Genomic DNA, 51,639 nt, shown 5'->3' on the forward strand with positions numbered 1-51,639 from the left:
GGGACTTTCTCGGAGCAATGAGCAGAGCCGATCCGGGCTTCTTAGTGAAGCTTTGGGCGGCCTTCCCCTTACGAACGAGCATCGTGTGAAGCCATTGCCACTTCCATCCTCTTTTACGGGCGACCTTCCATTTGGGGACTTTCTCGGAGCAATGAGCAGAGCCGATCCGGGCTTCTTAGTGAAGCTTTGGGCGGCCTTCCCCTTACGAACGTGCATCGTGTGGAGCCATTGCCACTTCCATCCTCTTTTACGAGTGACCTTCCCTTTGGGGGCTTTTTCGAAAACGCAAAAAACAGTTGAGACGAATCGCTCAACTGTTTTCAATAATTGTTTTTACTCTTCCAACTTGACCATCTTGTAAACGAACTTTAATCCCGTGCGGATGGTTTGGAGATTTCGTTAAAAGATCTTTGACAATCCCTCTTGTTGTTTTCCCAGACCGTTGATCTTGTTTCAACACAATATCCACTTCTGTACCAGGTAATATATTTTTCCGTTCTTGCCCTGATTTTGTCATTTGTCTAACCCTCCTCATCTCATCAAAGAATTATTTCACTTCTATCATATACGGAAATGCATATACTTCGCCATCTATTTTGAATTCTGCCCAAAGCTTATACATTCCCGCTTCCTCAAAGTAAGCTTCAAAAACAGGTTTTTCAGTAGACTCTGGATGTACATGTATAAAGGTAGAGAGGAGTTCATCAACAATAACAACATGACCCAATGCTCCTAAATACGGTTCTGGAGTTCCATTGTTTACCTCAAACAGCAAACTTGCATGTTCTCCCGCAAGAAGAGGTTCATAAAAAAGTTCAACTTCAACACCATCTATTTCTTTCACCATTGTTTCATCTGCTTGAAGACTAGAGTGATGATGCAAATGCTGCTCATCTAACGGAATAGGTTCTGTTAGATATACGTCCTTCTCTGGCTTTATATCAACAAATGCTTGATAATTCATGTGATCAAGCTTTATATCAACTACAAACATACCTTCTTCTGTTTGTTTTGGATGGAGATGAATAAACGATTCAAGATCATCACTAATTAATATGAGATGCATGAGTTTTTCATGTGTTATGGCTAGGTCTGGAATATCTCCTTCTTGATTCAGTACTGAAATTGTTAATGTTTCATTGCTGTAATTGATATCGATATCAATTGTCGAACCTGTCTCAGCAGATTGAGAATTCTCCTCCTCATCATGTGTTGGATTATGCTCGTGACTTGGTTCATTGCTTGTTCCTTCTAGACTCATATAAAATCCAATAATCACTATTAAAATTGCAATAGCGGAGAATACCCAATTTATAACTGTTTTCGTCATTTTGAACCCTCCTTTTCTTGCTCTGCTAGCTTCATCTTTTGTAATCGAAGAGCATTTAAAACAACGGAAACAGAACTAAAAGCCATTGCAGCACCTGCTACCCACGGCGCGAGCAAACCTACTGCCGCTATTGGTATACCTAATGAATTATAAATGAAAGCAAAAAACAAATTTTGCTTAATATTTACCATCGTTTTTCGGCTCATCATAATCGCATCAGCAACACTCGTAATATCGCCTCGCATTAACGTAATATCTGCCGCCTCGATCGCAACATCGGTACCTGTTCCAATTGCCATCCCGACATCTGCAACTGCAAGTGCTGGAGCATCATTTAATCCATCTCCGACCATGGCGACTTTTTTTCCTTCTTGTTGTAATTGTTCAATGACTGCACTTTTTTGTTCCGGTAATACTTCTGCTACAACCTGCTTAATCCCAACTTGCTTGGCAATTGCTTCAGCCGTCCGTTTATTATCGCCTGTCAACATAATGACTTCTAACCCTAGGTTGTGCAACTTTGTTATCGCTCGTTTGGATGTCTCTTTCACTGTATCTGCTACAGCTACAATTCCTTCATACCGTCCGTTTACTGCAATTAACATCGCAGTTTTTCCTTCCTTTTCTAAACTGCTCATTTTCTCATTTGCAGCTTCAAATGTAATATCAGTTTTCTTCAATAGTTTTCTCGTACCAACGAGTAAGACATATCCGTTAACAATTGCTCGTATTCCATGCCCTGGGATCGCTTCGAATTCATCTGTATTAGAAAGTACAACTCCTGCCTCTTCTGCGTATTGAACAATTGCTTGTGCTAGCGGATGTTCTGACTTATTTTCAGCGGAGGCTACTAAGTGTAAAAGCGTCTCTTTTTCAAGTGTTCCCTCACTAATTAAATCTGTTAATGTCGGCTCCCCTTTTGTGATCGTTCCTGTTTTATCAAAGACCACCGTCTGAATGGACTGAGTATTCTCGAGGTGCTCTCCACCTTTAAATAACAGTCCTAATTCTGCAGCTCTTCCTGACCCAGCCATGATTGACGTTGGTGTAGCAAGTCCTAATGCGCATGGACAAGCAATTACTAAAATAGAGATCGTTGGTATTAGTGCGGCACCTAAGTCGCCTGGTGTGACAAATACATACCAAACGAAGAAGGATATAATCGCAATTATGATGACAATCGGGACAAAAATTCCTGACACTTTATCGGTCATTCGTTGAATATTTGCTTTTGAACCTTGTGCATTTTCAACGATTTTAATAATTTGTGCTAATGCGGTGTCTTTCCCAACCTTTGTTGCGCTCATAGTCAACGAACCATTTTTGTTAAGTGTTGATCCGATCACAGTATCTCCTATAGTTTTATCTACCGGAATGCTCTCACCCGTTAACATTGATTCATCAACCGCTGAATGTCCCTCAATGATCGTTCCATCTACTGGGATTTTCTCGCCAGGTTTCACAATTATTTGATCTCCTACTAACACGTCCTCAAGCGGAATCGTTACAGACTCCCCACTACGAAGAACAGTTGCTGTTTTCACTTGAAGGCCTAGTAACTTTTGAATTGCTTGGCTTGTTCTCCCTTTAGCACGCGCCTCAAAGAGCTTTCCTAATACAATTAACGTGATAATGACAGCTGATGTTTCAAAATACAAATCAGGCACAGCCATTCCTTGTTCCATCGCCTCAACGCCTAAATAAATACTATAAAAATAAGCTGCAGATGTTCCAAGAGCAACAAGAACATCCATATTCGCACTTTTGTTTCGTAATGCTTTATACGCTCCTACATAAAATTGAGCTCCTACGATAAATTGCACTGGTGTGGCAAACGCTAACTGCACCCATGGATTCATAAACATCTCAGGCATCCAAATAAATGAAGTAAACTCAAAATGAGTCACCATCGACCAAAATAAAGGGATTGTTAAGATAGCCGCAAACAAAAATTTCCCGAGTTGTGTTTCCATCTCTTGCTCTTTTATGTTTGCGTTCTCTGCTTTATCCGTTTTCTCTTTTAGTCCAAAACCAAGCTTATCAACAGCCTCCTTCATATCAGATGTAGAAACCACCCCTTGAACATACTCGACTGTAGCTGTTTCAAGAGCTAAGTTTACTGTTACGTTCTGAACCCCTTTTAATCGATTTATTTTTTTCTCTATTCGATTAGCACAAGCTGCACACGTCATCCCAGTCACATGAAAATCAGCTTTGTCTGTTCGTACTTGGTACCCAAGTTTCTCAACTTTATCGAATACTTGACCGATACTTATCTCGTCAGGATGAAAGCGGACAGTAGCTCTTTCCATCGCTAAATTTACATTTGCTTCTTCTACCCCGTCCATACGTGAAATTCCTTTTTCAATCCTTGAAGAACATGCTGCGCACGTCATCCCGCGTACTTGAAAGGTGATATCTATTTCTTTTGACATGTTTTTCCCCCCTATTATAAAAACTCAAACCAACATCCATACCCCCGTATAGTATATATCATATAAAAGAAAACGTGCCAAATGGGCACGTAACTCAGGAATGAGAACTAGACAACGTCATATCCCTGCTCTTCAATTTCTTCTTTAATCGTATCAAGCGATAATCCACTCGGATCATATTCAACTAGTACTGTGCCACTATCCAAATTTACTTGAACAGAATTTACTCCTTTCAACTTTCCAACACTAACTTCAACTGCTGAAACACAATGATTACATGACATTCCTGATACTTGAAGCGTTGTTTTCTCCAAATTGTTCATCACCTTTATTTAAGATTGTAACCCTATATTACCATACACCCCTAGGGTAATCAAGATGCTGATTCTCACATTGATTATGACTTTGTATATCGTTCAAAGACATCCATCAATTCAGCAATTGATTCTTCTCCATTTCCACTTTTAATCGCATCAGCTACACAATGTTTCGTGTGATTCTCCATTAGTTGCAAGCTTACTTTTTTCATTGCTGCATTAATGGCAGAAATTTGCGTAATGATATCAACACAATAACGGTCATTTTCCACCATATTTTGTATTCCTCTTACTTGACCTTCGATTCGTTTTAATCGGTTAATCATCTGCTCTTTGTCACGAGTTTGTCGATGACTTACCATTTTATGTTCCATTTCATCTGACATCGGCAACTCTCCTTTCGCTTTCCCATTTTCTTAGTATACTTTTACTATTATACAAATTTTCATGCTTGTCAATCATCTAAATCTTAGAACAGAGTGATGTTGGATTGGATCACCTTGTTCTTCTGGGAAGAAGGTCGTCACTTGTTCAAAGGCTAGAAATACAAATAGAACAAGCAACAATGCAATTAGCGGATTTCTAAGAAATGTAATAAAAAGAGACTTTGAGGGTGCATGGAATAAGCGAACTGTGAATAAAAGTACGATTAAACTCATCATAAATAGAAATTTCAACAATGAATCTTCTTGGCCAACTGGAGACATTTCTCCAACCATTGCGCCCATCATCCCTCCCATTAACCCAGCTAACATGCCTTCAATTGTTGTAATAAGTTGAGATGGAAGGCCGAGAAAAGCTCCAATCGTCATTCCTATAACAATTCCTAAGATCGTAGACTGAACAAAGTCGCCTCTGAGTAAGAGACCCATAATTGTTCCAAATAGAAGACCCGCTGTCATCCCACCAGCCATTGCCGCCATCATTACACTCATTTGTGACTGTTCGCGATTTTGAACAATGACTACGTAATAACAGATAAACAAGAATGTAGATGATACGAAAAAAAGAAGCAGTCCTGTTGACATAATTCCCCTCCTAAAAACCTTTTTATACTATCCTATTTTGTTACAGTTTGTAATAGTACAAGTGTTCATTAGCTGTTACTTCTAATAACCCAATAAAAGAGCAAGCCAACCATATTTGAAAATATGGCATCGGCTTGCTCTTAACTAAAGGTCATCAAACAACTCTTTTAATTGAGGAATCTCTGTTACAATCCGTTCGATTGGAATTGCCAGACCGTGCCCCTCTTCTTGACTTCGAATCGGTGGAATTGACCTAGCATATACAACACCTACAACTTCTCCTTTTTCTGATAAAACGGGACTTCCACTATGCCCTGGAAAAATATCATTAGAAATTTTCAAAACTTGATAAGGTGCTTCATCATTTAAAATCTCACCATCGTTGACAATTTGGGTTTGAGAAAGTGGATTGCCAATGACGTAAATTTTCTCATCTTCTTTCGCATCATGCACACGCAAAGGTAAATACGGGAGATCACCCCCATCAATTTTTAATAAAGCAACATCTAACTCTTGATTTGATTCGACGATTTTCGCATGAAAGATCTCCCCACTTGGAAATATGAAAGCTAATGGCTGTCGATTATGAATCACATGATGATTCGTTAAAATATATCCATTCGGATGAACATTAAACCCTGTTCCTCTCCCACCATTTCCTTGTATTGTAACAACAGATTCTTTAAATTCAACGATATGTTCTTGTTGACTTAACTCATCAGAGGTCCGAGCTAGTTCACGTGAATCCAGTGAAAAAAGATTAAACCAAATATTTGCTACTTGTAAAAGAAGTAGACATGCTACTCCGACTCCGATTAATCGAATCATTAATTTCTTAGAATGTTTCTTTTTTATTTCTTCTTCCGTTTCTTCCTCATCAAATAGAAAATCCTCAGGAGTCGGTATATACTCCTCGTCTTCTTCAGGTCGAGTATCATCTTTCATTATTTTCACCTACTTATTTATTCATGTCTTAACTTCGATTATCTACTAATTCTATGACTCCAAATCACTCAATTTCTATCTTATCAAAAAAGAGGATAATATTACACGAGCAACCGTTGTGCATGTTGGTACTTATTCCATATTTATTTTGTAAAATCTAGACCAAGTTAGAAACGCGGTGCACATTTATTGGTTGTTCAGATTAATTTGCTTTATACTAATTCATAAAGGATGAAGAATGGGAGGATCGTATGGACGTTATTATTAATTTTGATGAAGTACAAAACTTACTTAATTCTTTCGCAAATCAAGAAGTATATTTGCATTTAGAAACAACCAATGGAGCTTATGCATCTCATAATGATGCATCTTTTTATTCTGCAAGTGCTTATATTCGAAACGCCAAAATCACTTATCGGCATGGAAAGATCATGGGAGACGGACCTTACCGAGTCGGACTAAAACTTGAAATTGGCTGGGTCTACGCTGAAGGGCTAACACATTTTGAGTTAGATGAGAGTAATAGATTTCTACTTGCAGGTCATGGACAAGATGGAAAACTTGGAGTTGCACTGCAAATTAGTAAAACACCATTCGAATAGAAAGGGGAAAATCCTATGAACAAAGAACGTCATATTCTTGTAGTATTTCCACATCCAGATGATGAAGCATTTGGCGTATCCGGGACGATTGCAATGCACGTAGCAAATGGTACTCCCGTAACCTATGCTTGTTTAACACTTGGTGAAATGGGCCGAAACTTAGGGAATCCTCCTTTTACTACTCGAGAATCACTACCGCAAATTAGGAAGAAAGAGTTGCTACTAGCTGCAGAAGCTATGGGAATTGAAGATTTACGTATGCTTGGATTCCGAGATAAAACAATTGAATTTGAAGATGATGAAAAGCTAACTCTTCTTGTAAGCAATTTTATTAAAGAATTAAACCCTTCTTTAATAATTTCCTTCTACCCGGGCCATTCGGTTCATCCAGATCATGATGCCACAGGCCGAGCAGTCGTTCGAGCGGTTGAACGCATGGATGACCAAGATCGTCCGACTCTACACTGTCTCGCCTTTTCCAATAATCATGAAGATGAAATTGGTCCCGCAGATGTAATTATGGATGTCTCCGCTTTTGCAGAGCAAAAGAAAAACGCCATGCGAGCTCATCTTTCACAAACAGCATGGATGCTTAAAGAAATGGAACCGAAATGGGCGAGCGGTGATAAAGTAGCTCTTGAATGGTTACATACAGAGCGTTTCTGGACTTATAAATTCTAACTCGTCAGCTGCCTCCTTGTCTGGGGCAGCTTTTTCTTCATAATTGGGATATGGTGAGTAAATAGAAGGCCACTGAAAAAATCCATCGAGTAAGCTTATTGTCGCTAGCGATATAGCGAGTAAACGATTAGTTTCGGAGAGTAATTCACTTGATATCGGAGTATTTGGACTTGCACGTTTTCGAGTGAACCGTTATAATATATAACTTGTGTGAGATCGATAAAGATTTATTAATTAGAAAAAGACGGAGAAGGAGTGGTTTGGTGCTTTTAACAAAGCTTGGGGCGGAGGAGGAAAAGAAAAATCCGGAAGAGCTTGAACAAAATTTAGAAGACTTAGAGTTTCAAGTGTTCCGCATGCAAGAAAATGTGAAAGAAATAGCTAAGAAATGGCAAATTATAGGAATAGAACAAACAAAAGAAGAAAAATGGGTGATTGTGTCTATTGTAGATGATGGGCAGGTTTGTAAAATCATGCTAAATGACTGTGAGTCAGCCTATAGAGGAGTTTGGGACTTCTCCATTCAAGCAAAATATGAAAACAATTCAACGATTTTCATTGGCGACATCAAAGGCGAAGAAAACAAAGGCTACGGCTCGATCTGCATGGATTACTTAAAAGAACACGCCAAAGATCAAAACGTCCAATACATCAAAGGCGACATCGCCAAACGTGATTGGGACCATCTTGACAGACTCATCCATTTTTATGAGAAACATGATTTTGATGTTCGTGTTGATTATGAGAAACGCAGTGGATCAATCGTTTGCCAGCCCCATTGGTAAAATGGGGTTTTTTATTTTTTCACTTTTTAGATAGCAGTCACAGTAGCGGTCACAGTTTTACATCAAAAGGACTTATCTAATAAATTGGCTGCTTCTGTTTGCATTGTTAGAGTAGCGTGACCGTATATACCTAGAGTCGTTTTAATATCTTTGTGACGTAATCTTTCTTGTACGATTTTAGGATTAATGCCTTTACTCAACAAATAAGTTGCATGAGTGTGTCGTAGATCATGAAAGCGAATTTTAGGAAGATTTAAATTTTTAATTGTAATATCAAACCCATTATTTATTAAAGATGGCTTTAATATCTTTCCATTTCTTCTACAGAAGATTAAATCTAAGTCAGTGTATTCGCTGTCTAGTTCTGATTTATTCATAAGTATATGTTCTTTTTGTTTTTCTAAAATATCTACTGCTTTTTGAGGAAGAATGATCTTACCTAAAGAAGTTTGCGTTTTACCTTTTTGAGCAATTTTGTAACCTGTTTCGGATTCAACAACCGTTTGTTGGATGTGACATATTCGTTCCTTGAAGTTTATATCCTTCCACCTCAAGGCTAAAACCTCTTGTTTTCTTAATCCAGTTAGAATAGTAAAAGCACAAGCGTAATAGTGCTTCGATAGCCTTTGTAATCTATTTGGAGCATTTAGAAAAATTTCAATTTCTTCTTCACTCCAAAACTTAGCTGTCTGTTCCATGGGAGGTATTTTTACTTCCTCAACAAGTTGATAGTTAAAAGCTCCTTTTTTACTAGCACTTTTTAGGATTTGTTTTACAGTAATCCAAGCTCTCCTAATTGTTGATTTAGCAAGGTTTTTTTTCACCAAAGATTGGATAAAATGATTTAGAACATCTTCCGTTAATTGGTTTAACTTTAACTGTCCTAAATAAGGAGCAATTAAGTTCTTGATTGTTTGTCTATACCTGCTATAGGTTGAGTATTGAATAGAAATTTTCTTAATTTCAATCCAAGCGTTTGCAAAATCAGAAAACATAGTTTTGGAAACATCATTTAATAATTCTGTTTGGTTCTCTATTTCAACAATCAATTTTGTCATAGCAAGATTTGCTTCTTTTCTACTACTAAATCCCCTCCTTCTTACTTGTTTCCTCTTCCCTGTTTGTGGATCATATCCATTATTAAAGTAGAAATCCCACTTACCAGTTTTCTTATTTTTCGTTATGCTTCCTTTCACAGAGAACAACTCCTTTATCCCCTGTGTCCGAAAAGGTTTCCTAAGTATATTATACCATTATTAGGTATAATGAGGACTACTGCACGAATCATTTCTTTTCATGGGTCTTGAGATTATGAGTATAAACAAAAGCACCCGAATAATCACCGAATGCCTTTCATCATAATTTATCTACTTTGCTCTTGAAGGACTTCTTTTAACAGCTCAATTGCATTTTCCTCAAAAGGTTCATTTGTACCAAGTTCCCCTTTGAAAGCTTTTGAGAGTATTGATTGTTTAAGCAATAATAATTTCTTTTCACAGTTTTCTACATATTCCATAACAATATTTTCTCTCTTATAAAAATCATTGATTTTTTCTACTATCACTTCTTGTTCTTTAAAAGAAGGATATGGAATAGGTAAATTTAATAATTCATTTGTATTAATACCATCTCTAGTCGCACCATGGTTTACTTTTTTAAGGTATCGTTTAGTTGAAATAGAACCCTTAACCACATATAAGAAATAACTAATATTCAATTCTTGAGGTAATCGTACTCTCATAATATGATAGTTGAAGATAGAGTTAATATGATCACTTTCAACAATTGAAGCCCTTCCTACCGTAGCCATTCTTGAAAATAAAATATCGCCTTTTCTTAATTGGTATTTACTCAATTCCTTCGCTTTAACTTCGGTTACATAATTTGCTTTTTCTAAACTCAACCCATTCTCCGTCAGACACCCTATAGTTAATACAGGGACTCCACTATTAACAAAATCTTTTTTTCCCAATGAAGTACCAAAAGGTCCCGTTAAAACTAACTGTTCATCATTTTCAAAATCCTTTAGTTTGAACCAATTCCACGAATTAGGCAACGCATATAATATATCAGAGTATTCTTCATCTTCATTAGTGATTACATCATCTTTGTTTATATAATAATTACCTTCAATAGAATTACTGTTTTTCCTTCTCCACTCTCTCGTCAACTCTCCACGAAAAGCTTTATCCAATATGGCTGCTCGTCGAAGTTCAAAGGATTCCTTTGCTTCCTCAATCAGTTTCTTCGCTTCATCTACTTTGCTTAAAAGTCGCTCCACCTTATCAGCAATACGTTTTTGTTCATTTAGGGGAGGAATGGGAATAGGGTAGTTTTCTACTTCTTTTGGGCGTGCTCTGGTTAGTGAACCACCTACACCCGTAACATTCGAAGTAAGTAACTTTCTGAAAAATGGTACTTTTAGAAAGTACAAAATATAATCAGCGTTTAGTTTTAAATTCTCAACTACAATCCATTCCGTCGATGCTATTTGCCTATAATTTTGTTGACTCTTTGACACTTTCCATACTCTATTAATCCTTGGATTAATTTTGCAGAGCAATACATTATCCTCATTTACAAATTGCTTACTAGAGCCTATCTCATGACCCATAACTTTTTCTGGTATACCTGTTGGATAACTTGGAACACTGTATAATTCAAATGTCTCATCTAAAGAATCTTTTGGTTGGAATCCACGTTTTTTTGAGCTATTTATACTTTTTAAACTTGCCCAAACCCAATTCTCAGGCACTTCGTAAGGCTGCTCTTCAACTGGTACTAACGCCTCATTTAATAACTCTTCCACTGTCTTCTTTTTCTTAACCATCAATTCTTCACCTTAACTTCTTCAGTCTCACTTAACTCTTCCACTACCTCGGTTAATAAGTCCATTGCTTGTTGTAGCTTTAAAATTGCTTCTTCAGCTGATTCAATTGGGTCTGGTAAGTTATCATATGAAGATAGTGACTCATCAGCAATTAAGCCAATATCTAAACTATCATTCTTTTTTGCAATGTCTTCACGAGTAAATTTATCCCAACGCTCGTCTTTAACCTTTTCTCTGTTTTCCGCAACGTAAGCCTTCATGAACTCTTCAAAGTGAGCCATGGTTAATTGATTACGTTTACCGAAAGAAGGCATGTTTGTTCGCATATCATAGACCCAAACATCTTTTGTACTGCCCTTATCCGTTTTCTCACGTGTAAAGAATAAGACATTTGTCTTCACACCTTGAGCGTAAAAAATTCCCGTAGGCAAACGAAGAATCGTGTGCAAGTTACACTTATCCATTAAGTCTCGACGAATTTGAGAACCTACACCACTTTCAAAAAGAACGTTATCTGGTAAAACTACAGCAGCTCGAGCTTGTCCATTATCTTTTAATGCATTGTAGATTAGCTGTAAGAAGTTTAATTGCTTATTTGATGTCTCAAATGTCAAGTCATCACGTGATACACGCTCTCCTCCCTTTTTCGTACCAAATGGAGGGTTGGTTAAAATAACATCAAAGTTATTCATCCATTTTCCATTACTCGATAAAGAATCTCCATTCTCCATTCGTCCTTCAATATTATGAAGCAATGCATTCATTAGAGCCAAACGATGTGTACCCTTTACAAGTTCCATCCCACTAAATGCTTCTTTCTTTTGAAATTCTGCTTCTTGTGGATCTAAATCAAAATAATCATCCGTTTTATTTTTCAGATATTGATCAGCCGCAATCATAAACCCTAATGTACCTGCTGCAGGGTCATTACAACGTTCTCCTACTTTTGGATCAACAAGCTGAACCATGACATCAATTAAGACACGAGGTGTAAAATACTGACCAGCACCCGACTTGGTTTCACTGGCGTTTTTCTCTAGCAATCCTTCATAAAGGTTTCCTAGACCTTCTTCTTTAGCATTGTACCAATCAAGAGCATCGATAGATTTAATAATTTTCTCAAGGTTCTTTGGCTCTGTAATACTTGTAGAAGCATCGCTATAAATTAAACGAAGACGCTCATGCTCATTGCTTCCAAGCTCTAACAATAAGCGTTGATAATACGTTTTTAACTCTGTTCCTTCTTTTTCAACAAGCCTATCCCAACGATATTCTTCTGGGATTACTTTCTCAGTGTCTTCTCCTTGCTCTTTCATCATTTTTAAAAATAGTAAGTAAGTTAGTTCGGTTACATACTGTTGATATGTAATTCCGTCATCACGAAGTACATTACATAAATTCCATAGCTTTTGTACAATTTCTTGGTTGTTCATTTCATCCTCCAAATAAAGCCTATTATTTATATATCTACCTAGTATAAACGCAAAAAGAGCCTCATAAAAGAGGCAATAAATTAACTAATGTATAAGTTGTCGTTAATCGTCTGTACAACTTTATCTATCTCTTCGCCAAACTCTTTTTTCAACTGATTATATCCACCTTGGCTACGGAAAGGCTCTTCTGAAAATGCATCCTCTGACGTCGGGGCAAGAACAGGAAACTTGATTAGCTGCTTTTCAATCCGTTCTAACCACTTCTTTTGCCGAGGAGTCCAATCATGAAGTGAATATACCTTTTGCATCGCTTGCCTAATCCGAGTATCATGATCTACTAACGCCTCACCTAATGCGGCTTGTCGAATAAAGCTAATGATATTAGCTGCAATCTCTTCATTCTTCGTTTGCTTCCATGCCGATTGTAAATGAGATTGCTTAAATCCCTTCGTCTCTAAGATCGTAATCAACTCTCTTAAATCCTTCTTCGTTAACTCCTTGGGTCTTGTACAAACCACATGTAATGCAGGAATCTCATTTAAGTTTTCCTTAATGAATTTTACAAATCCATCTAGATAATCTTCTGGCTTGTTGTTTCCCTCACCATAGCCACGGCTGACGCCTGTCACCTTATCATCTTGGCTTGAGATATACCTTCTTTCCCCTTTGGTTCTGTACGATTCTACATATTCAAAGAGAATGTTATGTTGTTGTGCTTGTTCTGGTGTATAAGTTTGAACTTCCTTCACCCATTCGTCAATACTCTGTCCATTTGAAAGCTCTTCAAATCTCTTTTGTCCCTCTTTATTCAGACGTTGTTTTTTACGCTGTAATTTCGCAACTAATTGTTCCCGATAAAAAATCTCTTCTTTCTCTGAAGTAGCTTGAGTTAACCCTTGATATAACTCATCAATACTAATATTTTGTTTTTTAACTACTGGCTTCATTTCTGTGTAGCTTTTTAGCTTATTGTATATTCCCACAGCATCGTAAATATTAAAATGAGTCTTCTCAATTTGTTGGCATAAGCGAGTAGCTCTCCCTAACATTTGATCATATAGAATTCTTGATTGAATTCTCCTCATAAATACAAGGTTTGTGATAGGTGGTACATCTACACCTGTTGTAAGTAAATCCACTGTAACGACGATATTTGGTAATGGTTCATTTTTAAACCGTTTAATTGCATGTAAAGGGTTGTAAATATACCCTGTTATCTTCGCAATTGCATCGTCTTCAATTTCGTCGCCACGATCTTTGAATGCTTCTTTTAAAAGGCGGACGATTAGGTCAGCGTGTTGGTCTGTTGCTGCGAATATAAGTGTTTTTTCTTTACTGGTAGGGTCAATATAGTCAACAAGTGAATTTAAGATAACTCGGTTAAATGATTCAGTAATGACTCGCTTATTAAATTGCTCTACTTCAAAATGGACAGTGTCTTCCATTTTTTCTAAAACAACTTCACCTTGATCCACATCGAACACTTCAACTTCCTCATCTTTTTCAAACTTAATCCCTGCTTCCGAAAGCTCCGTTTGAAATAAATAAGGTGGCTCGTGGTCTACAAGAAAGCCATCCAAAACCGCTTCACTATACGAATATTTAAATATAGGAGAGCCAAAAATGTCTGTTGTATGGAGAGCAGGTGTAGCAGTCAGTCCTAAACAAGAAGCATCAAAATAGTCAATCACACGACGATATTGGCTAATATAATCATCTTGGTCTCTGAACTCTAGTTCATCTTCAGACATCTCTCGGTCACTTGTATACCCACGGTGTGCCTCATCTACAATAATGAAGTCATACTGCCCAACAGAAGGTATCTTTTCATCTTTACTATAGAATAGTCGTCGTACCATGCCCTGTACAGTTGCAATATGTACTTTCGTAGCTATTTCTGGTGAGATATCATCTAACGTCTTAATATCATAAATATCTGAAAAAGAAAGTCCCTCTATTTTTGTATCTACTAGTGCATCGGCTGTCTGCTTTCCTAATGTGCTTCTATCAACGAGGAATAGAATACGTCGAACTTTTTTCGATTTAATTAGGCGGTACATTAGAGCTATTGCGGTTCTAGTCTTTCCTGTACCTGTTGCCATAGCTACAAGCATTCTTCTCTGACCTGCCATTAATGCTGCTTCAGCTGAGAGAACTGCTTGCTGTTGGTATGGTCTCAAACCAAACTTCGTAATATCTTCCTCTTTGAGTTTCTTATCAGCTCCTTGGTCATCTTGACTTAAAAGAAGCTTTAAGTCATCTGGTGAATGCCACCCTTCTAACGGACGAGCAAATTCCAAAGGTTTACGAGAATCCCAGAACCATATTCCAGACTCTTCTTGTAACTGCTTTAGATACCGCCTTCCATTTGTAGCATATAAAAACGGTACTTTGTATTCACCAGTAGTTGGAGTAATAATCTCATTATCTAATTGCTTAATGCTCTTTGCATAAAATTTCGTTTGGCTTTCTAATGCACTAGGAATCGTTTTGTGGTTTGCTTTTGCTTCAATTAAACCAACAAGATCTAGCCCAATGAATAAAGCATAATCCGCTCTCCGACCACCTACATTCCACTCAGCAATAGCCATATTACGATTCTTTTTAGGTGTTGTGCCTTGCTTTTGATGATTTAACGTGTTGGTATCCACTTCCCATCCTGCTGCACGTAATTTCTCATCAATAATGGAGCGAGTCTCAGCTTCTGTTAGATTTGTGCGGCTTACAAACTTCTTAGATCTCTTCTTCCTTCGTACTTTTAAATGCTCATCTTCACTATTAGCCTGCTCACGCATGCTTTCTAGCTTTCGTTTAAGCAGTTTCACTTCCTCATCATGCTCTTTTTGTAGCTGCTCTAAATCTACTACCTTTTCTTCTACAGGTTCTACATAATTAGGTGCTTCAAAACTCCAGTCTTCATAGACTTCCATATACCATGTTGCTAATCGAAAAGTTAATTGCAATAGAGCTTTCGCTTCCTCTGTTTCACCATAAGCAGCATTATGTGCAGCTTTGTTTCCCTTTTGACGCAACGTTGTAAACATATCTAATAGCTCTGGTTCTAATAACCCTTCTCTACGTAGGGTATTAATACGGTCTACTTGATTAGTCCCTTTTACCTCTTTAATATTTTCAGCAGCTAATACAAGTTGAGCCAACGTTTCTCCAAATAAGCGAAGTTTTATTATGGTCGTATGAGGGTCGTGATACACATTCTTCTCTGCTGTTTCACCTAAATTAGCAAGAACGTTCCAATTCCCTCTAAGAAATGAAAAGTTACCGTTCATAGTGATCACCTTTCCCAAAAGGTTTTATGAGTCTATTATACTACACTGGGAGAAAATTGGAATGAAAGAGGATGGATTAGTTTGGGTTGATTAGAATAAACGACCTTTTATCACTAACTAACATTAAAATTAGTAAAACCTGAGTTTTATTAATCGTGATAACACTTACTACAATTGGTGAAAACCCCAAAAAATTGTGACGTGTGGATATACCTACATAGGTCGATTGGCAGAGTAAGTAGGGCAAAAAATGTGGAAATTAGCCCCCTTACCTTTAGTATAAGTAAGCAGATACCCTACTGTAAGATATATTAAATTAATCCATCTATATTAACTGTACGTAATGGTGTTTAGTTTTAAAAATTACAACAAGAACAGCTATATTGAAGGTTGATAATCATTTTTCTCTATAATTAATATTGTATCAGAGTAATGTACTAGTTCTTCATATGCCTTTAACTTATGAAAATAACACTTTGAACTAAACTTTAAAGGTCATTAGATAAAAAAAATAAGGTGAAGTAGTATGTACAATCACATTACTTCACCTATCTAAATCAGATTATAATAGTAATCAATCTGCAAAATTTTCCACTTAGATTACCAAATTACAAGTTAATGTTACATTGAATTACTCTCTAACTAGCTTGTTGCATTTAACTCATTTGCCTTCAACTCATTCCTTCTTCTTATCAGAGTGCGTTTAGATATACCAGTCATATCTTCAACTTCTCTATAAGTATGCTTCTCAAGTAATGCAAGTGCATGAGTAACCTGTTGCTTAGAATGCTTTCTTGGTCTACCTTCTTTGAAGTCATCACGCTTTCGTGCTAAGGCTTTTCCTTCTTGTGTACGTTCAACGATTAGGTTTCTTTCCATTTCTGCAACAGCAAGTAATGTTTGAAGAAAAAATCTTCCCATTGTTGTATTCTCTAGTAAGCCTACATTTAGTACATGAACTTTTATCCCTCTGTTAAACAGACTTTCAATAATTTCTATTCCTTCTTTTGTATTCCTAGCCAGTCGGTCTAACTTTGTTACGACAACTGTATCCCTTTCAACTATCTTATCTATTAGTAGTCTAAACTGAGGTCTATCCGTTTTTGTACCAGTATACTTTTCCTGTACTATCTCTTCGCAGCCTTCTTTAGTCAATTCATCTATTTGTACCGATAAATCTTGAGCAACTGTAGATACACGTGCATACCCATATTTCATTGTCACAACCACCTTAACTATTGGCACTATATTATGGCACTTATGTATAGCTTGATAATACTGGGTTGCTTTGTCGGTGTCAATACTATTAAGTTTTGTCACTATCCAATAAGCTATTTTTTATTATTAATTAAGCTTTAGTAGAACTAAGAACTACTCTAAATATAAAAAGCACTATCTAGTAGATAATGCTTTTAGACAAATTTTCATTACAGTAATATTTCCATCTAAAGAGTTATGAATTGATAACTGCATTAATATATTCTTTATTAATGTAATTGTTTTCCTCTTCATAGTATCGTTTTAAATATTTTTTTAGTGTTAATCTTTCAAGATCAGCTTCTAAATTTTCATAAATATTAAGACAGATCGCAACATACACTGCATTAACTATTTGTGTAAGCTGATTTTGATTGAGATCATTACGAGTTACGTTAGGAACTACCTTTGAATTAATAATGTTAAGCCTTAGAGATTTTATTTTTAAATCCAGAAGTCTATATGGCACATTTAAAGATATATTTCTTGTGAATATGTTTCTAATATACAAATTAAAATTCGGATTTGAATTGTTTATAAAATTAGTTTTCTTGTTGTTTAATTGTAAGGATAGGCTATTGTTATTCAAACTGAATACATGCTTTTTCTCAACTTCAATTAAAGTTCCAGTGTTACTATCAAAACCATACTCTATGAAATCACTCAGGTATAAATTCGGTAATATCTCAGTATTATAGTCAATGTATCCTTGAGGTGCATAATCCATTAGGTTTTCTTTAGCAATTAATGTTATATAGTTTGGATCGTATTTATCTATAAACATTTCCACAGCTTCATCATTATCATCAATAACATTCATAATGTCATCTAAGCCTGTTCCATCTTCAATAATAGGAAAATTCACAACATAAAAACTATCATCATTTAGAAAATCAAGTAATTCATAATCTGAATCATCTAAAGAAATTAATTTGTCACCATCATAAACTAAAGGTTCACCTACGAATCTAATATCTTTAATACTAGTAGTGAAGATATTGTTTATTTCTTGGGATAGTATAACTTGTCCGTCTATATCATCTAAGTACTTATTTAATTCAATATTAATTTTTTCATTATTAATAAATAGTGAATTTTCTATTGAAATTAGCTCTTCATTTTTCTTATTAACATAATTTATGCTGACTTCATTCGTTAAAAAATATTCTCTTAAGAACTTTAATACTGTTTCACTGTCTTTCCATACCTCTATAAATTGATCATATTTTAGTATCACTTCTGTACCTTGATCCACATGTTCTGTAACATGATTTATACAAACAAATTCATCATATTTGTTTAACTCAACTTCATAAAGTTTTGAATCATTCATATGCCTTGTTTTAACTTTAACTTCGTCTGTTAACATAAAACTCGCAAGAAAACCAATTCCGTAATTCCCAATAGGTTTATAACTGTAACCTTTTAGATTAAAATCATCTGAATTATAATAAGACGATCCTAATCTCAAAAAATAATTCTTTAACACATATAGATTCATTCCGATCCCATTATCTTTGATAATTACTTGGTTTTTATTTTCGTCCAATATAATGCTAATTACTGGTTTAAACTCTTGATCACCAAATTCTCGTCCTTTGTCAAGTATTTCCTTTTTTAATATACAAGCGTCTATGGAATTTTGTAATAATTCTCTTAAACCCAATTTTTTATTACCATATAATTCATCACCCATTAGTAACTTGGTGATGAATTATAATTAACCTTAAATTTCATATCAGCAATAGTATAACCCTCAGATTCTATAAAATTATAAACTTTAGGAAGTAACAAAAGTCTATATTTATCTTGAAAGTCCTGTGTTAAGTCATTTGCATTATTTAGCTCTATGTTAATCCAATCAATATAGCTTAATATTTTTCTATGTATGTTGGGATTGTCGCATCTTCCATGTAACTCTATTAATCTAAAGCCTCTATCATTTTTTTGTACTTTATCTGAGTTTTCAATCGAGAAGTGTTGAATCCATTCCTCTTTACTTATTCCCTCTGGGGAAACTGATTGAAGAAGTATCGGTGGTGTTCTTTGACTATCAAAATCAAGAATATCAGCTAATCTTAGAATAATTGCACAAAACTGAGCATTAAAAGTATACTGCCCTTTACGTCCATCTTTTTTGAGTTTCCCCTTTATCCAATTGATATCTTCTGTATGCGACTGACAGATCAAAGAAACTTGGTCTTCAAAGCTAATACTTGTTAGATCGGGTAATCGTAAATAATCCTTTAAGGAGTTTCTTACATAGTCAGCTGACCTAATTCCATGCACTCTTCTAACATAATCTTGTATAGCATGAATATGATTTCCATTAAATTTCTTTAATATGGACTCATACTTGAAATCATTATACTCTAATACTCCCTTTTTTATTTGGTTTACTTCTTCTTCTGAAGCTGCCATACCAATATCATGTAGTAGGGCAGAATAGGCAAGTAACAGTAATTCAAACTCATTTAACTCTTCCAAGTCTGGTAAGAGTTCCCCCATATATCTCATTATTCTTAGAGAATGATTTACATCGTGCATTGTATAAAAAGGAAAAACTTGACTTATCCGAGTATTTAATAATGGTTCTACTAAATTGTAGACTGTCATAAAACTATGATATATACCCTCATTTTTTTCTTTAATTTTTTTAATTATCTTTACTTCCTCAAGACTTATGTTACTCACGCAGACTCATCTCCTATTCCATATTTATTATGTTTACTAAGTTAAAAGTTGCAGCTTCTTATTAAATAAACGTTTATAATAAAATCAAAATTTTATTATAAACGTTTATTACTAACGATCTGATAATTTTTCGTTATTTAACTATATAGACTAGATCAACTAAACTTTTTGTAATTAAAAGACAGGTTTTACCTCTAGGTTTACCTTCCAAACTTTCACGTTCAAAAAATTCGCCCTCAATAACACCTAAACTTGAAAAATGCAACTTACCAAAAACAATTGGGTTTTCAAATAAAACTTCAATCTCACTATGAGAATTTAAAACAATAGAGATTTCAAAATCTTCAATACTCATTTGCCCTTCTAATGACATATTCCAAATGAAATCACTCTTCATAACTGCACGTGTCTCATAATAAAAGAGATTCTTCCTTATGAAGAGATAGGAAGCATTGTCGTCGAAAAATCTAACAAAAGCTGAATTTGGGTTAGATGAGGAAACACTTAAATTTTCTACAGTTTGAACTAGATTCTTTATACTATCATCATTTTTCACCTTGTCCTGTTGCTCTTTTAAGTAATCAATCTCATTCAATGTAAATCTATCCACTAACAATTTGTTTGTTTCAATGTTTTCTTTAATTAGGTTATATATTTTATTACTCTCATCATAATCTGCTACCCATTGAAGTTGCTGGGCTTTATTAAGCCTATCGTACCGGCTAAAGTTTTGTATCATACTCATACCTCATTAAAAAATACTTTTGCATAGTCCCTTATTACCTCAGTTTTTTTCCTATAATTCTTAAACTTACGCTTTCCAAAACTTGCCTTAGGAATAAATAAATAATATCTCACTTTAGGAATTTTATAGATAAATAGTACTCTTGCAATAATTCCAAAACCACTAAGTTCCTTTTCACCAATTTTCTCGCACTCATTCCAAAAACTAAATAATTGGCTAATTGCACTATGAGGATAAGAATATGGCCTTTCATAATCTGTAAAAGAAGACTTCACTTCCATTGTTATTTCATCTGGGAAATCTAACCTTTTCAATTTCCATTTAGCTATATCCCATAATCTACTTATTATATCAATATTTGTTTCTATTCTAAAATCAGGACATTGGTTATTGGATGTAAATCTTTGAAATAACAATTCATTCATAGGGCGACCTATACAGGAAGTAAGACCAGTAATTGCAATAGCTTCTCCCAAGTCTCCAGATACATCTGAAGATCTAGTTTTTGAATTAAGAGCATAAAAACTTCCTAATGATACACCACTATACGTGTTTTTCACATTAAAAATATTGCCTTTTTTAATTTTGTTTTTATCATAAACATCATAATGATTACCTAGCTTCAATATTAATTTTTCTGAATAAAGCGAACCATGGTTTCCAATTTGCCATTCAGACATAAAAAATTCTTCTGTATTTATTGGTTTATATGGGTCAGTCGCTAAATAAAACTCACACTCAAACTTATACATTGAAATCTCCAAATCTATTATTTTTTCAAATGCAATTTTTTACTTTATGCTTAAATAAATTATCTTTTGAAGATACTTTCCCTATGCCATTTTATGTACTCCCGCTGCCTATCATTCAATCTTAAACTCATAGTTTCATTAATGTTAAGAAAAATCTTCGTAGCTTCTTCTAATTTATCCGAAACCATTATCTTACCCTCATCACCAAAACTAATATATCCCTTATCAAATAAAGAATCATGATTAGGACAAAGCAGCAAACCATTATTCACATCTAACCGCTCTTGATTATCAGATTGACTCCATGGCTTAATATAGCTTGCTACTTAGGAACCGCTCATCAGCAACACCACATAATCTACATTTCTTTTCCATATCTAAAAGAGCCTTTTTAAACGTTGATTGACCTATTCTAGACTTAATGACTTGTTCTTTCTCAGTCTCTGTTACTTCAATTTGTGCTGGCACAGCTGAGACAATTGATTCTAATTGAATATACTTATCTGCTCTAGACTCCACTACCTCCTAATCCACATTTTCCCATTGCTCATACCTTTGTAGAGATTGAATAACTAGACTAAAGTTTAACTCCTGCTGTTCTAATAGTGCTATTGCTTCATGTGTATTTAAGTCCTTAAAAATTCCCTTGTGTTTATCGTTTAATCTAATGAAGTGAAGTATTCCCATAGCTTGATAACCTCCGCTTTCATCGGGATTCAAACCAATGATAGGTTTATCAAGCCAGTGACGAGACTTTGAATGAAATAGAGATTCATCCCTAGTAGTTCATGGATAATTAACTTTTATTTACTTTTACGATTCGTAAAATCCATCAAATCTTCTTTTTTAACCATCCACTTATTATCATTTTTGAAACCATTAAGTTCACCTGATAATATCCACTTTCTTATCTTTTCGGTCGAAACCTTCTGACCCTTAAATGGACTTGTTTCATCATTAGTAAGGATTTTTCCAACTTGTCCAGTAGTAAAGATGGCGTTCTCGTCATGCTTTTTCAACTGACTCAAATTATAGTTCCTCAGCTGCAATTTTTTCTCTCTTTGTACCTTTCTTTCCTCTTCTAATTCAATAACTTTTTCAAATTCTTCACTAACACGACTCCTACTTCCTTTATCTCCATTTTTATAAGCTAAATATTTCTCATTTGGTTTGAAAATTATCAAAGTAGGGGTAGTAAAACAAGGCATATGAACATATGTTTTGTCTTGAGATAAGAAAAAACTGATTATTTGTGAAGGTTCAGCATCGCCTACTTTTACATACGTCTTCAATCGTTCTGAACTTACATTGCACAAACTACTAGGAAAACTTATCTCTTCATCCCCTCTTTGGTTTAGCCAATACCACGAACAGTACGCAAGGAATCCCCGCTCAGCAGTCCCTCTAACAGATAAAGCACTAAAATAACTCTCATTGATTGGGTCACCTATTTTACGCTCTGGCATTTCTGGAATTGGACATTCTTCAACTGATATATCTACAAACCCTGTTTGTAACAGTGCAGCTAAATTTAACCAATCATTATATATCCCTCTGCTAATAGAAAATCCACTATTATGCAATAAATCATGTAAATTATAATAATCCCATACAAACGTACCTTCATTTATTGCCTTTTTAATCATCTTTTCATCAATTTCTTTATGGTACTCTCTTGTACAACTGTAGAATTTTCCATTTCTAAACTCTCTATGAAATTTCCAAGCAAGCATTGGATTCTCAAACCCTACAGATATATAAATTAAAGTATTATTTTTTAAATATGATGGTTCTCCGACAAATTGACCTCCGTAGCTAACAACTTCAATTATTAAATCTTCTATATCAAATTTTGTATTGTCTTTATCAATGGAATAAGAAATTTCATAGTAATTATTTGTTGACTCAAAGAGCGGTTGTAAGGACATTCGTTCATTTTGATTCTGTGCAAACTCTAACAGAATCTTTGCTACCCATATGAATTTGTGATGAAAAGCAAATTCTGTAATAATTTCAATCTGTTCATCTATATTTGCAGTATTCCAGTCCTCTTTTCCTTTTTCATTAAATTCATATTCATATTGTTCAAACAACTCTAAAAAGCGAACAACAAGAGCCTCTTTATGTTGTAATTCCACCCTTTAAACACCTCTATTCTACAGATTAAATGAAACTATTCTCATATAACCAACTTACTAATTTACCAAGTATATAGGAAAATGATACCATATTAATACGTAATTTTTGAAGATAAATAAAAAGAGCAGCAACTACTACTCCATAAAAGTCCATATAAATGCAATTGTTGTATTTAGTAATAAGAATGTTCAATTCAACCTGTTATTGTTCTCGAGATAAAAGACGGGTTTTATTAACCGTAGTTACCTTTATTATGAATAATGTGATAATATTGGAGATATCCAAGAAAAATAGCGATAGGATTGATCTTATGTCTGAGTTAGATAACTTCTTACAAATAAAATACACTCAGTTTTTACAGAGATACTCTTCCGAAAAGACAGTTTTGTATAAGGGGTATTATAGTGATTTTGGTAATCATTATTTAGTAGAAATATTTTCAATGCTTCATAGTACACTTAATGATTTATTCGATTTTATGAATAGTAAAAATGGCGTTTATGGCGGGCATTATAATGCACACGAAAGCAGACTACTATTAGATACTATCGAGCAAATTAGAATACTTCAAGCGAAGTTAAAAGGTGAATATAGTTTTGAAATTGATAAGTATTACATGGAATTTATTAATTCTTGCAGAAGTTTTCTAAAGCAAAGTAATGGCAGTAGCATTCCCGAGGAATTTCCCAATATCGATATCATAGAAGAAAGACCAATATTTATAAAAGCTAATAGTACAGAAATTCAAACCCCTGAAAACACAAGTCAAATAACTCTTCATCAAATTGGTGGTGGTTCATATGCTAAGGTGTTTAAATACAGTGACCCCCATTACGGAAATGAATTTGCTGTAAAACGTGCAAAAGATGAGCTAAGAGAAGATGAGCTTGAGAGGTTTAAAAATGAGTTTAATGATCTAAAGAATTTGGACTCTCCTTTTATTATTAAGGCTTATACATATAATGATGTGAAAAATGAATATACGATGGAATTAGCTGATCAAACCTTGGAGAAATTTATGAGGTATAATAATAACTCTTTGTCTTTCTCGTCGAGACGAGCATTAATAATTCAGCTTCTTAATGCTTTTCAATATATTCATCAAAAGGGACTTTTACATCGGGATATTAGTTATCAAAATATATTAATTAAAAAATTTGAAGACGGGACTAATTTTATAAAAGTCTCGGATTTTGGCTTAGTAAAACGACCTGAAAGCTCATTAACAAGGCAAGGAACAGAAACTAAAGGAGCAATAAATGATTATTCAGATCTAGATATAGTAGGGTTTGAAAATTATGAAGTAAGGCATGAAACCTTTGTCCTCGCCAAAGTAATCTACTATATATTGACAGGAAGAGAAACAAACTACCACATGGAACAGAATGAACAATTAAGGAAGTTCATTCTTAAAGCTATTGGAGTTAAGGAAAATCGTTTTAATAATGTTGCTGAAATGAAAAAAGTATTATTAACAGAGATATTTCCAGCTGTTCGAAATCCACAAGAACAAGTTTAAATAACATTAATAGCTTGTAATATAGTTCCCTTCACAAATTCAAATACTATCAATTTGTTATTATAAAAGCTCTTATCTTCCATATTAATTTTCAATCTCCGAAAAATAAAATGTTTACTCAGTTTAGAAAAAGGTTAATTAAATTAACCTTTTTTCAGCTGTAGCATATACCAATAATCTACACTACCACCAGAAAAAGAAGAGACTCAAATTAAAAGTCCTCCTTATCTGGACGACCGTCTAATCCTTTGAAACACTTCAAGAGGATTTTTATTGGTTTGAACCCAAATAACAGGCTCCCCTGCTGTAAGAAGCTTATTCCATTCCTCCCTTTCTCGTTGTTCCTTTTCACAAGACAGTTTCTGTTCAACACCATCTATACACTCTTCTACTGTTACCTCTCTTGTCAACTCATTAATGACTGTATCAAGTGTTATGTGTTCCATAGCTCTGTCACCATATTTCTCTTCATACTCTCGAATCTCTTCTCTAATATCAGCCATTACAGCTTCATATTCATCTTCTACAGCGGAGTGCTTTGAACACTTAACATTTGGTTTGGCTAATATAATTACACCTTGCTGATCTTGGTTTGCTTTATGTTGTTTAATTTTTTCTTTTCTGTTCAATTCTTCATTTTGCTCAGCATTCACGCAAGATAGATCATAATTATGAAGCTGAACCTTTGTTCTTTTTTCACTCGTTACCTTTTCAAGTCTTGATAATCTTAACCCTGTAAGTTCTTTCCTCTTTTGATCATCACTCATTTGTTGCACCTTTTTGATTTGCTCGGAATCAATAGCACTCATACCATGCAATTGAATATGGAGGTTTCTAATGCAATCAACATATTTATCACTCTTAAGTAAGACTTCGTACGGTGTTAGTTCACTCTGCATGCCCACTTCTTTACTTAGTGCATTGACCTCATCTTCAGTCATATTAAACATTGCTAACACTTCTTTTGTATCTCTATCAATTGTTAGATTCTTATTCTTAGACTCTGAACTCCTACTATGCCTCTTTTGAGCATTTTCTACAACATAATCAAGCAATTTATTGTGGTATAGCTTTTCATTTTTATGCAAATTGAATGAATCAGTCTCGGAGAGATAATGTGCCTTAATAAACACTTCCAGAGCGATTTTGTTTAATACTTCGATTTGGAACACTTCATAAATATACTGCAATTGCATTGCATCGCCTTCATCATCTTCAACATTTTCGATATATTCAAGCCACTCAGCATTAAATGCTTTGGTCTTTCGAGAATTTTTAAACATGAGTGCTTGTGATTTATTTATCCCATGTTTTTTGAGTAAACCATCTTCAATGGAATTAATTTGGTCGGCAGTGGGGTTATCAATGTCAATAGCCACTTTAGAACCTTTTACTTTACCTTTCCACGAAGAGTTTACTCTGATTAATTTCAATTCTTCTGCTTGGTTAAGAACCGTCTGTAATTGTCCTTTGCTTACGTTCCTTAACGTGTATGCAAGGTCTTGAAATACCTTCTCCTCGCCATCCTTAATAATACCTATTCTAATCATGTATTCTTTGTATGGCTGAAGTGCTTCTACGCTAAATACGCCCTTCATGATATCTTGTTCAGCAGGTGATATCAGTCCAAAATAGGTCGCCCAGCCGTTTCGAGTTCTTGCCTTGTTATCCATGTCATCCAACTTACTCATTACCATAAGTGCTAAGTGCTTTGAATGAGATGGTGCTGCTCCTTTATTGAATTGTCGTTTGTCTTCTTTCTTAGCCTTTTCTTTTCTCTTCTTATCTGTGTAGATGAATCGGTCTCTACCTTCACCTTTTACCTCAACTATTTCATAATCACATTTCATTTCTTTTTTGAGAGATTCTAATACACGTGTGTTTATATTCCCCTTATTCTTCCTCAATGAATCTTTCAGATGAGGTTTATACTTCTTTATTGCATTTGATAGTGTCCATTTTTTTGCCATCTTATTACCCACTTTCTCCATATTTTTATTATTGATTTTGACCTTAAGTTTCTGTGCAAGATTTGTCCCTATATATATCTTTAGTATTTAGGGACAAATCTTGCACTGTTTTTTTACTTCATATTCGATATATTTTTACTAACAGTTTTGAAGATTTTAAGTGTTATTTTTTTATTTTAATCTGATTAAACGTCGTTATAAGTACGGACATCTTCCTTGTTAAGAAAACACAAAAAAGGAGTGGAAAATCTACACGCACCTACCTCGTTAGAAAGCACACTTTACCCAGTCCAAAAAAGGCATAATTAGCCTATCCTTGTTAGTACATCACAGGTATACAGAATAAGTGTGCCTCCTAATGAGGCGGTTGCATGTAAATTTCCACTCCTTTATAGTTTATTTGCTTTATGATAAATTTTAATTTTGAATAGTAACACATATCATTATAATACTATTAACATTGTAATACAATAGATTATTCTATGTTTATTTTCCCCAAAACACATTTTGAATTTTTTTGAGGAAGTCTAGCACCCTCGATGCCAAAATACTTTATGCCTAGAATATCTGACTACAGGCTAATCATATGATAAATACACGTTTCGAAATTCACTTTAGAAATACTTATTGTTGAGGTACTTTGATTGAATAAAAAGCTGTAAATATACGTCTCGTATCGGGATTTTTCATCGTGTTGGTGTGGATTGAGGTACTCCTTACTATCAACCTTTCATTTAGAGGTAGATCTTGAACCTCCAAAATTTTGCAATCATATAGCAACTGAAATAATCTATTATCTTGATTTGTATTCCTTTTAAATTTCACTTTAATCCCTCATAAACAAGACCTAAGAACTTTCATCACCATAAATAAGACTTCATTTTTCCAGATTTCTCTGGTTGCTTTTATTTTTCATAAATTGAACCATATTTCTAGTTCTAAGAATTGTATCATCCCTATTTTTATCAAGTTGCTTTTGAACCTTCTCAAAGACATCTGGACTTATGATGTTTACAAGTTTATCTTCAACTAGTACATCTCCTCTATATGATTCGTTTCGTAAAATATCACATATACCTTTGCTTGAGAATAAATTTCCTCTAAATGTCCGACAATCGTTGTTGTTTAAGAACCTTTTAACATTGTTTATAGTATTAAGTTCTAGGTATTTTTCAAATATCAATTTAATTATATCTGCTTGTTCATTTGTAAGGACAATATACTTAGTATGAAGTTCTACTTGATTCAAATAGCTTAAAAAACCTTCAAACCTTTTGCGTTTCCTCCCCAAAAATACCTCAGCACCCGAATACATGTAATCTAATACCTGCTTAAGTTGTTGCTTACCACCAAATCTAAGTTCAAACGCATTACCATGTGGTCTTATCTTGACATGATCACCGAGTGGTAAATAATGGATAATCCCCTTTAATACACTTATAGTTCCAACAAATGTTATGACATAAATTGTGTCACTAGGTGTATTACGCAGTCCTTTTTTCATTGGACTAAGACAACCATCGCCATCAAAATAACCTCTAATAAAATGACTCATTAGCTCATCTGGAATAATTTTACTTGATGGAAATTCAAGTGTTAATGATTTACGTTCTTTTACACCTATTTCAACTAACCGTTCACATAGTCTTGGACTACTGTAAAATTGAATGGTTGAGCTTAGGAATTCCTTTCCGCTACCATCCGTTGTTACTCTGTCATACACTTTATGGTCGGATTCTACACAAGTTTGGAATTTTTTCAAATGTGAGCTGTCACTAGCTTTTAAACTCAACTGAAAAACATAGTTACCATAATTTCTAGTCACACATCCATCTGCATATATAAACCCCAACCAGTATGCCTTATCAGGCGTATTAATAACGTTAAAGTAATTTTCATTACAACTGTATTTAGCTCTTACCCCACCCTTTCGAAAGCATACATTCATTTCTTTGAACCTAATTGTTACAACTTTTGAAGATAAGCCATACTCGTCAGCGATTTGGCTAATCGTTTTTCCATAAAGTTCATAATCTAATTTCATTTTTTTTAGTAAATTTTGGGAGACTTCTAGTCTTTTTCCTTTTGGTCTTACACCCATTTTATGAAGTTTATTGTATATAACTTTAACTGAGCATCCAAAGGATCTTGCAATATTTGTTACACTTTCACCCGATATATAATCTACCTTAATTTTATTTAGATCGTCTTCAGTAAAATCAATCCTTTTCAATATACTACCTCCAATATAAATATAGTAAAATGAACCACCCCTATTCACTTTACTATATTTATATTATATTGTAAATTATTATTTTGAATACTCTGAATACTTAATACAGTAAGACACTTATACAGTAATATACTAGTTAACAATATCCCCCTAGAAAATATCTGTTTTCTCGTAATGATTTTAACTTTTGTAGAATAGTAAAAACAAACAGATTACCTTCTAATTTTTGGTAACCTTCCCCTTACTTATAATAAAGCTACGATTCTAGAAAGTCACTCTATAATGTAGGAATGAAAGTTAATGCCGAATACTCGCTTCTATTCGACTTCAATTCTTATCAAGGCTCAACATTAAAAACTAGCTTTAAAATCCTGCTTTTCCTTAATTAACTTGTTCTCCGAAAAGAGACTTACATGAAAAATTAAAAATAATTACATTGTTAGGAAACCTTCACAACACAAGGTGTTTTTTTAATTTCGGGTCACATAGCGGTCACACACAGGTCACAACAAGGTCATACTACGAACCGTTTTTTAATATTATTAAAGATTAACTTTACAACCCTAGATTTTTTATAATTTATCTAAACAAAGCATATCCCCCCTTGCTACAGCAGCACTTATGCCAAAGATCAAAACGTCCAATACATCAAAGGCGACCTCGCCAAACGGGACTTCGACCATCTTGACAGACTCATCCATTTTTATGAGAAACATGATTTTGATGTTCGTGTTGATTATGAAAATCGTTGTAGTTCAATTATTTGCCAGCCCCGTTGGTAATATGGGGCTTTTTTATTTTTCCAAAAATCAGGGTAGCGGTCATAATATTGGTCATAACTCAAACAGATTAAAAGTTGCTATCTATACCAACAACTCCAACAAATTGTAAGGAGACTTTTTGTAAATAAATTATTACAGCTACAATGCTTGCTTTTAGTGCTTCTGTCGATTCCCTATTATTTAGATTGCATTGGAATTCTGGTAGTCTCTTTCTCTTCTTTCTTTACAGCTACTGGTCTACTATTTTGAGATCCTAAGATCACCCCAGAACCAATGAAGAGAAAACCTATAATTTGTAACAACAAGATGGGCTCATCCAATACCAACACTGAAGTAATGGCTGCAACGAGCGGAATTCCGTTCATAAAAATGGCACATTGACCGGGCCCGAGGATACTGATCCCTCGGTTCCATAGCATATTCCCTACCCCTGTTGGAAATACACCGACATAGAGCAACATTAACCAGAGCAATACACTAGAGGGCAGCTCACTCCAACCTTCCATCGTTTGTTCCCAAAACACCAAGGGTAAGTAACAGATTGAAGAAATTGAATAGGCGTACAAACTGATAATTGCCGGAGGAAACTTAATGTCAGTTGCTTTTTTAATAAATATGAAGCTTATACTAAAGGTTAGTAAGGCCCCGACGATATACAAATCGCCCATGTTAAAGGATAAATTAATTAAGTTGGTGATTGACCCTTTCAATACAACCAGCGATACACCAAAGAAGCCGAGACTAATACCAAGCATTTGCTTCCAGTGTAGGGGAACACGAAAGACCAAATACGCGATGAAGGCAGTAGCTAAAGGTGTTAATCCCATGATTAGTGAGGCATTAGTCGCTAACGTATATTTTAGCCCCACTTACTCTCAAGCAATATTTTTGTAATGACGAAATTACTTCCCCACATTAAAATTACGAGTAACAATATCCATTTTATTCGTGTGTGATTCAAGTTGTCATCTTCCTTCAAATTAGTTTAGAAATCTTGACCAGGTACTCAAGAAACGCAATAATTAATTGCAGTAAGAACACCTATCAAAGTTGGAAGCAGAAATAGATGCTCTCGCTAAAAAAATTGCAGACTAGAGATTATCTAGTTTCCCATGGTATTGTTAGAAAATAGTTATGGTATACGTGATGCTCTTAATAGGAAAACGAGCGAAGAAATAATTCTCTTAATATAAAAATATAAGGTTAAGAGATTTTCCTATTCACAATCTAAGGAAGAGTATTTAGGTAGTTCATTATAACATGAATGATTATTCGTTTTGATTATTGAGAAGGTTTGAAAAGGAATTTTAGCGATCCATACAATATATATACATGAATAAAAATAACATTTATTGTAAATCATTTAATTAACATGGTTTTCGACATCCAAGCACATCCACAAATAAAGCCATGTAAGCCCTCTTATTATCATTTGAGGGCTTTTCTTTTTCATGCGTTATGTGCACAAACATTTTCTATATATTGAAACTTAAAAAGGTGATCATTATAAATAATCGATATTAAGCGAATAATAAAACAGATCATTCAGTATATGCAACATACTACGAATAGCAAGCCTATAATGGAAGAGTTAAGGCAAAGGACTGGAAGAGATAGAAAGAGTTTACTTGAGGTTCTTAGAAGACTTAAGATAATTCAAATAAAGCAATTTATATTCAACATCAGTTAACTTGCGGTTAAGCTTTAATTCAAAATGTTTAACAATTTCTTCAAAAGTTGCTCCCATAGAAAACACTCCTATTTTTCATAGTTACATTATGATTAGAATCAATAGGGTGTGTGGATTATCTTACATGAGCAATACGTACATCTTTACTTTCTAAATCAGCACCAAACGTTGGGCTAGACAGTGTCTTCTTGCAAGTAAATATCATACTTATCACGAATTTCTAAGAACCATTCAGTTTCGGAATTACGCCTACGTCTCCCATTATCAAATCCTATAATTAGCTACTAAATAAGCGAAAAAAAAAGCACCCACTTAATAAATGGATGCTACTTATTAAAACGACCGATCTAATGAAAGGTTTCACTCCCCTATTTTCCTGTTAATGCATATCCCATTGAACCTGTTAACAGTCCTAATAGTGCCCCTCCTAGAACCTCTTCAGGCATATGCCCTAAACGCTCTCGTAATTTTATGGAATGATCTGCCCTTTGATTGGTCTGTTCTTTGTGTAATCCAGAAAGGCGCTGTAATTCTTCATCCATTTCATTAACTTTAATCGTTAATTCACCTGTTTGCCTGCGGATGCCTTGCGCATCATACATAACGATTAATCCAAACACAGTTGATAAAGCAAAATCAACAGAGCAAATTCCTTTTTCAAGAGCAACATAAGTTGCTAATGCCGTCACGCCAGCTGAGTGCGAACTAGGCATTCCTCCTGTTTCAAAAAGAATGTCTGATCTCCACTCACCTGTTTGAGCTTTATTTATCGGTATTTTTAATGTTTGTGCAACTCCTATAGTCATTAGTGCCGTTAACATAGGACGGTTCATCGTCTTCACCTCATTTTTATTGTTTCAAATGTGGTCATAAGTATGCACTATGTTGACCTCACTAAAGACTAATTTACCTTTCTTCCTTATTCTTTTTGCCATTTCTTTTTATATAGATAGTCAGTCCGATTAGAATAACGATTGGCAATCCAATGGGGCTTAATCCAATTAAAAAGACTATAATAGCGGAAGCCGCAGTAATTAGAACATTAATCGTGTCAATAAATAACTTTTTTGAGCGCTCCCACGTATTTAGATCATCTCCCTGTAATGTTGATCCTATAATTGCATTTTCTTGAATTGTAATGGTAACTGTTGAAAAATCTACTTGATTTTCAAAATATTGCTTCCTTCCTGTCATCTGTTCAATTTCTTCTTGAACTTTAGCTAAGTCATTTGAAATTTTCAACAGGTTTTCAGTATTGTCTGCATTGTCCATAAATGATAGTAAGCGTTCTTCGACAACACGTTTAGCCTTTAATCTTGATTCGAGGTCTACAAATTCTTCGGTGACATCACTACCGTGTGTATGCTGTTCCAATATTTTCACATCACTGTTGCCGAAATGATCAAAAAAAGGCTGAAAGTCTTGTTTTGGAATGCGAAGGACAATGGAACCAAATAGATGTCCCTTTGCATCCTCATTATAATGTGACTCTACAACATACCCGCCCAGTTCCATTATTTTTGCGTGGATTTCATCTTTTGCTTTAACATAATCTTTCACTTCAATCGTGATATAGCCTTGATAAATAACCATTCTTTCTTCAACGCTTTCACCTCTAAATGGCAGTGGCTCTAGAATTTCACTTTCTACATCTGCACGTTCAATAGATGCATTTTCCTCTGTTTTCGCCATGTCTCGTTGCTCGTACACTGCCTGATCCATTTGTATAGCTTCTTGTTCTTGACTACTACACGCGAGTAATAGAAATAATAAAAACAACGTTGAAAGTATTACTTTCATATTCATCAAAGCTCACCTCATTTTTACTCCATGAGACGAAACAAACGACAGATACGTTTCAAATATTTAATTTACTATTCTGTTTAATTGTTGTATAGGCTTACAAAAGTTTACTCTTTAAACGTTATAAGGTAAGCTTTATAAGCAAAAATTAAATAAGGAGTCACGTTAATGGAAATTATTGATCAAATTACTCATTTACAAGTTTTAAATCAGTTTTGGATTTTGCTGTTTTTCCTTGTTCCTATGGTTCTAATCTCAAGAACAGTAGTTGCTGGGACACGATTTTCTCCAATTCTGATTATCGTTATTTTCGGGCTTTTGCTAGGCTTTCTTTTGGTATCAGTTGGAATTGCAACTCCAGGCTTAGTAGAGTTTCCATTTGTAGACTTAATGGCTCGGACTACCATTATTGCTTTAACGGTTTCATTCTTTGTTGGTGGACAGGAGTTACGAAAGATCCTCGGGAACAAAAAAATGGAAGTTGACGACATTGTTGTTCCTTCAGATGAGGAAACAATTTTAGGAACGACTCGAACTCAATTATTCTTCATTATCCGTTCATTTTTCTTACTCCTCGGTATTGAAGGATTTACTAGAATGATCCTACAAGGTCAAGAAGCATCTGGTCTTGCTATTTACAACCCACTAATTGCTTACATTGGCCTTATTATTGCTGTAATCCTTATCGATAATAAAGCAGCTGTGAAAAACAAACATTCTTACATGCGAAAAGGATTACTAGAAATTGCTTTGATTATAGTTGTATTGCTTTTATCATATTATATTGCACAAGCATTTACATCAATCATTGCCTTACCACAAATCTTTTTTGCAATGATGATTTCAGCTGCACTTGGTGCAATATTCCATAATTGGACATTTGGACCTACCGTACGAGCTCTGCTCTTTGCAGGAATTCCCGTTGTCTTGGCAGCTAACTTCCTTGTTGGTGGATCGCGAATTGGAGATGCCTTTGCAATTCAAGGAATGAACTCCGTACTCGCATACGGATTTTTCGGACAACTGTTTTGGATGTTTGGTGGCATCGCCTTAGTCATGTTAATTGCAAAAACTGCTAACACTAGAAACTTAGCACCAGGAATGGCAGGGTCCTTGTCACACTCAGGCTTAACTGGAGCTTGTACGGCTGGGGACTTTGGAAAAGTCGCTGCACAACGTGCACCGATTATGATTAATATCCCATTCTTTGGACATGTCTTTGTTTTTTCTATTTTAGCTATTAGTGCAGATCGAGGATCTCTATGGATTGGCCCTTCAGCTGTCATTGTGGCCATTGGGATCGGTTTAACAATCCTTGCTTTGTTGAACCTACGTAAAGCAAATGGTGATGATCGTAAAGAAGTAAAAGCTCTTATGCAATTTTCGTTTGGTTGGCAAATTTGTGCTGTATTCGGAGGCCTTGCGCTATTAGGTGTTAGCACCATGACGTTTGAATATACAGCAATGGCACAAACTTCAGCTATTTCTCACTTTGGCTTATTCGCTGCCATACAAGGAGAAATGTTTGGTTCAGAAGCAGCATTACTGATTCCGTTTATTTTCTCGATGCCATTTTTAGTGCATCCACTCGTATTTTATATGTTTGGAAAAGCAATGGAACGCAACGGAGAAATGCCAGTTAAACCAGTTTATACTTTTGCCATAATCGGTGTCATCGGTGTTGCTTACGCTCTTTTCCTTGCATAACGCACCTTTATAAAAATACTATAAAAGGGAGGGACTAATCGTTGTGATTAAGTCCCCCCCTTTTTGATTTATACAAGCTCTTGGTATGTTCGAACTAATTCTTGAAGTTTTAAAGCCAGACCAATTTTCCCCTCCACTTTCAGTTGTCCTGTCATAAACGCCATTGTTGCATTCAGGTCATCGGCAAGTAGTTTTTCAAGATGATGCTCTGATAACTTTAGAATAACGTCAGCTTCTTTTTGAATTCCCTCCAAAAAGAAAGCTCTTCCTTCTTTTAGCTCAATCTGAATGGTCGCTGCATCAGTTAAATCAAATTGAAAAACTCGATCTTTTTCATCCTCAATCAGGTCTGGATAACGATTTGCTTTGTCGACAATCGTTTTTAGCTCATCTATTGGGCTCATCTACTTGCCTCCTCCTTATTCCCTTCTTTTTACCTTATTCACGTTTTATGTAAGCGATTCCTTTTTTATTATGACGAATAAAATCGAATTAATTTGAAATAGTAACTAAATGCAAGGAGGATGTCTATGTATGGAAACAATGAGAGTACTTCAATATGTGTGTTCCTTTCTCGGAACAAGCTGCTTAATTTTCACCTATATCCAAATGGCAAAAAATGATCGCAAAAAAGATAAAATTGCAAAAGGAGCAGACACCGACTAACTACTTTAAAGTCGATGACTGCCCCTCTTTAAATGATAACTTTTAGATCTTGTGTTTTAGTCGTTTAATGCTTTTTCAAGATTCTTCTTTGTTATTGACCAGTGTGAATCAGACCATAGAACTTTCTGCTCACTTATTAGCAAACATTGTGGTGATTCATGTTTTATTCCTGTTTCCTCAGCAATCATATTCGATACAGGACGCTGTTCAATTACTTTTACAAGTGCATAAGTCGCCTCATTAGATGCAGACTCTTGAAATGCTATGAACTCCTTATGTGCTTCTGCACTTATCGGACAAGTCGTGCTATGTTTTAATAAAAGGACAGGTTTATCACTAGTCGACAAAAAAAGTTTTTTCCAATCTTCATTTGTTTGTAATTCAATGATACTCATTCTAAATCATTCCCTTCATTTAGTAAACATTTTTCAGATTTAGTTTAAACCATTTTGATTGGTAATGGGATTTTAATAAGTACATACTTATTCTGTATAATACATTAGCGCAATTGCACCAGGACCTGTATGTGTACTAATAATGGGAGACGTTTCAGAAATTGTCACAGGAATATTCTTCACTTGCTGTAATGCATCGCGTAACTTGTTAGCAAGAGCATCCGCTTCAATCTGAGCTATTCCAATTGCTTTTACTTTCAATCCTGATGTTTCTTCAATAAATTGCTTTTTAAAATACTCAATCATTTGCATATGCGTTCGAACCTTTGAAACAGGTGTATAAACCCCATCAGCAAGAGAAGCCACTGGTTTAATCTTCAATAATGAGCCCATCAACGCTTTCCCACGTCCAATTCTGCCACCTTTGGCAAGGTATTCTAATGTATCAACCATTAAGTATAAAGAGGTATGTTTGCGAACTTGCTCAAGGCGAAGTACAATGTCTTCGGGACTCGACCCGCTTTTTGCCATTTTCGCCGCTTCGATAATTTGGAAGCCTAAAGCATGAGAAATAAACTGGGAATTGATGACCGTTATGTTCTCCCCGATCATATCAGCTGCTGTTCTAGCTGAATTTACCGTACCACTCATTCCTTCTGTCAGATGAATAGAAATGATATGTGTCGTATCAGGTTCGTCCAACAAGCGGCGATACGTTTCCTCGAAGTATCCAACAGATGGTTGTGAACTTTTCGGCAGCTCTACTGATGAAGTTAGTAAATTCACAAATTCTTTTTTTGTAATATCTACACCATCTAAGTATGTTTTACCTTCTACTGAAATAGATAATGGCACGACTGCAATTCCGTACTCCTTTACTAGCTCTTCAGATAAATCACTTGTTGAATCCGTTACTATTTTTATTGTCATAGCTACATTCCCCTTTTATGACTTCATCAAAAAATAAACTTCTCATGCAACTAACTATTATAAACTTATCCAAGAAATGGTTTATTTTCATCATTTTCCATCATAACACAGAAAGTTGAACCATGAGAATCAAAAGCCTACTTTCCTAGGGTAAAGCGAATATCATGGTAGGTGATGTGCTCAGGAAGCAGTTCTTTAATAGGTTTCAGCCTTTCTGTTCCTACTTCTTCCGCAGCTTGAATGATTAGTTTTTGTTTATCATCCTCAACATATTGTTTAAGATTTAACTCTACCCCTTCTTGTTCTGCGCGAAGGAGGTGTTTAACGATTGTTTGATCTGTAAGTCCAAGCGCTTCTACTAGTTCTGCTATCGTCTCGCCATTTTTAAATCTCTTGGCCGTTTCCAAATACTGTCCTTTTTTAGAAGGAGCACTTCGTTTGGAAATTGCCTCTGGCATTGCCATTTCACGCTCGGCTGGTTTACGGTTTTCAAATTGTTTAAGCACTTCTAAAAAGACTTCTCCATACTTTTCTCTTTTTTGTTCGCCTACTCCAGAAATAGAAGAAAACTCTTCGGATGTTACAGGAATATAACGACTCATTTCTTTTAATGTCTTATCAGAAAAAATCATATACGGTGGCAAATTATTTTCAGTTGATAACTGCTTACGTAATTTGCGTAATACTTCAAACACATCATCTTGTTCTTCAGGTTGTACTGGCGCCAATGATTCTGTTATTTGAACACGTACCTCTCCTTTTAATACTTGCACTGCTTTTTCAGTTAATTGAATCGTTGGATAAGAAGTTCCCGTTGGTGTTATATATTCTTCAGCCATTAATATATCAATGAGTTCAGCTACATCCTTTTGCGTCCAATCGCTCATTAAACCGTAGGTCGTTACACTTGTTAAATTTAATTGTTTTAACTTTTGATTCGTTGAACCGACTAAAATTTGAGCGATAATTGTTTTTCCAAAGCGCTCTCTAACCCTTTTTACACATGAGAAAACCATCTGAGCTTCTTTCGTACGATCAACCTTTTCCCCTGTTTGAACACAGTTTGAACACTTTCCACAAGTCTTAGAAGTATCTTCACCAAAATAGTGCAAAATATATTGTTGCAAGCATCGTTCTGTATGACAAAATGCAGTCATTTGTTGTAATTTCTTGTATTCCATTTCTTGCCTATCATTCGTGCGATCGGACTGCTCGATTAAAAATGTTTGGGTTCTGACATCTTGTGGACTAAATAATAGTACACATTCACTATCTTCTCCATCACGACCAGCTCTCCCCGCTTCTTGATAATATGCTTCAATTGTTCTTGGTAAATTATAATGAAGGACAAACCGAACATTCGACTTGTCTATTCCCATCCCGAACGCATTTGTTGCGACAATGATTTTTGCTTCATCATGAATGAACGCTTCTTGTCCTTTTGATCGCTCCTGTTCATTCATACCTCCATGATAAGGGGTTACATCAAATCCCACAGAGGACAATTCATGATAAATTTGTTCGACTTCTTTTCTCGTTGATGCATAAATAATTCCTGATTCATTCTTTCTAGATGCTAGAAATGAGGCCATAAACTTTTTCTTATTGACGCCTTTTTTCACTTGAAATGTTAAATTACTTCTCTCAAAACCTGTTGAGATGACATTTTGTTCTTCAATTTGTAGAAACTGCTGCAAATCTTGACATACTTGTGTAGTAGCAGTTGCTGTTAATGCAAGTACGGTTACTTGTTGTGGGATCTCTTCAAGCCATGACGAGATCGATAAATAACTCGGTCTAAAATCATGTCCCCATTGAGACATACAATGTGCCTCATCTATAGCAACGAGTGATAAAGTGATATGTTTCAGTAATTGCTGAAATGACGGATGATTTAATCGCTCTGGAGCGACATAAACAAGTTTGTAATACCCCTCTTTAATTCGAGAGTGCCTTATACTTTCTTCATCCGAACGTAACGTACTATTCAGATAGGTGGCCGGAATATTTAGTTCATTTAACGCATCGACTTGGTCTTTCATTAATGAAATTAATGGAGATATAACTAATGTAACTCCTGGCAATAGTAAAGCTGGTATCTGATAACAGAGAGATTTCCCTCCACCAGTTGGCATGATTCCAATTGTATCAATTCCGTCTAACACTTTTTCGATAATGGCTTGCTGCCCTTTTCTAAAGCAATCATATCCATAGATTGCTTTTAATTTCTCTTCAGCTGCATGCAGTTTCGTTTTTTCCATCACTTGTTCTCCTTTGCTAATTTCTTATACTTCAATATGTAGGTGTAATAAATAAGAATTTAAACGTGTAATTTCCCAACCAATTTTCCCCATAATTTTAGTTACTAAATTGTTTTCTCTTAAGTAACGTTCACATAATTTACTTACAAATATCGTAACATGATCATCTTAGACGGTCGAGTACTCATTAATTTCATGATTTATGAAAAAAAACGTTAGAATACTAGCCCCGTGTCTACAATGAATGGTATAATTCATTCGATTATGGACATTGGAGGCACATATATATATGATTACTGTTACAAATGTTGGATTACAGTACGGAGACCGAAAATTATTTGATGAAGTGAATATTAAGTTTACTCCTGGAAACTGTTATGGTCTCATCGGAGCAAACGGCGCCGGAAAATCTACGTTCTTAAAAATTTTATCAGGTGAAATTGAACCACAACAAGGTGACGTTCATATGAAACCTGGGCAAAGACTTGCTGTTTTAAAGCAAAATCATTTTGAATATGAAGAAGAAGAAGTAATGACAACGGTTATTATGGGACACGCTCGCCTTTTTCAAGTAATGCAAGAAAAGGATGCTATTTATATGAAGGAAGAATTTTCTGATGAAGATGGCATTAAAGCAGCAGAACTTGAAGGTGAATTTGCAGAAATGAACGGTTGGGAAGCTGAGTCTGAAGCAGCAATTTTATTAAAAGGTCTTGGAATCTCAGAAGACTTACACACGAAAAAAATGGCTGACTTATCAGGGGCAGAAAAAGTAAAAGTATTACTTGCTCAAGCTCTATTCGGCGAACCTGATGTGCTTCTTCTTGATGAGCCTACTAACCACTTAGATATTAAAGCAATTGAATGGCTTGAAGAATTCTTAATCAATTTTGAGAATACAGTTATTGTTGTATCACATGACCGTCACTTCCTTAACAAAGTTTGTACAAATATTGCCGACTTAGACTTTGGGAAAATTCAAATCTATGTTGGGAACTATGATTTCTGGTATGAATCAAGCCAACTAGCTCAAAGAATGGCACAAGATCAAAACAAGAAAAAGGAAGAAAAAATCAAAGAATTACAAGGCTTTATCGCACGATTTAGTGCGAATGCATCAAAATCTAAGCAAGCAACATCTCGTAAAAAGCTACTCGATAAAATTGAGCTTGATGATATTAAACCATCTTCTCGTAAATACCCGTATGTTCATTTCTCGCCTGAGCGTGAGATTGGGAATGACGTATTACGTGTGGAAGGCATAACGAAAACAATTGACGGTGAAACGGTATTAAATAACGTCAGCTTTGCAATGAACAAAGAAGATAAAATTACACTTGTTGGGGATAATGAAATAGCAAAAACGACACTTTTCAAAATCCTATCAGGTGAAATGGAACCTGATAGAGGTACTTACAAATGGGGAATTACAACTTCACAAGCCTACTTTCCTAAAGATAACTCTGAATTCTTTGAGGGATGTGATTTAAACTTAGTTGATTGGTTGCGTCAATATTCTCCTCAAGATGATAGCGATACGTTCTTACGTGGATTCCTTGGTCGTATGCTCTTTTCTGGTGATGAAGTTAAGAAAAAAGCTAACGTCCTTTCAGGTGGAGAAAAAGTTCGCTGTATGTTATCAAAAATGATGTTAAGTGGAGCAAATGTACTTCTACTTGACGAACCAACGAACCATCTTGATTTAGAATCTATTACAGCAGTGAATAACGGATTAATCAACTACAAAGGTGCTATGATCTTTACTTCTCATGATCATCAGTTCAACGAAACCATTGCCAATCGCGTAATCGAACTTACGAATGATGGGGTTATAGATAAACAGATGACGTATAATGAGTACTTACAAACGACAAAGAAATAACTGATCGATAGGATGGCTCAATTTTGAGTCGTCCTTTTCTAATGCCTTTGATTTCTACTGTTAAAAGTTGGGGATGACATGGTATAGTAAAAAGACTGTTACGTAAGGAGGCTCAAGAAAATGAGTGTTAAATTCGCTTACCTACTAGCGATAGTAGGCGCTGCATTTTGGGGGTTAATTGGATTATTTGTTCAAAATTTATACCAGTTAGGCTTTACAGCTTGGGATGTTGTCGCAATCAGAGCCATTTTTTCTGCTGCTTTGTTACTAGTGTATGTGGTTGTGTGGAAACGAAGTATGCTTCGGATTCAACTAAAACATATTCCGCTGTTCATCGGTTCAGGTATCATCAGTATTGTTTTCTTCAATTGGTGCGTGTTTACAGTAATTGATCAAGCAAACCTTTCATTAGCAGTTGTCCTGTTATATACTGGTCCATTATTTGTTACTCTTTTGTCAAGGGTTTTCTTTAAAGAACTACTAACATTTCGAAAAGGAATGGCTATCATCGTCACCTTAACAGGATGTGCTTTTGTAGTTGGCCTTTTGCCATCTGTTCAGACGGTTATAACTACATCCACGCTCCTAATCGGAATTGGATCAGGGTTCTTCTACGCCCTTTATAGTATTTTTGCTAAAGTGAGCAGTAAACACTACGGATCAATTACAATCACCACCTATTCATTTATTTGCGCTAGTGTCTTTATGCTTGCTTCTAGTCAGATAGCGCATAAAACACCATTATTTCTTAATTGGACAGTTATGTTAAATAGTGTTGGCTTAGCATTAATTCCAACCATTTTTGCTTATTTATTGTATACAAAAGGCTTAAGCTATATCGAATCAAGTCGCGCGTCTATTCTATCCACGATTGAGCCTGTTGTTGCAATTGGTGTTGGCTTTATCTTCTTTCATGATATTCTTACAATATGGCAATGGTTAGGCGTATGTCTTGTAATTTCTTCAATTCTACTCGCTGCTGAAACGACAATGGATCAGGATAAAAAAGAAACAACTCCAGCGCAGGCTTCTTAAACATTAAAGCATTCGACGTTGACGTTGTTTCCTTCGCTTGACAATTTGAAATACGATTACAACTACAAAAATAGCAACTAATGAATAGATTAATTGTTGAACAAATGTTGACCAGTCACTAATTGAGTTACCATAATAAAAACCAATAAAGAAGTAAAGTGATAGCCAAATAAAGGCAGAGCTAAATCCCATAAGCGCAAATAATCGATACGTAATACCAGACATTCCAATACTAAAAGGAACAGCGTGACGCACAAACGGAAAAAAATAACTAAAGCTTGCTGCTTTAAGTCCATATTGATCTAATAGTTCTTTACCTTTCACAGCCCGAGAATACCAGATTGATTGATTATCTTTCTTGATATTTGTATTCTGATAAACTACATTACCAATTACATATAATAGTGTTCCATGTAAAAGAATACTACTATATATAACTAAAAATGTCGGCAAAGGATCAAGCATCTTCGTTGTAGCAAGAACCCCTCCGCTCATCAACAAAATTTCATTAGGAACAGGAAAGAAAAACAGCCCAATTGCCATTATAAAAAATAAGGCAATGTAACCATACTGCTTGATAAAGTCTATAAAAATTAGTGTATCCACCTTGTCACCTCCTTCGTTTTAGGTCGTTAGCGAAAAAGAAAGGCAGCACACTGCTGCCTTATCCTTTGAAGTATTCTTTATAATAACCGCCAATTTTACCAGTATTGTCTATAACAAAATAAAATTCGTCAGTTTCATTTTTTAACTCATAGCTTTTCCCTGCTGTTAATACACGATTAACCATGTATTTCTTAGCATCTGTATGAACGCACTCAATTGTGCGGATCGTTTTACTTTCAGTCCAAGTTTGATGAATCAATTCATTCCAACTCACTTTCTAGTTTATGTATTATACCATTATACTGGGAATAGCTATAATTGCCAACTCAAATATTCAACTGTTACATAATTTTAACAAAAGCAAGAAGAGCTTGCTTGAAAAAAAGAGGCTGACAATTGTGTCAGCCTCTTTTAGTTAATTAAAATTACCCTTCAAGTAAAAGTGTTTCTGGATCTTCTAACAGGTTCTTCACTGTTACTAAGAAACCTACAGCTTCTTTCCCGTCAACAATACGGTGATCATATGAAAGGGCAATGTACATCATTGGACGATTTTCAAAACGCTCTTGATCAATCGCAACCGGACGCCATTGAATCTTATGCATTCCTAATATCCCTACTTGTGGTGCATTTAAGATTGGGGTTGACATAAGTGATCCAAATACTCCACCATTTGTAATTGTAAATGTCCCACCTTGAAGATCAGAAATGGATAATTTATTATCGCGAGCTTTTTTCCCTAGTTCACCTATTCCGCGTTCAATTCCAGCAAAGCTTAATCGATCAGCATCACGTAATACAGGAACAACTAATCCTTCTTCCGTTGACACAGCACAACCGATATCATAGTACTTCTTAATTAAGAGCTCATCACCTTGAATTTCTGCATTTAGCAATGGGAACTGTTTTAATGCACTCACAACTGCTTTTGTGAAGAATGACATAAATCCAAGCTTCACACCATTTTTATCAACAAATGCATCTTTCCGACGACTACGCACATCCATGACTGCTGTCATATCAACCTCGTTAAAAGTTGTTAGCATAGCTGCTGTTTGTTGTGATTCAACAAGACGCTTCGCAATTGTCTGACGGCGACGAGACATCTTTACACGTTCTACTGGCTTAGTAGGATCATCTGAGGCAATAGGTGCTGCCGGTGCTTTCTTTGGAGCAGGTGCTTGTGCTGCTGTTTTTGCTTCTGCTGGAGTACCATGAGATTCTACATCTTGCTTACGAACACGTCCTAGTGGATCTGCTGAGTGCACCGCACTTAAATCAATTCCTCTTTCTCTTGCTAATTTGCGTGCTGCTGGTGAAGCTAATGGGCGGCTAGCGCTGCTTGTCGCTACACTTGCTTCCTCAGTAGTTACTGCAGGAACCGTTTCTTTCTTTGGTTCTTCTGTTGGAGCTTCTGCTGGAGTACTCGCACTTGCACTGCCACCTTCATCGATCACTGCAATCACTTCACCAACTTCAACTGTATCTCCAGGCTCTCTTTTAAATTCCTTAATAACACCCGAGTGCTCTGCAACGATTTCCACATTTACTTTATCCGTTTCAAGTTCGGCGATGTATTCACCTTGATTCACATGCTCTCCTACTTCTTTTAACCATTGTGCAATGGTTCCTTCGGTAATAGATTCTGCTAGTTCTGGTACTTTAATTTCAATCACGGAAAAGGCCTCCTCTTATTGTTTACGTGTCAATGACTCAGTTACAATCCGTTCCTGCTCTTTTTTATGTGCGACTGGATCTCCTTCAGCTGGACTCGAACGATGAGTTCTACCGATATAGCTAAGTGATACTCCTTCAGGTGTAATTTCGCGAATTCTAGATTCAATATATGGCCATGCACCCATGTTTTTCGGCTCTTCTTGTACCCAAGTAATTTCTTTTAAGTTTGAGAAACGTGCAAACATTGCTCTGATCGGTTTTTTCGGGAAAGGATATAACTCTTCAACACGAGCAATGTGCAACCAATCCCAGTTTTGATCAGTCTTTTTCGAAACACGATCAGCTAAATCAATAGCTACTTTGCCACTACAAAGGACAATTCGTTCCACCTTGTCTGTCTTATTCCCTAGACCCTCTTGTTCAAACACAGGCTTGAATTCGCCTTCTGTAAATTCAACATGTGTAGATGCAACAACTTGGTTCCGTAATAAGCTTTTTGGTGTCATAATAATGAGCGGACGAACAGCATCCTTTTCAAGAATCTTCGCTTGTCTTCTCAAAATATGAAAATATTGTGCGGCAGATGTACAGTTTGCAATCGTCCAGTTGTTTTCTGCAGCAAGAACTAAGAAGCGTTCTACACGACCACTAGAATGTTCTGGTCCCTGTCCTTCATAGCCATGCGGCAGGAGAACAACAAGCCCTGATTTCTGACCCCATTTAGCACGTCCCGCTGAAACCCACTGATCAAATATTACTTGTGCACCATTGGCAAAATCACCAAACTGAGCTTCCCAAAGTACTAGCGTTTCTGGTGCCTGCACATTGTAACCATATTCGAATCCAACAACAGCTTGCTCTGAAAGCGGACTATTATAAACAGCAAATGAAGCGTTCGCTTTTTCAAAAGTTTGCAATGGAGTGTGGACTTCATCTGAATTTCGATCATGTAACACAAGGTGGCGATGAGCAAATGTTCCACGTTCAGAATCTTGACCAGTTAACCGTATTGGTGTTCCGTCATGTAAAATTGCCGCAAATGCTAATGTTTCTGCTAACGCCCAATCAATCTTTCCATCTTCATCAAATGATTGCAGACGGCGCTTTAAGATTTTTTCAAGCTTCGTATTTGCAGAAAAACTTTCTGGCCATTTTAACAACTCTTCATTAATTTCTTTTAATGTATCAAACGGTACACTCGTCTTCACCTTAGGTAATCCGTTTACAACATAATCAGGAGGAGACATTTCCTTCGAGTGATTTGACTTATTGGCAATCACATCATCATATTGTACTTGCAGGCTATCCTGAGTAGCTTTATCTAACTCTTCGCCATATGTTTGTTCAATAACGGAAGCCTCTTTCAACTTATTAGCGTAAATCGCACGAACTGTTGGATGCTTGCGAATTAAATTGTAAGTTGAAGGCTGTGTTACAGCTGGTTCATCCATCTCATTATGACCAAAGCGACGATAGCCAATTAAATCAATCAAGAAATCCTTTTTAAATCGTTTACGATATTGTACTGCGATGTGAATTGCGGCCAAGCACGCTTCAGGATCATCTGCATTTACATGGATAATTGGTATTTCAAACCCTTTTGCAGGATCACTGGCATATGTAGTTGAACGCGAATCATACGTTTCTGTTGTAAACCCAATATTATTGTTTGCAATAATATGAAGAGACCCACCAGTCTGATAACCTTTCAATCGGCTAAGGTTCAATGTTTCAGTTACAATTCCTTGACCTGGGAAAGCTGCATCACCATGAATCAAAACGGAATATGCTTTGGAAACTGTTTGCTCTGGGAACCCTTTTGACGTTCTAACTTCTTGAGCTGCTCTTGCATACCCTTCAACTATCGGACTTACAAACTCAAGATGACTCGGATTATTTGCTAATGATACTGTAGCTTCGGCAGTATTTTCTTCTTTAATTTGGCGGTCAGCACCTAAGTGATACTTTACGTCTCCAGTCCACCCATTAATACCTGAACCTTCTGAAGGGTCTAAGCCCTTGCTTGGTGCATGAAGGAATTCAGAGAAAATCATTTTATACGGCTTGCTAAGAGTATGAGCAAGAACATTCAAACGTCCACGGTGCGCCATACCAATTAACACATTTTGTGTACCTTCATGTACAACTTCACGAACTGCTTCATCAAGCATCGGAACAAGCATGTCGAGTCCTTCAATAGAGAACCGTTTTTGACCTACAAATGTACGATGGATAAACTTTTCAAAACCTTCAACTTGAGTTAAGCGGCTTAATAGGTTTAACTGTTGTTGTTTAGTTAAGTTTGGTAAATACATACCAGACTCAACCATCTTCATTAACCATTCACGCTCTTCCATATCGTGAACATGATTGAATTCAAACGTAATTGTTTTTGTATAAACATTCTTTAAGTGATTAATTGCATCTAACCCGTTTTTCACATGCGCGGGTGCATTCGGACAGATCATATCAACAGGTACTTGTTTCAGAAATTCTTCTGTTAGATCATACTGGTCCAGTTCCAATAAATGGTTATTCTTTTCATTTTTAAAAATAGGGTTAATATCTGAAACTAAATGTCCTTTTCGACGAATCATATCTGCTAATTTCACTGCATTAACAAACATCATAACCGTATTAGGCGAAGTAGCAGAAACACCAGAATCAGGAGTTGTTTGATTTTGACTTTGACTCTCTGAAGGAGGCGGACCCCAAATCTCAAATAATTCTCGTAAATCTTCTTCAACCGCTTCAGGATTTTTTGAATACTCTTCGTAAAGCTCAATTGCTACGCCAAGATTCGGACCATGAAACCCTTGCCATGGTTCTTCCACTTTGTGCCCCTTGCTTGACATACGATGATTACCTCCTAGTTTAACTTTCCGTTAAATCTATGAATTTTTAAAATTAATAACGCTTTCATGATCATTTTAACATGATTGTCACAATTATTAAAGATGATCTCAATGTATTCATAGATTTATTTCAAAATGTTTTAACTTGACTTTCACTCTTGCGATGTTACGTGTAGAATTAAAACAGAGAAATGTACTACACCTAAAAATTGTAATTCTTTTCTTTCAGAAAATCTAGTTATTTCTCAAGATAATAAGTTTATTTTCACCTAATTTTATACATGAGTAGAAAAGGAATGAAAACATGATTGAGTTCGACAATACTAACAAGCAAATCCTTTCACAAGCATGCTTAACCTGTAAAGATGAGTATTTTCAACCCCCAATAAATAATATGCCAAAAGTCGGTTGTTGTTCATACAGTCCAACCTTTTATCTTTATGAAATTGCCCAGATGTGTAGAAGAGATGAGCAATTCTTTTTCCAAAATATCCTTGCACATCCTACTGCTGAAATATCACCTTTTTCAATCAAAATTCACGCGAATACTCATCCTGCTTACTCTCAGGCGGTTGCTAATAATAAACAAACACTTTCTAAAATAGAAGAAGACGATTTACGTCTCTCCTATTCAACCTGCCAATTCTTCAAAAAAGAAGAAGGATGTACTTTACACCCTTCTTTCAAAAACTCAGTCTGTCGTTCATTTATTTGTTTATCAATTGAAAATTCTTTAACAGAAAAAAAGAAACAAACCCTCCTGAAATGGACGAAGCTGATTAAAAATGAAGAAATGACCTTTCAACGCGTACATGAACATGAGCTAAAACAGAAAGATCTCACCTTATTATCAAACCCCATTGAAGTTGTTCATTACTTCCAACAACTTCAAAATCTTTCTACTACGTAGCTTGTTCAAACCATTTAGTGATTTGTGCTTTTTCATTTTCAGTGAACTGAAACATCGGTGAATCGCATCCTTCTTCACGCAAGATAATCTGCAATATCGATCCTGATTCTCCCACAATTACAAGTGCTTCAGGATCTTGTAGTTCCGGAATATTCCCGTCAAATGTCACAACATAATGATTCCAATGTTGGACAGGGAAAGAATCCACTATTTTTAAATTTGTAAGCGTACATTCAGTATATTTTTCAAACGTTAAATCAATCATCTTATTACTCACTTTCTCTTTTTTTAAAATGAATTGTAAATCGCTACTTCTTTTAAAGGTTTTCGAGTTGTTGGATAAGCTTCTTTTGCTGCCTTGCCAACAGTTATCAACATAATGGGCGCAAATCGCTCAGGTACACGAAAATTCTCCACAAATGCTTTTTGATTAAATCCACCAATGGGACATGTATCATATCCCGCTGCTTTTGCTGCAAGCATAAATTGCATAGCCGCTAGCGAAGCGTTAAGGAACGCTGCGTCACGTGCAAACGAACCTTCTCTTTGGTAGGCACCATTAATTTGCCCAACAAGAGTCTCTTTCACTTCTTTAGACATGACTTTCGTATCAACTGCCTCTTGATAAACTCGATCTGCTTCTTTGTTTGCTTCTAAATCGCCTAGGACCGCAATGACATGAGAAGCCTCAACGATTTGCTTTTGATTATATGCAATTGGAAGTAGCTCCTCTTTTTTCTTTTCATCCTCAATGACAAGAAAACGCCAATGCTGTAAGTTCCAAGCTGAAGGAGCTGTTGTTGCTGCACGTATCAGTTCTTCTAGCTCTTCTTTTGAGATTTTCACATCTGATTGATATTGTTTTACGGAATGTCGTGCTTCCATTGTACGAAACAAAGTATTCATCTCTCGTTGATCTACTGTGTAAGACATGATGTCACTCTCCTTTTTTAAAGCCAATTCGTCACTCATCCTATAGGAGATGAGTTAACTTGTAAAATAATATGCTCATCTTAATCGATCCTTAAGTAAATGAACGGTTTCTTTTAACTCCGTTTTTGTCGTATAACGACCTAAGCTAAACCTTATCGTGCCTTTCCCATCCTCTGGACTTACACCCATCGCATGTAAAACAGGCGATAATGTGATCTCTCCGGAATGGCAAGCTGATCCTGTTGAAGCAGCAATTTCTGGTACCGCTTCTAAAATATCTTGCCCCACCCGATTTGCAAAACTAACATTTAATGTATTTGGCAAACAATCAGTAGGGTGTCCGTTAACTCGGATTTGCTTTGGAAATGCCTTTGTCAGCAATGACAGAAAATACTGCTTTAGCTCTTCTATACTTGTCCCATTTTCAAGAAACATTTTAGCACTTTCACAAGCCTCTCCTAGCCCGACTATTAATAGAACATTCTCAGTTCCTGCTCTCATTCCAAATTCATGTCCAGCTCCATGAATATATGGATCAAGTTTCACACCCTTGCGTATATAGAGTGCTCCGACTCCTTTAGGCGCATACAGTTTATGCCCCGCCAAAGAAAGAAAGTCAACCCACTGTTGACCCGCATTTAACGGAACCTTCCCAACCGATTGTGCAGCATCCGTATGAAAGAAGATACCGTGTTCATGAGCCAATTGTCCTATTTCTTGTATTGGTTGCATGGTCCCTACCTCATTATTTGCATGCATGACGGTAATAAGAATTGTATCAGGACGAATAGCCTTTTTAATTTGTTCCAAACTTACTTTTCCATATTGATCGACCCCAACATATGTAACTTCAGCACCATACTTTTTTAAATATCGGATTGGTTCGTGAACGGCTGGATGCTCAATTTTTGTTGTTATAATATGTTTGCCTTGCTTTTGATATTGCTCAAATACCTTTTTGATAACATGATTATTGGATTCACTTCCGCCACTTGTAAAAATAATTTCTTCTTTGGTAGCCCCTAGTAAGTTTGCTACTTGCTCTCTTGCCTTTTCAACTGCTTTTTTTGCTTCTTTTGCCGCAAAGTGTGTCGTTGAAGGGTTGCCATAATGATCACGTAAAAAAGGCAACATTGCCTCAATAACTTCAGGTGCTAGCGGAGTACTAGCGTTATAATCTAAATATATTTGTTTCATTTTTTTATTCCTCCACTTATTAAAATAATTGAGCGTGTTCAACAAAGGGAATACACATGCTTATATACTGTTGTTAAATAGAGTATCAGCTTGGCTGGTAATATGTATAACAAATCGTATTCGTTACATAATGAGAATAATACAGGATATAGGGGTGAGCGTTATGGAAATAAGTATTGAAAATACGGAGAGTCAGGTTCCTTGTTTTGTTACCATCGATCCAGAAAACGGGATATATGCGCTTCGAACATTTGATACAAGCGGGAGGTCATTTAACAGTGGTCATGAACTCCTTGCATGGGTGAAAAAGAATTGGGAGCCTATTCAATTTCAAAATCCTTCTCAATACTTAGAACTTCTACACGCAGTAAATGAAGAACTCGATGACACTTACGAATGAACAAGCCAGTTATTTCACATATGACGATTTGTCAAATTTGCCTTATATAAACTATTGAAAAGATTTCTTCTATCCAAGACAAGCTATGCATATACTTCTACATCGACGATTTGTGGGGTGAGTATATGCTTGCTTTTATTTTCCTTCTTCTTCTCTCCATGCTTGTAAGTATTGATGCATTTGGCATTGGTTTTTTATTCGGACTAAAGAAAATCCGAATACCGGTTGTCTTTATTGCGATGATCGCGCTGTTCTCAGCATTTGTTGTCTTTTTTTCAATGGGGGTTGGGCGCATTATAGGGGATTTAGTCCCAGCATCTAGTATCCAAACAAGTGCCGCGGTTCTTATGATAGCCATCGGAATTTATAATATGTTTTTTGATCTCCCTCTCTATCGTCGTTCCTACTTTGTTATGGTAGCATTATTAATGAATGTTGATAGTGTTGGCTATGGAATACAAGCCGGCTTGTCCGATCGGTCATTTTGGTTTGCCCCCATGGCTGGCGTAATTATTTTTATTGCTTTTATCATTGGCGTCATTTATGGCCATGAACTTAAAAGTCGTTTTATCATTAAATATATGACATTTATCCCAAGCATTATCTTTCTATTATTAGGTTTTAGTAAACTTCTTTTTAACTGATTGAGGAAGAGCTTTTCTCATTAATTATTAGGAAATTCAACGAACTGATGGAATTAAAGATTGGACGAAAGTAGCTTTAGGAAAGGACTTTGAAAAGGAAGTCAAATTTTATCGTACGTATAAAACTCATGGCATCCGCCACAGAAATTAAATGTAGATGTTAATTCAATTTCCTTAAAGCAACAAATAACTATATTATAATATTATCACTAGTGTTGCATAAATGTTGTTTGAATTTTCAGTTTAGTTATCTATCTTGTTTAGAGCCAAAAAGGTAAATACCC

At 35.6% G+C, this 51,639-nt stretch carries 47 protein-coding genes; 11 read left to right on the forward strand and 36 right to left on the reverse strand.

From position 1 onward, the window contains the following. Positions 1 to 310 precede the first annotated feature (310 nt). From SLH51_RS17130 to SLH51_RS17160, 7 genes are all read right to left on the reverse strand, one after another. Positions 311 to 517: a YwbE family protein gene (locus SLH51_RS17130; RefSeq protein WP_335962634.1), complete on the reverse strand. Its 207-nt coding sequence runs from the start codon at positions 515 to 517 to the stop codon at positions 311 to 313. Positions 518 to 547: 30 nt separating this feature from the next. Next, positions 548 to 1,330, reverse strand: a complete 783-nt coding sequence (locus SLH51_RS17135; protein ID WP_335962635.1) for a hypothetical protein — start codon at positions 1,328 to 1,330, stop codon at positions 548 to 550. After that, entirely contained in the window at positions 1,327 to 3,765 is a 2,439-nt protein-coding gene (locus tag SLH51_RS17140; RefSeq protein WP_335962636.1) for a heavy metal translocating P-type ATPase, read from the reverse strand. Before SLH51_RS17140 ends, SLH51_RS17135 begins: the two co-directional genes overlap by 4 nt. A 107-nt stretch (positions 3,766 to 3,872) precedes the next feature. Next, on the reverse strand, positions 3,873 to 4,088 hold the full coding sequence (gene copZ, locus SLH51_RS17145; RefSeq protein ID WP_418770171.1) for a copper chaperone CopZ: 216 nt from the start codon (positions 4,086 to 4,088) through the stop codon (positions 3,873 to 3,875). 74 nt (positions 4,089 to 4,162) lie between these two features. After that, entirely contained in the window at positions 4,163 to 4,468 is a 306-nt protein-coding gene (locus SLH51_RS17150) for a metal-sensing transcriptional repressor (RefSeq protein ID WP_335962640.1), read from the reverse strand. Positions 4,469 to 4,540: 72 nt separating this feature from the next. Next, on the reverse strand, positions 4,541 to 5,110 hold the full coding sequence (locus tag SLH51_RS17155; protein WP_335962642.1) for a hypothetical protein: 570 nt from the start codon (positions 5,108 to 5,110) through the stop codon (positions 4,541 to 4,543). A gap of 144 nt (positions 5,111 to 5,254) precedes the next feature. Next, positions 5,255 to 6,055, reverse strand: coding sequence for a S1 family peptidase (locus SLH51_RS17160; RefSeq protein WP_335962643.1), 801 nt, complete (start codon positions 6,053 to 6,055; stop codon positions 5,255 to 5,257). A gap of 251 nt (positions 6,056 to 6,306) precedes the next feature. Between SLH51_RS17160 and SLH51_RS17165 the strand changes: the two genes are divergently transcribed. The 3 genes from SLH51_RS17165 to SLH51_RS17175 all read left to right on the forward strand — a co-directional run bounded on the left by SLH51_RS17165 (position 6,307) and on the right by SLH51_RS17175 (position 8,123). Further along, the gene (locus SLH51_RS17165) at positions 6,307 to 6,657 is read left to right on the forward strand and encodes a YojF family protein (RefSeq protein WP_335962644.1); all 351 of its coding nucleotides are present in this window, start codon (positions 6,307 to 6,309) and stop codon (positions 6,655 to 6,657) included. Positions 6,658 to 6,672: 15 nt separating this feature from the next. After that, positions 6,673 to 7,338, forward strand: a complete 666-nt coding sequence (gene bshB2, locus SLH51_RS17170) for a bacillithiol biosynthesis deacetylase BshB2 (RefSeq protein ID WP_335962645.1) — start codon at positions 6,673 to 6,675, stop codon at positions 7,336 to 7,338. Positions 7,339 to 7,598: 260 nt separating this feature from the next. Beyond that, positions 7,599 to 8,123 (forward strand): GNAT family protein, encoded by a 525-nt coding sequence (locus SLH51_RS17175; RefSeq protein WP_390184040.1) that lies wholly within the window; start codon positions 7,599 to 7,601, stop codon positions 8,121 to 8,123. Between the two features lie 62 nt (positions 8,124 to 8,185). Here SLH51_RS17175 and SLH51_RS17180 read toward each other — a convergent pair whose 3' ends face one another. The 12 genes from SLH51_RS17180 to SLH51_RS17235 all read right to left on the reverse strand — a co-directional run bounded on the left by SLH51_RS17180 (position 8,186) and on the right by SLH51_RS17235 (position 23,259). Further along, on the reverse strand, positions 8,186 to 9,319 hold the full coding sequence (locus tag SLH51_RS17180) for a site-specific integrase (protein WP_335962647.1): 1,134 nt from the start codon (positions 9,317 to 9,319) through the stop codon (positions 8,186 to 8,188). 167 nt (positions 9,320 to 9,486) lie between these two features. Beyond that, positions 9,487 to 10,953, reverse strand: coding sequence for a restriction endonuclease subunit S (locus tag SLH51_RS17185; RefSeq protein ID WP_335962648.1), 1,467 nt, complete (start codon positions 10,951 to 10,953; stop codon positions 9,487 to 9,489). Beyond that, positions 10,953 to 12,386, reverse strand: coding sequence for a class I SAM-dependent DNA methyltransferase (locus SLH51_RS17190; RefSeq protein ID WP_335962649.1), 1,434 nt, complete (start codon positions 12,384 to 12,386; stop codon positions 10,953 to 10,955). Before SLH51_RS17190 ends, SLH51_RS17185 begins: the two co-directional genes overlap by 1 nt. Positions 12,387 to 12,466: 80 nt before the next feature. Next, positions 12,467 to 15,673, reverse strand: coding sequence for a type I restriction-modification system endonuclease (hsdR, locus tag SLH51_RS17195; protein WP_335962650.1), 3,207 nt, complete (start codon positions 15,671 to 15,673; stop codon positions 12,467 to 12,469). Positions 15,674 to 16,315: 642 nt separating this feature from the next. Further along, entirely contained in the window at positions 16,316 to 16,891 is a 576-nt protein-coding gene (locus SLH51_RS17200; protein ID WP_335962652.1) for a recombinase family protein, read from the reverse strand. A 235-nt stretch (positions 16,892 to 17,126) separates the two neighbouring features. Beyond that, positions 17,127 to 18,626 carry an ATP-binding protein gene (locus SLH51_RS17205; protein WP_335962653.1) on the reverse strand — a complete coding sequence of 500 codons (1,500 nt, stop codon included), beginning with the start codon at positions 18,624 to 18,626 and terminating at the stop codon, positions 17,127 to 17,129. After that, the gene (locus SLH51_RS17210; protein WP_335962654.1) at positions 18,626 to 19,624 is read right to left on the reverse strand and encodes an HD domain-containing protein; all 999 of its coding nucleotides are present in this window, start codon (positions 19,622 to 19,624) and stop codon (positions 18,626 to 18,628) included. Before SLH51_RS17210 ends, SLH51_RS17205 begins: the two co-directional genes overlap by 1 nt. Positions 19,625 to 19,757: 133 nt before the next feature. Next, on the reverse strand, positions 19,758 to 20,363 hold the full coding sequence (locus SLH51_RS17215) for a hypothetical protein (RefSeq protein ID WP_335962655.1): 606 nt from the start codon (positions 20,361 to 20,363) through the stop codon (positions 19,758 to 19,760). A gap of 2 nt (positions 20,364 to 20,365) precedes the next feature. Further along, on the reverse strand, positions 20,366 to 21,121 hold the full coding sequence (locus tag SLH51_RS17220; RefSeq protein ID WP_335962656.1) for a hypothetical protein: 756 nt from the start codon (positions 21,119 to 21,121) through the stop codon (positions 20,366 to 20,368). Between the two features lie 59 nt (positions 21,122 to 21,180). Next, on the reverse strand, positions 21,181 to 21,393 hold the full coding sequence (locus SLH51_RS17225) for an HNH endonuclease (protein ID WP_335962657.1): 213 nt from the start codon (positions 21,391 to 21,393) through the stop codon (positions 21,181 to 21,183). Between the two features lie 37 nt (positions 21,394 to 21,430). Next, on the reverse strand, positions 21,431 to 21,640 hold the full coding sequence (locus SLH51_RS17230; RefSeq protein ID WP_335962658.1) for a hypothetical protein: 210 nt from the start codon (positions 21,638 to 21,640) through the stop codon (positions 21,431 to 21,433). A gap of 284 nt (positions 21,641 to 21,924) precedes the next feature. Then, positions 21,925 to 23,259, reverse strand: coding sequence for a helix-turn-helix domain-containing protein (locus SLH51_RS17235; RefSeq protein WP_335962659.1), 1,335 nt, complete (start codon positions 23,257 to 23,259; stop codon positions 21,925 to 21,927). Between the two features lie 311 nt (positions 23,260 to 23,570). Between SLH51_RS17235 and SLH51_RS17240 the strand changes: the two genes are divergently transcribed. After that, on the forward strand, positions 23,571 to 24,779 hold the full coding sequence (locus SLH51_RS17240; protein WP_335962660.1) for a protein kinase family protein: 1,209 nt from the start codon (positions 23,571 to 23,573) through the stop codon (positions 24,777 to 24,779). 224 nt (positions 24,780 to 25,003) lie between these two features. On the opposite strand, the gene SLH51_RS17245 is transcribed toward SLH51_RS17240, so the two are convergent. From SLH51_RS17245 to SLH51_RS17270, 6 genes are all read right to left on the reverse strand, one after another. After that, positions 25,004 to 26,749, reverse strand: a complete 1,746-nt coding sequence (locus SLH51_RS17245; RefSeq protein WP_335962661.1) for a hypothetical protein — start codon at positions 26,747 to 26,749, stop codon at positions 25,004 to 25,006. An 877-nt stretch (positions 26,750 to 27,626) separates the two neighbouring features. Then, complete coding sequence (locus tag SLH51_RS17250) at positions 27,627 to 28,982, reverse strand: recombinase family protein (RefSeq protein ID WP_335962663.1); 1,356 nt, start codon at positions 28,980 to 28,982, stop codon at positions 27,627 to 27,629. A gap of 572 nt (positions 28,983 to 29,554) precedes the next feature. Next, positions 29,555 to 29,698 (reverse strand): hypothetical protein, encoded by a 144-nt coding sequence (locus SLH51_RS17255; protein ID WP_335962664.1) that lies wholly within the window; start codon positions 29,696 to 29,698, stop codon positions 29,555 to 29,557. 242 nt (positions 29,699 to 29,940) lie between these two features. Beyond that, positions 29,941 to 30,633: a DMT family transporter gene (locus SLH51_RS24505; protein ID WP_390184039.1), complete on the reverse strand. Its 693-nt coding sequence runs from the start codon at positions 30,631 to 30,633 to the stop codon at positions 29,941 to 29,943. Between the two features lie 1,189 nt (positions 30,634 to 31,822). Beyond that, complete coding sequence (locus tag SLH51_RS17265) at positions 31,823 to 32,287, reverse strand: divergent PAP2 family protein (protein WP_335962666.1); 465 nt, start codon at positions 32,285 to 32,287, stop codon at positions 31,823 to 31,825. A gap of 73 nt (positions 32,288 to 32,360) precedes the next feature. Further along, positions 32,361 to 33,260, reverse strand: a complete 900-nt coding sequence (locus tag SLH51_RS17270; protein ID WP_335962667.1) for a DUF4349 domain-containing protein — start codon at positions 33,258 to 33,260, stop codon at positions 32,361 to 32,363. A gap of 165 nt (positions 33,261 to 33,425) precedes the next feature. Between SLH51_RS17270 and SLH51_RS17275 the strand changes: the two genes are divergently transcribed. Next, positions 33,426 to 34,964 (forward strand): hypothetical protein, encoded by a 1,539-nt coding sequence (locus SLH51_RS17275; protein ID WP_335962668.1) that lies wholly within the window; start codon positions 33,426 to 33,428, stop codon positions 34,962 to 34,964. A 68-nt stretch (positions 34,965 to 35,032) separates the two neighbouring features. Here the strand turns inward: SLH51_RS17275 and SLH51_RS17280 are convergent, their stop codons facing one another. After that, positions 35,033 to 35,368, reverse strand: a complete 336-nt coding sequence (locus SLH51_RS17280) for an SCP2 sterol-binding domain-containing protein (protein WP_335962669.1) — start codon at positions 35,366 to 35,368, stop codon at positions 35,033 to 35,035. Positions 35,369 to 35,498: 130 nt separating this feature from the next. Between SLH51_RS17280 and SLH51_RS17285 the strand changes: the two genes are divergently transcribed. Continuing rightward, on the forward strand, positions 35,499 to 35,630 hold the full coding sequence (locus SLH51_RS17285; RefSeq protein WP_335962670.1) for a hypothetical protein: 132 nt from the start codon (positions 35,499 to 35,501) through the stop codon (positions 35,628 to 35,630). A 56-nt stretch (positions 35,631 to 35,686) separates the two neighbouring features. Here the strand turns inward: SLH51_RS17285 and ytxJ are convergent, their stop codons facing one another. The 3 genes from ytxJ to recQ form a co-directional block, all read right to left on the reverse strand. Beyond that, complete coding sequence (gene ytxJ / locus SLH51_RS17290; protein ID WP_335962671.1) at positions 35,687 to 36,025, reverse strand: bacillithiol system redox-active protein YtxJ; 339 nt, start codon at positions 36,023 to 36,025, stop codon at positions 35,687 to 35,689. An 87-nt stretch (positions 36,026 to 36,112) separates the two neighbouring features. Further along, the gene (locus SLH51_RS17295) at positions 36,113 to 36,955 is read right to left on the reverse strand and encodes a DegV family protein (RefSeq protein ID WP_335962672.1); all 843 of its coding nucleotides are present in this window, start codon (positions 36,953 to 36,955) and stop codon (positions 36,113 to 36,115) included. Positions 36,956 to 37,092: 137 nt separating this feature from the next. Beyond that, the gene (gene recQ / locus SLH51_RS17300) at positions 37,093 to 39,216 is read right to left on the reverse strand and encodes a DNA helicase RecQ (RefSeq protein WP_335962673.1); all 2,124 of its coding nucleotides are present in this window, start codon (positions 39,214 to 39,216) and stop codon (positions 37,093 to 37,095) included. Between the two features lie 289 nt (positions 39,217 to 39,505). Between recQ and SLH51_RS17305 the strand changes: the two genes are divergently transcribed. Further along, positions 39,506 to 41,098 (forward strand): ABC-F family ATP-binding cassette domain-containing protein, encoded by a 1,593-nt coding sequence (locus SLH51_RS17305; protein ID WP_335962674.1) that lies wholly within the window; start codon positions 39,506 to 39,508, stop codon positions 41,096 to 41,098. Positions 41,099 to 41,218: 120 nt separating this feature from the next. Continuing rightward, positions 41,219 to 42,133 carry a DMT family transporter gene (locus tag SLH51_RS17310; protein WP_335962675.1) on the forward strand — a complete coding sequence of 305 codons (915 nt, stop codon included), beginning with the start codon at positions 41,219 to 41,221 and terminating at the stop codon, positions 42,131 to 42,133. A 3-nt stretch (positions 42,134 to 42,136) separates the two neighbouring features. On the opposite strand, the gene SLH51_RS17315 is transcribed toward SLH51_RS17310, so the two are convergent. From SLH51_RS17315 to SLH51_RS17330, 4 genes are all read right to left on the reverse strand, one after another. Further along, the gene (locus tag SLH51_RS17315; protein WP_335962676.1) at positions 42,137 to 42,739 is read right to left on the reverse strand and encodes a DedA family protein; all 603 of its coding nucleotides are present in this window, start codon (positions 42,737 to 42,739) and stop codon (positions 42,137 to 42,139) included. 58 nt (positions 42,740 to 42,797) lie between these two features. Next, positions 42,798 to 42,998 (reverse strand): DUF6501 family protein, encoded by a 201-nt coding sequence (locus tag SLH51_RS17320; protein ID WP_335962677.1) that lies wholly within the window; start codon positions 42,996 to 42,998, stop codon positions 42,798 to 42,800. Positions 42,999 to 43,164: 166 nt separating this feature from the next. Beyond that, a complete protein-coding gene (gene odhB / locus SLH51_RS17325) occupies positions 43,165 to 44,415 on the reverse strand; it encodes a 2-oxoglutarate dehydrogenase complex dihydrolipoyllysine-residue succinyltransferase (protein ID WP_335962678.1) in 1,251 nt (416 codons plus the stop codon). A 15-nt stretch (positions 44,416 to 44,430) separates the two neighbouring features. After that, positions 44,431 to 47,271: a 2-oxoglutarate dehydrogenase E1 component gene (locus SLH51_RS17330; protein ID WP_335962679.1), complete on the reverse strand. Its 2,841-nt coding sequence runs from the start codon at positions 47,269 to 47,271 to the stop codon at positions 44,431 to 44,433. Between the two features lie 304 nt (positions 47,272 to 47,575). Here SLH51_RS17330 and SLH51_RS17335 point away from each other — a divergent pair, with 304 nt between their 5' ends. Continuing rightward, positions 47,576 to 48,181, forward strand: coding sequence for a hypothetical protein (locus tag SLH51_RS17335; RefSeq protein WP_335962680.1), 606 nt, complete (start codon positions 47,576 to 47,578; stop codon positions 48,179 to 48,181). Here the strand turns inward: SLH51_RS17335 and SLH51_RS17340 are convergent. The 3 genes from SLH51_RS17340 to SLH51_RS17350 all read right to left on the reverse strand — a co-directional run bounded on the left by SLH51_RS17340 (position 48,174) and on the right by SLH51_RS17350 (position 50,311). Beyond that, complete coding sequence (locus tag SLH51_RS17340) at positions 48,174 to 48,446, reverse strand: hypothetical protein (protein ID WP_335962681.1); 273 nt, start codon at positions 48,444 to 48,446, stop codon at positions 48,174 to 48,176. The two genes, SLH51_RS17335 and SLH51_RS17340, sit on opposite strands and share 8 nt — an antisense overlap. 23 nt (positions 48,447 to 48,469) lie before the next feature. Next, a complete protein-coding gene (locus tag SLH51_RS17345) occupies positions 48,470 to 49,087 on the reverse strand; it encodes a nitroreductase family protein (RefSeq protein ID WP_335962687.1) in 618 nt (205 codons plus the stop codon). Between the two features lie 102 nt (positions 49,088 to 49,189). Further along, complete coding sequence (locus SLH51_RS17350) at positions 49,190 to 50,311, reverse strand: cysteine desulfurase family protein (RefSeq protein WP_335962682.1); 1,122 nt, start codon at positions 50,309 to 50,311, stop codon at positions 49,190 to 49,192. Positions 50,312 to 50,474: 163 nt separating this feature from the next. Here SLH51_RS17350 and SLH51_RS17355 point away from each other — a divergent pair, with 163 nt between their 5' ends. Together SLH51_RS17355 and SLH51_RS17360 are read left to right on the forward strand one after the other, a co-directional pair. After that, complete coding sequence (locus SLH51_RS17355) at positions 50,475 to 50,711, forward strand: hypothetical protein (RefSeq protein WP_335962684.1); 237 nt, start codon at positions 50,475 to 50,477, stop codon at positions 50,709 to 50,711. Between the two features lie 125 nt (positions 50,712 to 50,836). Beyond that, a complete protein-coding gene (locus SLH51_RS17360) occupies positions 50,837 to 51,355 on the forward strand; it encodes an MntP/YtaF family protein (RefSeq protein WP_335962685.1) in 519 nt (172 codons plus the stop codon). Positions 51,356 to 51,639: the final 284 nt, after the last annotated feature.

This window comes from Halalkalibacter kiskunsagensis (assembly GCF_037027555.1).
GTDB classification, from domain to species: domain Bacteria; phylum Bacillota; class Bacilli; order Bacillales; family Bacillaceae_D; genus Halalkalibacter; species Halalkalibacter kiskunsagensis.

Excerpts from the sequence above, each read along its gene's own strand:
- SLH51_RS17340 (WP_335962681.1), bottom strand. The coding sequence starts at position 48,446 with ATGATTGATTTAACGTTTGAAAAATATACTGAATGTACGCTTACAAAT.
- SLH51_RS17205 (WP_335962653.1), bottom strand. The coding sequence starts at position 18,626 with ATGGGTGATGAATTATATGGTAATAAAAAATTGGGTTTAAGAGAATTA.
- SLH51_RS17155 (WP_335962642.1), bottom strand. The coding sequence starts at position 5,110 with ATGTCAACAGGACTGCTTCTTTTTTTCGTATCATCTACATTCTTGTTT.
- SLH51_RS17245 (WP_335962661.1), bottom strand. The coding sequence starts at position 26,749 with ATGGCAAAAAAATGGACACTATCAAATGCAATAAAGAAGTATAAACCT.
- SLH51_RS17305 (WP_335962674.1), top strand. The coding sequence starts at position 39,506 with ATGATTACTGTTACAAATGTTGGATTACAGTACGGAGACCGAAAATTA.
- SLH51_RS17270 (WP_335962667.1), bottom strand. The coding sequence starts at position 33,260 with ATGAATATGAAAGTAATACTTTCAACGTTGTTTTTATTATTTCTATTA.
- hsdR (WP_335962650.1), bottom strand. The coding sequence starts at position 15,673 with ATGAACGGTAACTTTTCATTTCTTAGAGGGAATTGGAACGTTCTTGCT.
- SLH51_RS17335 (WP_335962680.1), top strand. The coding sequence starts at position 47,576 with ATGATTGAGTTCGACAATACTAACAAGCAAATCCTTTCACAAGCATGC.
- SLH51_RS17285 (WP_335962670.1), top strand. The coding sequence starts at position 35,499 with ATGGAAACAATGAGAGTACTTCAATATGTGTGTTCCTTTCTCGGAACA.
- SLH51_RS17215 (WP_335962655.1), bottom strand. The coding sequence starts at position 20,363 with ATGATACAAAACTTTAGCCGGTACGATAGGCTTAATAAAGCCCAGCAA.
- SLH51_RS17130 (WP_335962634.1), bottom strand. The coding sequence starts at position 517 with ATGACAAAATCAGGGCAAGAACGGAAAAATATATTACCTGGTACAGAA.
- SLH51_RS17190 (WP_335962649.1), bottom strand. The coding sequence starts at position 12,386 with ATGAACAACCAAGAAATTGTACAAAAGCTATGGAATTTATGTAATGTA.
- SLH51_RS17220 (WP_335962656.1), bottom strand. The coding sequence starts at position 21,121 with ATGTATAAGTTTGAGTGTGAGTTTTATTTAGCGACTGACCCATATAAA.
- SLH51_RS17140 (WP_335962636.1), bottom strand. The coding sequence starts at position 3,765 with ATGTCAAAAGAAATAGATATCACCTTTCAAGTACGCGGGATGACGTGC.
- bshB2 (WP_335962645.1), top strand. The coding sequence starts at position 6,673 with ATGAACAAAGAACGTCATATTCTTGTAGTATTTCCACATCCAGATGAT.
- SLH51_RS17350 (WP_335962682.1), bottom strand. The coding sequence starts at position 50,311 with ATGAAACAAATATATTTAGATTATAACGCTAGTACTCCGCTAGCACCT.
- SLH51_RS17280 (WP_335962669.1), bottom strand. The coding sequence starts at position 35,368 with ATGAGCCCAATAGATGAGCTAAAAACGATTGTCGACAAAGCAAATCGT.
- SLH51_RS17275 (WP_335962668.1), top strand. The coding sequence starts at position 33,426 with ATGGAAATTATTGATCAAATTACTCATTTACAAGTTTTAAATCAGTTT.
- SLH51_RS17360 (WP_335962685.1), top strand. The coding sequence starts at position 50,837 with ATGCTTGCTTTTATTTTCCTTCTTCTTCTCTCCATGCTTGTAAGTATT.
- SLH51_RS17200 (WP_335962652.1), bottom strand. The coding sequence starts at position 16,891 with ATGAAATATGGGTATGCACGTGTATCTACAGTTGCTCAAGATTTATCG.
- SLH51_RS17240 (WP_335962660.1), top strand. The coding sequence starts at position 23,571 with ATGTCTGAGTTAGATAACTTCTTACAAATAAAATACACTCAGTTTTTA.
- SLH51_RS17185 (WP_335962648.1), bottom strand. The coding sequence starts at position 10,953 with ATGGTTAAGAAAAAGAAGACAGTGGAAGAGTTATTAAATGAGGCGTTA.
- SLH51_RS17165 (WP_335962644.1), top strand. The coding sequence starts at position 6,307 with ATGGACGTTATTATTAATTTTGATGAAGTACAAAACTTACTTAATTCT.
- recQ (WP_335962673.1), bottom strand. The coding sequence starts at position 39,216 with ATGGAAAAAACGAAACTGCATGCAGCTGAAGAGAAATTAAAAGCAATC.
- SLH51_RS17345 (WP_335962687.1), bottom strand. The coding sequence starts at position 49,087 with ATGAATACTTTGTTTCGTACAATGGAAGCACGACATTCCGTAAAACAA.
- SLH51_RS17265 (WP_335962666.1), bottom strand. The coding sequence starts at position 32,287 with ATGAACCGTCCTATGTTAACGGCACTAATGACTATAGGAGTTGCACAA.
- SLH51_RS17135 (WP_335962635.1), bottom strand. The coding sequence starts at position 1,330 with ATGACGAAAACAGTTATAAATTGGGTATTCTCCGCTATTGCAATTTTA.
- SLH51_RS17255 (WP_335962664.1), bottom strand. The coding sequence starts at position 29,698 with ATGTTTCTCATAAAAATGGATGAGTCTGTCAAGATGGTCGAAGTCCCG.
- copZ (WP_418770171.1), bottom strand. The coding sequence starts at position 4,088 with ATGAACAATTTGGAGAAAACAACGCTTCAAGTATCAGGAATGTCATGT.
- SLH51_RS17160 (WP_335962643.1), bottom strand. The coding sequence starts at position 6,055 with ATGAAAGATGATACTCGACCTGAAGAAGACGAGGAGTATATACCGACT.
- SLH51_RS17355 (WP_335962684.1), top strand. The coding sequence starts at position 50,475 with ATGGAAATAAGTATTGAAAATACGGAGAGTCAGGTTCCTTGTTTTGTT.
- SLH51_RS17330 (WP_335962679.1), bottom strand. The coding sequence starts at position 47,271 with ATGTCAAGCAAGGGGCACAAAGTGGAAGAACCATGGCAAGGGTTTCAT.
- ytxJ (WP_335962671.1), bottom strand. The coding sequence starts at position 36,025 with ATGAGTATCATTGAATTACAAACAAATGAAGATTGGAAAAAACTTTTT.
- SLH51_RS17150 (WP_335962640.1), bottom strand. The coding sequence starts at position 4,468 with ATGTCAGATGAAATGGAACATAAAATGGTAAGTCATCGACAAACTCGT.
- SLH51_RS17295 (WP_335962672.1), bottom strand. The coding sequence starts at position 36,955 with ATGACAATAAAAATAGTAACGGATTCAACAAGTGATTTATCTGAAGAG.
- SLH51_RS17310 (WP_335962675.1), top strand. The coding sequence starts at position 41,219 with ATGAGTGTTAAATTCGCTTACCTACTAGCGATAGTAGGCGCTGCATTT.